The following is a 55096-nucleotide window of genomic DNA, read 5'->3' on the forward strand; positions in this document are numbered from 1 at the left end:
ACTGTGTTTGCGATTGCTTCTGCTAATTTTGTCATAATTCAAAACTCCCTTTATTTAGATATTTTTATAATTAAAATCCGAATAGTTTACTTAACACACCTACACCGTTTTCTACAATGCCTACGATGCTTGTTCCTAATTTTGCGCCGTCGTTATTAACGCCAGCTTCAACAGTATCTTTAATTGCTTTGATTAAACCTTCCACGATAAACACTCCTTAATATTTATTGTTCAAAAGTTACTTTCAAAAACTGTTGTCATTGATATCGTGTTGTTTATCTATCGTTTTGTTATCTATACTATATAACTTGTACGCAATTATTTGGAGATTTGTTCTTAATTAGACAATTAGAACTCAAAACTGTAAAATCGCTTACAAAATTGAACAGTTAGGCACACTAAACTGAATTGCATTCAATTTAATAGTCCTTGTCCCTTTAACTTATTGATCATTAAGTTGATTTTATGTTTAATAACACTACTATAGTGAAAAATATAAACATTTTTTATAACATAGCTATTGCTAATTACTGATTATTTAGCTATAATAATTCTTGTGTTAAAAAATGTCCTGGTAGCTCAGCTGGATAGAGCAATGGCCTTCTAAGCCATCGGTCGGGGGTTCGAATCCCTCCCAGGACGCTAATAACCAAAAATTAAACACTTTTTAAAATTAAGAATCCCATAACGACGGGGTTCTTTTTATTTTGTCTATTAATAACACACCATATAAAACCAATTTTTAGGGACTTTTTAGGGACCCGAGTCCCTAAATAAAAAACCACACTCAATTAAGAGTGTGGCAGAAGATAACTGTTGAATGTAAGCAATTATGGAGTTGGGGAACTCCGTATAAAATTGTAACATATTATACATATAAAAAACCACGCTCACAAAGAACGTGGCTAAAAAACACTAAATGCTTAAAGAAATTTGGAGCTGGGGGCTCCAGAAACAATCTTAACATTTATATAAACAAAAAACCACGCTCTTATGAACGTGACTAGTAGAATATAGTATCGATAAGACGTTATCGTAAGGTATATTATAACATATTATAAGTTATTTAACTCGTCTTTTACCTCTTGAATTGTGTAATCAAATTGTGTTGGTTCTTCGATTTCTTCGCCATCGAAATGCAAATTTAAATCTTCATCTTTAATTAATTCAAGAATGTAATCTTTTTTATCAAACCATTGTGGACTAATTTCATACAAGTAGAAACTTTCTCCTTCTTTTGTAATAATTTCTAAGGTCTTATCTTGTTTGTGCATATCTACTACATAAGTTAATTTATTCATTTCAATTCGATCCATTTCGTATTCATATAATTTTTCGGCTGTTTCAAGTGTAACTTTGCCGATTTCACGTTCACCATTTCTTAATCTGGATATTACAGAATTAGAAACACCCGTTTCTTTTGAAATCTCATATGATGTGATATTGCTATTCAATAGATCTCGAATTTCTTTTCTCATTATTCGTTCTCCATTTCTTTAGTGTAATTGATAGCCCAAGAAACTGCAGGTAGGTTTCTACTTGAACCTACGAAAGAACCGCCTTTTTCATAAGTTTCAATCTCAATAGTATCTCCGTTATCTGCAGGGAACACATAGAAACTTTTATTTTCCGTCTCGAATTTAAACCAATCTTTTGTATCCATAAACCATTTACTGCTTTCTTTAGCCCATTGTTTAAATTCAGAATATATATTTAACATTTTATTTTTCCTCCTCGATTACTTTATATTTATATTATAATTGCCAACTGGCAATAAGTCAACAATTATTTTGCCATTTGGCAACATTTTTTAGGCATAAAAAATAAGGCAACCGTCGCAACAGTTACCTCAAGTACACTCCTCAAATATGTACCGCAATTTGTAGTTAATTATAACGCGTTTAGCAATTATATTAGAACTAAAAAAGGACGATCTTTAAGACCGCCCTACAAAAACTGATAATAACGTATCAAGTTATACATTAATTGTCAGCAAACATACACATCTCTTTCTAACCATAATAATACACATTGTTTTATATAAAGTCAAATAAAAAAACCGTCCAGTGGCATGCATAGACGGTTAGATGGATTTTTCAGTTTTTGAAATTTCTGTCGTTTCATAATTTTGATGCATGTTCTCATATTGTAACATAATAATACCACCCAGTGACATGCATAGGTGGTTATTAGGAACATAACAATTCATGAATTTAAAACAGCATTGATAATTTTATAGCATGTAATGTACATCATAACACAAAAAAACAGGGCAGTCACTAGGACTACCCCTTGCCAGTGTCTCCCAAGCGAAATCCAAAGGACTTGTTGGTACCCATTTACATTTTAACAAAAAAATAGGACAGCCGAAAGGGCTGCCCTAAAAAGAGAAAAAATATGAATATAAAATATCTTATAACTAAACTGGATTGAAATCCATAAATAGCATAACATATTATTTCCACTTAACGAAATCACATTACTATTTTTTACACAAAAAAAGAGGTAGTCCCCACGACTACCTCTGAATAGAGAAAAAAGTAACTATCTAAAACATCTTATAACTAAACTGGATTGAAATCCATGTATATAATGTAACATATTATTTCCACTTAATGGAACCCCAATACTTCTCTTTTTTAATTCTTTCTTGCTTATCCGTTATCTTACATAATGCACAGTAGAAATAACCTGATGATGGATTAGTAGGATATTTGAATTTCGCCCACCAATAGCCATCTTTTTTTGTAATACTAACGAAGTCTACCCATTGATTAGATAACAACCAATCAGAACTCGGAACTACAGACCCCTTCAAGCTTGGACTACGTCTTACTTTGATTGTTGTATTAGTAGTAAATCTACCCTTCCAATTCCATGTGATCTGTTTTTCTTTCTTTTTCTCTTTTGATTTTTTGAGTAATTTAGATTCTGCTTTCTTGTTACTAAATTTAGGACGTATAAACCACATTTGTGTGTCGTATTCGTGTTTACGACGTGTGACCGTTTCCCAACCAGTTCCATTATTGATTGGTCCACTTGTCCAACCACCACCTAGCCAATTTTGCTCAAGTACAACGATGTAGTCAAGTGTAGCCTCAACGACCCAAGCTACATGACCCCAACCATCGCCCATTTGTTCTCCCCAAACGACTAAATCGCCTGGTTTAGCTAAAAAACTAGGTGTGTTTTTATATACTGTAGCCTCATTTTTAAACTTATCTTTATTATAAGCATTAAAAGGAATATCTTTCGCTCCATTACCTTTAAGACCATGACCAAATAATTTGTCCCAACCTACGTTTGCATAATCAACACATTGAAAAGCAGCGTATAAATCATAATCATATTGTTTACCTACTGTAGATTTTAACCATTTTACGAATTCTTCACGTGTAAATGATGTCGAGCCTTTTTCTACTTTCACTGGTGTAGCTTTAACTTTTACGTTTTGTTTGTAGTATTTAGCTACTAACTTATCAAGATTTGATGTATTTCTACCATATCCCGACGCCTCTAATGCATTGCCTGGATCTTGTTTATCAGCTTGAATATCTTGATGTCCTGGCATTCTAGTTTTGTAATCAATATGCCAATACTCTGCAAGATATGCTAATACTCTAGCGCCGTTATCTAATGCTTTTCTACTACGTTCTCTATCACTGAAATAACATATTTCAACACCTATCGCTACATCGTTAGCGTCTTTGTTGTACCAAATGTTATCTGTAGGCGCGTCATAAAGCACGTGCCAAGCTTTCTCTGTTGTTGGTATACAAATGATACATTCTTTATCGTCAACGAATATATGAGCGCTAGCTACGTTATTCCAAGGTATATTATAAGTGTTTTCATAATAGGTCACATTCGATTGAGCAGTTGTACTAATATTACCAGTATCATGTGCAACGATGAATTGTGGTTTTCCACCATCCATTGTTTCGCCATATCGGCGCGTTCCTTTTGTTAGTAATTGATATCTTACTTTAACACCTTTCCAATTCTCTGTAGCCATTGATAACACTCCTATTTTAAATTATTTTCTTTTAAGTATTCTTCTTGCGCTTTTGAATGCGAGTGAATAATATATGTGTTTTTATAGACGCCATATATCGCAATTACAAAAGGTACTATTGACGTAGCGAAGTTTTGCCATGCGTCTAATTTATCGGGCATTAAAAAAGGAACTTCGATTCCACTTGCTTTTAATGCAAGGTATAAAGCCCCTAACATACCACCAAATAAGCCAATATATTGTTTTAATTTATCTGAAGTCATTTGATTATCTCCTTTTGAGTAAAATAAAAAACCAACCTTAAAGGTTAGCTTTGTGAGTGTATTGTTTTTCTGGAATTGCATGTCCATTGTAAATGTAGCTTGCAATGAGTGAACCTGTATTATTGATTAACACATCAGTAACAGTTGAGTTATCAGTGATATTATTATGTTCTTTTAAAAGCATTGTCATTTCCGGGTCGTTAATGTGCATATTGATTTCTACATTAAATTGTTGTGGTAAAACCACTTTTGTATCTTCCATTTCTTTAATAAAGTTGTTGAGTTTGAAATTTTTCTTGTTTGATAAATTATTAATATAATCCTTAAAGAAATATTCTAATGTATCTTTGTCATAGTTTTTAACTGATTCACTATCGACAAATAAAGCTACATAAATTGGTTCGGGTACATTTTCATCATCTTCAGTTGTATATTTCAACAACCAACATTCAAGTTGCCCTTTATGTGATAACCAATCATCACGCATAATTTCTACGACTTTCTCTGCGATTGGCTCTGTTTCAACTACTACCCAATTTTCTGTTTTCTCATCATAAAATTTTAAAACGCCATTTGTCATACCTTCCATTATTTAGTCACTCCCGTATCTATCCAAATTTTATTTTTATCAGTAGGTGGTTGATTGCCTATAACGAAATCAGAACCACTGTCTTGTTTAAACATGCCATTCTTAACTCCGTATTCTAAAATCTCGTCCCATAAGTTATGTGTTTCTACATTAACTATCTGACGACCAATGACACTCTCAGTCACTTGTATTTTTGTTTTAGTATCAGACGGGAATACATAGCGATTATCGACCCATATTTCTAATGTATATGTGCCTGCAGGTATGATTTGATTAATCACTACATCGCACACATAAGCATTGTCTGATTGCTTAACTGTCGTATCGTAGATATATTTGACACCTGTCGAATCAGTTAAGTAAACTTTTGCAGGTTTATCGTTAAGCTTTAAATCATCATTGTTAGAATCAGTTAAGATGTATCTCATGTGTGATAGGTCACCTTGTTTAATACGGTTACCATCATTTGAATCATTTAAATTTAATACATTTTCCATTACTTCAACTCCTTAAAAATAAAAAGCCGACGCATAGCGCCGACTTTACTTAAATAATATAGGTGCTAGTCCAATTGCTGCAGATAATAAACCAAATATACCTGTTACAATTGCAGTAGCTATACCTACATTGAATGTTTGTTTTTTAGTTAATATTTGACTGAAACTTTTTATTTGTTCGTCGTGACCTTTAACTTCATACCTCAAGTCGTTAACTTCTGATACAAAATCTGTCATTTTATCACTAATCTTTTCTAAATGACTTTCTTGTTTCTTTTGTGATTCATAGGTTTGTTCTTGAATTACCGTTTGTTTATCCACTTTGTTATTCAAACTACTAATTGCCTCTGTGTGTTTTCTATCGTTCTCGTTGATTCTTTCATATATCTTACCTGTGTTACGTTCCCATTCGTGTCGCAATACATATTTTTCATCGTTTTCGGACAATGCCTATCACTCCAAGCACACAAATTATAAAATTTAGCACTGCAAGTGTGGAAAATTGCAATGGTGTAAGCCAATTAATAGCATGAAATATACTTGCCGATGTCATTAAGAAGTAGAACAAACCATTACCTGCACCACCCAACATAATTAAATAATTAAAAGTATTATTCATTTCTCTTTTAGGTAAGAAAAAAGGAGCGATGATCAACATTAAACTAAATACCATACCAAGAATTCCCCATACCCAAATAGGCATGATGTTATGAAGTGCTACATAGAACTTTGAATCGTCTAATATATCTTCTTGTTCTTTTGCCCAAAAGAAACCTCTTTCGAACATAAGTAGTCCAAACCCCATGTATAAAATAACTTTATGGATATAATCAAAATAAGTCTTTTTCAATTTAGCACCTCTCTGTTTACAAAAATAAAACCACAAGCATTAAACTTGTGGTTCCTCTGTATAATTAATATCTATAATTTCTTTAGCTACTTTAATTGTCATTAATTCTTGAACTATACCAAATTCATGATTTAATTCATTCAATGCATTTAATCTTGAAGCTAACTTATCTGCTTTATCCTTTTCTACAACCTTATAAGCAGATGATGTATTAACACTTGGGAAGAATTGTCCACGATAATCAATACTTAACGCAGTTTCTACACCTTTTTCATCTACCTGTACTAAAATATAATTTTCTTTTTTATTTACTACTTCATTCGCCATTTTAATGACCTCCTAAAATTTTGTATAAAAATAGTGCTAAGGATTACTCTTCCTCCGCACTTTCATTTTGTTCTTGAATGATTGCTTTTAACATTGCGTTTTCTTGCATTAGTCTTGCCGCTTCCTGTGTTAGAAAGTCTATTGTTAGTTGTGGATTAGCTTGTAATTGATTGTTATTGTTATCTTTCATTGATTTGTTCCTCCAGTTTCTCAACTTTTTCGTTTAATTGTTGTATCGCTCTTAAAGACCATGACAACATTTCGTTAGTGTTAACGCCATCTTGTAGTATAAATTCGACTGGGGTATCATAGTTATCTCCAATAACAGGGCCATGATGAATTACTTCTTTTTCATCATCTTTATACTTATAACTATAGAGTTTTAGTTCGTTGCTCAACACTGATAATGCGTCATAATTCCATTCTTGAATTTCTTTTTTATACTTCTCACTTGAGGCTTTAATAAAGTCACTTGCTCTAACCGGTTTATACCCAGTGTCTCCACCATTCCAAAATAAATTGTTCGTTACACGTAATTCGTTTGATGACACCCCAATATAAAAGTCTTTACCATTCGTATCATTAAGTCTTATTGAATTAGATTGGATATCTCTACATTGTAAATCTCTATAATTAGGATTTCCGTTATTGTAACTTAATTTATTAGTTATTCTTAACTTGTCATCGACACAAGCATATAAGTTTGAACTTTTAGCAAACCAATCACCTAATAAAGCTCTAGCATAGAAGTCTCCTGAGCCAATATTTCCATCTTTATCAGTTGCGTATACATAATTCGTTTTTGGCGATTTATCAAATCTGATACCCGAACCAAAGTCATAAGGACTATTATTCGTACCAGTGATCAAACCATAGGATAAAACACCATCGGTATCGGCTCCTGTATCATTATTTTTAACCCAAAATCTAAACTCATTGGTACCTGTTCTGTTATCTTTCATCGGTCTAACATAAACAGAACCGGAATTACTTTCAATATTAACAGTTAGGTTAGAGTTAAGAATTATTCTACTATAATCACTCTCTAATGCTACAGCTCCATAAGTCGAATGTAATCTAACACCTCTCGAACGATCATTATACTTAGTTGAATGAAACTCTAACGTTCCTGCAGTTTCATCTCCTGCACCACTCATCATTGTGGACAAACCTTTTTCTGTCATATATAAGTTATATCCTGTATCTTCATTTGAAGCCATAATATAACCATCTCTAATACCAACCGTTAAATTTGATGTGTCTGTTACGTTCGCCCAAGTTCTAGTGAAATAACCTTTAGATAAAATACGTTTATTTTGGATAGTAAGATAGGTCTTATCATCTCCACCACGAATACCTAATTTGTTTACATCTATATTTAAACCCTCATTTGAAAGGTTAAGTCTATTTACAATTTCATCTTTACCAACTTTGTTGTCTAACTTCTGTGTTGTCACATTAAAGTCTTTATTCACTGTGATATCGACTTTATCGCCTTTCAATTTAATGCCATCTTGACCGATATTCATGTTCTGAATGGCACCGTCTTTGTCGTAAGTAAAGGTCATACCTGTTGCGACGTTGTTTGTGAAATCACTAATTGTTTTGCTTAACGTTTTCTTACTAGCATTAAATTCTTCTTTAGTCGCTCTTTGTTGAATATCTTGACCATTTTGTGTAATAGAGGTCGTCATGTTGGTTAGTTTTGTGTCGGTGTCTTTATCTGAAGCTTTCCAATCCGTATTTTTATTACCCTGAACGAGTTGAACTCCGGTAATAGCAACTTTAGAGTCTACTATGTTATTAGGTTTTAAAATATAGATGTTCATTGGCGATTCATAAGCAGTAAATACAAACTCGTATCTTTGCCATGTGTTATTGCCTTCAAAATTTTGATTAATCCATTTCGTTTTACCTGCTTGCAACCTGAATGTCGGTGCGCCATTTAAAATTTTAACCCAAGCACTCAATACATACTCTTTACCGATCTCAAGAGATAAGTTGTCTTGAGCTATCCCTTTTTCTTTTGAAGCGTCGTTACTTTCATACACTGCCACACTAGTAAAACCATTTGGCATATCTGTAAGAGTTGTATCATAAGAATTTGCGGGTGTAGTAGCTCCAACATTTCGCCAATATGTTAATCCCGCTAAAAAATCACTATTAGCAATTAAATTTCTTGTACCAATAGCCATATTCTTGTACTCACTCAAGCTCACTTTATCGCTAATTAAATTATTTAACTGTTTACGTTCACTATCTGCGCTATCTAAACGTTCGACAATGCCGTTCTTATCAGTTTGATAATCCATACTCTTTACATAACTTTTTAATTGCTCGGCAGTATCTTCTCGTGAGGCTTGTATTGCCTTTTCAATCACATTCGGTGTGCCAACCATATTGTTATTACTATCAACAGTTAGACCAAACTTACTAGCTACCTTATTCAATGCGTCATTAAATTTCTCATCAGTGTATTGTGATTGAAGTAATTTCAAACGTTTATCTGCAGATATTTGAGCGTTACGCATAGCTTTATACAAGTTTTGTAACTTTTGTCGATAAGAACTAAATTGACTTTGAATATCTATTAATGTACCTATAGTGGCAGTATCACTTGTGATAGAACCTAAATCACTATTGATTTTTTGATAGATACCATCAACATTATTTAATTCAGTTTGTAATTTTGTTTTTAAATCTGTATCAATGAGATATTCGTTATTTAATACCGCATAAGTTTCATCCATTAATTTGGCATGTTGGATTGATAGATTTTCAAAAGCATTTTTTATGCTATCGTATAGTGCTTTTTCCCTAGTTACACCACCAATTTTCTCAACATCATCTACAGTTTCATTTAACCATTCACCGTTCCAATATCGTCTTAATACTGCAACATTTGGATTGCTCGTATCGTACCAAAGCATATCGTTAACCGGATTTTCCGGTGGCGTATCTTGTTTAAATATCTTACGTTCAAAGTATTCTAATTGGCCTGCTACTGCATCTTTAACAATCGTATTAACATTACTCACATTATCATTCAATTTCTTACTTATATCGGCAAGTTTTTTATTGAATATATCTCTTAAGTTATTTTCTTCATATTCAACTACGTTGCCGAATTTATAGTTACTTTCATCAGTGAGTAAGTTGTAATCAACGCCGATGACTTCTGCTTCTATATAAAGCGGTGGTCTGAAATCTCTATCTTTAATACGTACTGTGTCGTGGAGGGATACAACCATTTCTGGATAGTGTCTATGAATATCTGTAGAAGTGATTTCATAACTGATTGCCGATTTATTACGCTTGTTAAGTTCAGTTTTAGCAAGCGTGGTTAAACGCTCATCAGTCATATTGCTATCGTCTGATTCTGGTTCATACACACTCCATAAGTAACGCCCAGGCAATCCAAACTGTGCCTGAGCGTCATCATCTGTAACTATTTTTTCTAATCGTTGTCCAGTGTCGTTTTCAGGACCAATCGCATATAATGCAGTCCGTACTTCTGACATATCAACGGTACGTGTCATTCCTGTTAAATCTTTACCTTTAGTAATTTCTTTACCTTTAAATAGACTAACTGGTTTCTTTAACGTTACATATCTATGTTCTACCGTATGAGAACCAAGTTCTATATAGTATTCTGCCACCATACCGTATGTTGTGCATAACATGTTGATAACTTCATATGGTGTTGAATAAGATGTCCATGATGTTGTTCTCATACCACCATGTTCAGTGTCATCTGACATTTCCCAACCAGTATTACGTAGCGTCTCATTCAAGGCTTGAGAAGTGCTATACGAACTATATTTCCCGGGTTTAATTGGACGTGATTTATCGATATCTTCTAAATATGAAGCATTACTTTCTACATCAGTTGTACCATCAAAGTTATCTACCACATGAGAAATAATGAACTCACGATAAACACCATTATTATCTTGTGCAATAATACGATTACGTTCACGCAAATGTTCAGCTCGATCATTTAACATTGTGAAATCGAATGTTTCTGATTTTTCTTCGGCGTTGGTACTCATCACTGCATTTAATAATGCGCCGTCATCACGACTAATATAATCAATAATTTTGTCATTAAAATCTAAAATATGAATGCCTGTATGTTTCAATTCGTCACCTCCTTATAAATATCTATCTTGCCAATAAACGGTAGTATCAAAAGTCTTTTCTGGATAGATGATACATTCGTTATAACCGCTATTGATATTAAAGAAATCGCTACCAAATGTTTTTAAATCAAGTGACGGATCTTCATTAATCGTCACAGTTTTATCTTGTGTATTAATGTTAATCACATCACCTTTTTTGATTATCATGTCACGTGCTTTAGGTGGTTTAGGTAACTTCTCATGAGTATAACTACCTAAAACGTACGTAGGCATGTGATTATAACTACCATTCTTTGCAATATAAACACTTACTGCTGCGATAGGACGTTGATAAAATTTACCACTATCTTCCCATTGTTTTTCGTTTACATCGACTGGAATCACACGTTTAGGATAATCGAGCTCTTTATACTTCCAAGTTTTGATTTTAAATGTAGTACCTACACGTTCTAAACGCATATATAAAACAATATCTTCCCATTTATAAAACATAGGCAGATTTGTATATTCATATATTTTCTTTTGTTGACCTAACTGGTCAAATAGTGTAATTACAATACTTCCAATTGCTTGGCTTGCTCTAGCATTTCTATAACCGATACTTGCAATTAGGCGATTATCTGTATCATATAAATATTGGGCACAATGTGTAGAGCCTTTATTTTTTTGATTAACATGTATTTTAAATGTGGATGCAAAGTCTTGTGCTGATTTACCAAAACTGTGTTTATATTCTGCGCCATTCCAACCTGTTGTCGAAGTGATACTATCTTGTTTTAATTTAAATGCATCGTTTGATGAACTCATTTCAAAACTACCACCATTGGTACCGCCTGTGTAATTATCATTGATGGTGCTTCCTGATTGTTTTCCCCAACCTGTAAAAGCACGCATTTCATTATTCCAAAGAATTGGAGTGTAATCTTCAACTGGTTTATCCAAGTCATCGTCGCCAATCATGAAGTAATCTTCATCGTTCTTAGTAATCATATAATAGCTTGCATTTTGTAATGCTGTTGCTTGAATAATTACTGGACTATCTGCAGTACCTGTACTAACCAAACTGACTTGGTCTGATATAGCTGTATTTTTTGTACCTTCAACGGCGTATTTGTAGGGATCTAACACATGTACTTTTAATGTTAATTCTGCTTGCATACCAACATCTTTATTAAATTCAAATGGCCCTGCTATATATGCATTCCAGTACCAATTTTGACTAGCGAATCTTAACCGCACTGATTCATCGTGATTAAATATTTTAACTAATTCATTGATTACGTCATCATGTGTTTTTTCTTTACCCTGTTCAGTATGTACATCATTTCTAATAATTAAAGGTAAATCAAATTCTAACGCTCCTATCTTTCTATCTTTTAAAATTGCACCAGGTCTACCTGAAACTTCTTCTGTTTCTAATGCAAAATTAAAAGAGGGTATTTTGAACCCTCTTTCGATATAAACATCATTTAGTTTTTTATCATTAATAATTAAAGCGTCGCTCAAAATACCACCTCCTCTATGTTAATCTTGGTTTGAATTTTGAAGTTCTTACTTTATTACGTTCTCGCTTGTCCACAATACTGTTTACTTCTTTCTCATGACTGAATTTATCTATAACTGTTTTTTTATTCGCAGTTCTTTCGCTTGAATCTTCAATATTAAGTAGGGATGAAATGATCGTATCCATTTTATCTACGAGAGATGTTAATTTATTGTTTTGTTCTTTTAATGCTTGATATTCCATATCTTTACGGTATTGCTCTTGTTGTTTTTGCGCTTTATCTTGTCTTATTTCATCTGCATAGCGTGAGATAGCTTCATAAACTGCCGATTGAGTACGTGCAAATATATCACTGTTAGCAATTTGTTTGAACGCTTCAATAGATACATCATTTGGTATAACTGTCTCGCCGCCGTGCATTTGCATGATTTCGCCACCTTCTTCAAAGATGTTAGCGAAACCTTTACGAGCATTGTTTGTACCTTTAGCATAACCATGACCGTGACCAATAACACTTAACATGCTACTGCCATATCTACTTTTAGCATAATGAATACCTGCCATTAAGTTATCTAATCCATTTAAAATATTACCGTGACCAGCCATTTTAAAAGCTCTAAATGTAGCAGGTGTAACCTGTACTAAACCTTGTGCTTCATTACCACCACTGTTTACGTCATGAATACCTTGATGTGCGCCTGCATTACCGCTTGATTCAGAATCAATTTGTCTAATCCAAGCGTTAACATAAGCGCCTGATGTCGGTAAATGGTTAGCCCTTAAAGCTTTAATTACTTCTGGACGCCATGCACTTGCAGCACGACTACCTCCAGATTTGCCTCCACCGTTATGTGATTTTAACCATTTAACAGGGTCAATAGGTTTGCCATTTCGATGCATTTCATAGTGTAAATGTGGTCCTGTACTAGCACCCGTATTACCTGACACACCTAACTTAGTACCTGGATGAACTTTTTGGCCTTGTTTAATATTCCATTTACTTAAATGACCATAAATAACTTTTAAAGCTCCACCAATGACCTCGATGTAATGTCCAAAACCACCAGGCATTTCTTTACCTCTGGCTGTACCGCTAATAGTTGAATAAACAGGCTCATATTTGTATGGTAAATCGATACCAGGATGAGGCCAACTAAATGCATAACCTGGAGGCGGTCCATTCGGACTATATGGTGTGGTGATGTTATCGAGATACTTGATATAACCACCGTCACCACCGCCAGATTCTTCTAACCAGTTTTTTACCTTATCGATAGCTCCTTTTTTAAGCTTGCCAAACATACCTTTCATCATATTGAATGGTAATTCTGCACCGCTTGGAATACCAAATGTTTTCACACCAACACCGAAAATATCAAATACTTTTTCAACAAGTTTACTTGGTTTTTCGATGTAATCTAACACATCACCAATAACTTTGCTTGCAGTTTTTCCTGCTGCTTTCGCCCAACCTACTCCTGTAGAAACTGCCTTACTGGTAGCGTTTTTCACACCACCCCACATATTACCTAACTTACTTCCTAATGATTCATCTGAATCATTAGCGTCTTTATGTTTATGTTTTTTCGGTTTTTTACCTCCACCTAGAAGATTGAACATAGTACCACTAGCAAATTTTGGCAAAGTACCTGTCGCGAATGCAGGGTGATTATTTAACATACTATGTGTTTGGGCACCATTATATACTTGACTTCCTTTAGGTAAAAATGCAGTAGTATCACGGTTAGGAGTTATCGCAGTTCTACCATTAGGATAACGAATCATCTCGTGTCTGAAACCACCAGGACCATTACCTCGTCCTTTATCTCCAACTGTGGCGAATGTATCTTGATTTATTTTGCCATTTGTTACATATTTTTGTGTATGTGTTGTACCTGTGTGTAGTTTTAAAGTTGGTAATTTATCCATGCCCAACTTACCGGCTACCCAGTTAACACCGCCAATTAATTTGTTTAAACCACCTTTGACACCACCAACCATATTATTAATATGACTTTTAATTCTACCGATTAAAGTTTTAAGACCGCTTGCCATGTTTCTAAAGGTATTACGAACGCTACTCCATAAACCTTTGGCTAAACCAGTTACAGAAGATTTCATACTTTTCCATTTAGAAATAGTGTCACTTTTTACTCGTCCAAATGTTGAACTTGTACCACTTTTTAATCTACTCCAAGTTCCTTTAACACCACTCCATAAACCTCTTGCGTGGCTTACTACAGAATTTTTAATATTCTTCCAAGTTTTAGTTAACCAACCACGTAATTTGCCAAATATTGACTTAGTAATGTTCCAAGTAACTGTAAAATTCCGTTTGACTCCGTTATATAATCCTTTGGCTAAACTAACTACTTTATTTTTAATATAATTCCATACTTTTACAGAAAAGTTTTTTATATTATTAAATACGCGCTTTACAAAATTCCAAGTGCCAGTAAAAGCTCGTTTTACACCACTATAAAGTCCCTTTGCAAGCGAAATAACTTTATTTTTAATATATGTCCATGTTTTGACTGCGAAATTACGTATAGCACCAAATATTTTTTTGACTGCTCCCCAAAGACTATTAAAAGCTCGTTTTACACCGTTACTAAGTGCTTTAGCTAAATTAATTACTTTGTTTTTAATGTAGTTCCAAGCCGATATGATCCAACCGCGTAACGTTCCAATTATTTTACGAACACCACTTGATAGACCACGGATAGCAGAAATCACACCATTTTTTATAGCATTCCATACACGTATCGAAATACCTTTTATAGCATTCCATACACCAGAAATAAAGCTACGTAAAGTGGATATATTTCGCTTAGCATTTCCTACTAAAGCCCGTACAATAGCTATTACGCCATTCTTTATTCCATTCCAAATAGCTATAGAAACACTTTTTATACCGTTCCACATTGCACTAAAGAAACCACGCAAACCATTAAAGCTTGCTCTGACTAGTCCAATCCAACCGCGAATAATTGCCATTACACCGTTTTTAATACCGTTCCATATCGTAATTGATACGTATTTAATTCCATTCCATACACCAGTGATTATAGTTCTCCACATAGCGAAATTAGCACGAACTAACGCTAACCAACCGCCAATTATCGCCATGACGCCCACTTTTATGGAATTCCACGCAAATAAAGCACCAGCTTTAATACCATTCCAAATAAATGAAAGAGCGTTTTTTAAGGCTTGAATTGGGTTTTGAATAGCAAATTTAATTGCGTTCCATGTTAGTGTCGCAGATGTTTTCATTAAATTCCATACGACTAATGATGCCGTTTTAATTCCATTCCAAATACCAACAATATAAGGTTTTAAGAAACCGAAAACGGATATTGCAGTATTTTTAATAGCTGTCCATGCACCAATAACGAAATTACGGAAAGTTTCATTGTTTTTCCACAGATATACGATTGCACCAACTAAAAGTCCAATACCAGTGATAACCCAACCGATAGGACCACTCATAAATCTTATAGCTAAACCTAGCCCTCTAGTAGCAAATGCTGCAGCTTTAGTTGCAACTGACCAAGCTCTTGTGGCAATAGCGCTTATTCTTGCTTGCACTGCTTGTCGTTTCATACCTAAAGTAGCAAATGCACCTTGTTTACCTAGTAATGTTTCTGCTCCTGTCACTGCAAGTAATGCGCCACGCATACCAGTTAATGCACCTTTTACTAAAAATATAGGTTTCAAGAACAACATCATCGCACCTGTTAAAGCTACTGTGCTACCTAGAAGTTTACCAATCCACGGATGTGCATTTGTCATACTAGCTAGCCATTGTGTAACTGCAGCAGTTAAACTTAAAGTTACACTTGCAACGGGTGCCATACCTTTAATCAATCCCCAAAGTGCCATAGAAATGTTTTTTACAATACTCCATACTTTAGGACCGTTTTTTTCTAAATAATTAATAAATTGTTGGAATCCGTCAGATTTTTTTAGTTGTGCACTCCATTGTTTAAAGCCTTCTGTTACACTTTCAATTCCTAACAATACATTGTGAGAATGTCCTGCAAATGCACCAAATAAATTGAATAAACCACTGAAAACGTTAGCGAATATTCTACCTACAATCGGTAAGTTCGTTTTTGTGTATTGTACAAAACTATTAATTGCGTTAGATCCTTCAACACTATTCGCCCATCTTCTAAATGATAACCCCATATTTTCAAAGCCTTTTGATGCCCACACAAATAGCGGACTAAGCTTATTAAATACGGCTACTGTACCATCAAAAAAGTGATACGCACCATTTAATAAATTGCCAAATGCTTTTGTACCTTGATTATTTAAGATGCTAAATGCAGTACGAGCGTTTTGTGAAGAAGTGACCCACGTATGCATACGACCACTCATATTTTCAATCTGACTAGCCGTAGTAGTTAAAAATGGGTTAAGTGTTCTTAATGCGTAGTTAGCTGTTTTAATACCATTTGTTAATGTATTAAAAATAGCAGATTGGTTTTGAGCAATAAGCCCGTCCCAACTACTTTTAAGTCCATTTAAAGCGCTTTGATAACTTCTTACTTCATTTGTTACTCTTAACTCGCCATCTTCTAATTTTTTTAGTGAATATGTGGCTTGTCCTGCAAACGCATTGATAGCACCCATGCCAATACCAAAGGCACCACCTAATCCGATTGCGCCACCAGCTAACGACGTAAGCATACCACCTATACCGGCACCAGCACTCACAACAGAACCCATAATAGGAACTAAGTTAGCGAATTGTGTTGCCATGACTTCGCCCACAATTCCTTGAGTAAGCTCGCCGAAACTTCTTAACGTGGTCGCAATTCTATCAACAGACGCACGAGCACCTGTAAATCCTGCAATCATCATAGTTCCTGCTAACGCTACTTTACGCTGTTCTCTTTCTACTTCTTTCAACTCGTCTGCTAATTCATCTGCTCGACCTTGTGCAATCTGCATAGCGATAGATTCTTTTAGAATGTCGTTTCTTAATTTATCGGCTTGTCTACTTGCAGAACCATGTGCGTTTGAAACTTCGCGTAAATTCTTTTTAAGTAAATCAATGTTACCTTTCGATTTACTAATCGTATAGTTCATTGTTGTTAAATGGTCTTTATAAGAATCGACTGAACGTGTTGACTGTTTAAATGCAATTTCACTCGATTTAGCCCTATTCTTTAATTCACCAAGACTATTTTTAACTTGATCAGTAGAACGATTGAACTGTTTATAAGCGACTTCAGTTTCTTTCAATTCTCTATTATAATTAGATAGTTGATTTTCTGCTTGTTGTACTGCACGTGAAGCACTTTGTAATTTAGTTCTTTGCGCGTCAGTAACCACATTAGATTTACTCATTTCATCTCTGACGCTTTGTAAGTCTTTCTTACGTCTTTCAAGTAGTCCTTCTTGTAATTTAACTGCACGCCCTAAAGATTTTTCACGTTCTGCTAATTGTTCTGCACTCAATTCATTTTTTTTGAATTCAGCACGTTGACTTCTTAAGCTTTTATTAATATCTTTTAAGTTATGTTCTAGGGTTTGCTTGGAGGCTTTCAACGGGTCAACGTCGAGTGAAACCTCCGCCCCTAAATTAAAATCTGCCATTATCCCACCTCCTAACTTTTATAGAATTGCCATCATTTGTTCAGGGCTTAATGCCCCTGCTTCTGCTACTTTACTTGCCTTACGCTTACGTTTTTTCGTATTAAAGTATTTATTGAAGTCTTCCATCACAATAGCGTCAACCTCATGTGGTTTGTATTGTGCTTCTTCAATAAAATGACGGTATACTTCATAAATATCTTGGACTACGTCGTCTGCTGTTTTGTTTTTGTTGTAGTCGCTTTTTTCTTGGGCTTTCCCGCATCATTTCCTGAAAAGATTTTGCTGTATGTGTCCGATAATGAATTTTCAACTTCTAAACCGTCGAATACTTCATCTACAGTGAATTGATTATCGAATACACGAACTAATAAATTAGCGAATTCATCGTGAAGTTCAAAATCTTCTTCTCCCGTTTCTTCTTGTGCCTGTTTTTGTAATTCTTCTGATTTATTAAGAAACTCTTTATATTCATCTGTTTGTTCTAATTCGTCTAATTCTTGGTATAACTTTTCTACTTCTTCATCACTTTCTGTATCGGCGATTTTACTTTCGACTTTTTCAATCTTCATTAAAATACCACGATGTTTACGATAAAGCGTTTGTAGTTCTCCAATTACTCCGAAGCTACTTTGTAATTGTTGTTCAAATTCTGCTTGTGCTTTCATAGCACCTAAATTCAATTTGTCTTTTACAAATGTTTTGTTTTTACCGTCAATTTTTAAAATTACTTTAGCCATAGTTGTGTTGCTCCTCTTTTAAATTATTTTTGTATACAAAAATAGGCGACCTTTGACAGTCGCCTTAAATCATTAATTATGCTTGTGGTTGTTCTTGAGCAGTCGTCACTGCACCTTCACCGTGAATTGCATTATAGAATGCAGTTTCGTCAAAGTCAGGGTCTGCACTGTGAATACGAGCAAATACTAATTTGTCTGTATCACGTTGTACAAATGAACCTTCCATTTCGATTTGGTCTTGTTGTTCTGGTTTGTCTTCCATAGTTGATGATTTAGTGTTTGGAATATTGAAGTTACCACGAGTTAACCCATAGTAGATGTATGATCCATCGTTACAACGATATTTCCATGATACTGATAAATATGGTGGCACTAAGTCCGAAGTATATAACTCCATACCTTTATCCACTTTAACGCCTAAGAATTCAGTACGTTCAGTTTTATCTAATTCCATTAAGTTTGTTGTTAATGTTGCACCAGTAATACCACTGAATAAGTTTAATTTTTTAACTCCGTCTGCATAAACCGGTTCGTTACCTTGCTCTAATTCTAATTCGATTTCTTGTAAACCTGGAATATCTGTTAATTGTCCTTGTTTGAAACCATTTCCATCTTGTCTACGTGCTTTAAAACCTTCACATGTAATTGCTACTTTTTTATCCATAATTTATTGCTCCTTTATTGGTAATATAATTTCAAATTCAAGCATTTGATTAAATAATTTAAGTTCATCATCTTTCGATAAACTTCGGTTATAACAACGACCATTTTGACTTTTGATAACTTCGTTCACTCGTTCACTAATTGAATAAACAGTGTTGACATCAGTGCCGAAAGTTTCAACTGCAAACAAAAAGCGATAGTGTGAGCTATCGCCATCTTTATATAAAGTGTTGGTCATAAGTATTTCTGTAATTCTGATGAAAGGTGTGTATTGTGCTTTTTGGTAATTTTCAGGAATATCAAAATTAAATATTTTGTTCGGTAAGCGTTGCGCCAATTCTGTGTCATTTTTTAGTAGCGTGTATATTCTTACGATTGGGTGTTTAGTCAACGTCCATCATCTTCCTAACTGCTTCTTTATAAATAGCATAGATTGGCGCTTTACTCATTTCTTGTGAACGTCTCATAAAGTGTTGTGGTGGTTGTCCCACAGTGCCATTGACTGTAGTTCCGATATCGGGGAAGTGAATATACCAACCAGAATCAGTTCGTTTACGTCCTTTGTCGAAACCAACTTCTTTTGTTGGGTTTAAACTATCGCGTTGAAAATTAGATATCTTCAACACTTCAATAGCATGTGTTGAGTGTGTTTGTTTTGAATGAACTGGTGTATTACTAGCAATATTACTTTCATAGACTTTTGCAGCTTTTGTTACTGCCTGTTTTGCTTGTTTTTCGCTATTAATCATCAGTTTTCTTAATTTATCTGATATATCATTATCGGAATCATAACGTTGTTTACTCATTAATTAACCACCTCACATTTCAACATAAGACGTTCCATATCTTGAAAATCACTTTCGATGTATTTAATTTCATATTCCTTACCTTTAAATTCAACTATCATACCTGAATCGATATCCACACGTTGGTGATAACGAATGATAAAGTTAATTGTATCGCTCCTTGCGTCTAATCCCATTTCTTTAAATTCTTTAATAGTTGTTTTGGATACTTCACAAAAAGGCGTAGCAACTAACTTTGTAATTGTTTGGTATGTTCCTTCATCATTAATTTCTGTTGTACGATTAAATATTTTTATTCTGTGTTTGAGGCGTCCGATTTCCATCTAGCATAAGCCCCCCTTAACGTTTGAATTAGAGTTAAAGAGGACTGAGAAACGTTATGCCTTTGGAATTGGCTTGTTGTTGATCTGTTTTCATAATGATGTCCTACTTGATTAATCACCGCTAAACGATACAAGTTGTTGTTTTCATAAAATTGGTCGGCTTGTCCGTAACCACTCACTGCTCCTTGTATTTGTTGTTCTGACGCTTGTATTAATCCTTCAATTTCATCATCATCAAAATCATGGTCAACTCTAATTCTCGCTTTAACTTCTTCCACATCTAAAGTAAGCATTTAATCACCTACTTTTTCTTTTCTTGAATTCGCTCTAAAAAAGGACCATCAAAACCATTATCAGATAAAGTTTTTTCAACTTCTTCTGAACGTTTGACAGTCATTTCAACTTCTTCATTCTCTTTTAATTGCTTATCTAATTCTAAATCTTTGTATGGTTTTAACACTTTAAATTTAGCCATTTATATACCTCCTATTATGCAGTTGGCTCTGATCCTGTGCCTAAATCTCCTGCAGTTCCTGTATAAGTTAAGAAACGTCCTGCTTCATCAACACCCTTTTTAACATCGAAACGCATATAAGCCGCTAAAATTTGACCATAGATTTCATTTTCAATCCATTTAACTGACGCTTGTTTTCTGTCTGCAAAGAATACTGCATATTTTAAATCGCCGATGAAAGCATGTTTTTCACCTTTAGCACCAAATAATTCATCTTTAATGATGAAGATTGGACGACCAAATAAAACTGTACCAGTTGGACTAGTTACATCTTGTTTTAACAAATATTGACCGTTTTTATCTTTTAATGTATCTAACGCTTGATAGAACGATTGAGAAACTACTAAAGATAAGTTGTAAGCAGGGTCAATTTCAACGTTGATGATTTGTTTAATATCATCTAAGTTTGCAGTGTTAACTGCTGTGAATGATTTCATAACGTCTGCAATTGCTTTGTTAGTTGTATTCACCGCTTGACGTGCGTTGTTTTGAGCCACGATTTGAGCTAAGTTAGCCTCTGAATCATCTAAAGATTCTTGAGATACTGGAATTTGTCCACGATATGTTTTTACTTTGTAATCAACATCAGTGAATTTTGGTTTAGCTAATTCTGGGTTCTTTTCTAATTCTTCAACACTGATCATTGTTTCTTGAGCAGGGTTTAAGATTGGGTGAGAACCTGCAGCAGTTGTTACTGGTTGCACGTTAACGAATTTTTTCAAGTCTACAAATGTTTCTGGTAATTCTTCTGGTTGATATTTGATATCTTCCGGAATGATTGGTTGTGCATCAACTGACTTCACATTGTCACGTTTCGCACCTTTCGATTTAATGTATTCAACGAAGCCTTTAACTTCATCAGATACTTTTTCTCCTAAAATTTTTCTTGTCATAGAGCGTTTTCCTCCTAATTTCTTCTTGTCTTCTTCATCTGGTAATTCATCATCTTCAACAGGTTCTGTTGAATCAGGTTTTTCTTCTGTTTCAGGGTCTTCTTTCTTAGGCTCTTCAACAGGTTTCGCAGGTGCTTTTGATTTATCCGGCTCTGCTTCTGGTTTGTCGTTTTTAACTTCTGTTTCTGTCTTTTCTTTTGGTGCGTCTGAACCATTAGAAACTTTTTCCTCTGCATTTACAGAATCAACAATCTCTTTTTGTTCGTTGTAAACGTCTTTCGCTTGTTGAATTTCTTCTTTTAATTTCTTCGCAGTTTCAACGTCACCGTCATTCACTGCTTTTTGAGCTTGATCAATTAAATCATTAATCGACTTTGCTTGTTCGTCTAATGTAGCCATTTACTTCACTCCTTTTAATTTTTGGCATAAAAAATAGCCTACGTATCAATACGTAAGCGTTCTAATTCAATTTCTATGCTAGTTTTTTCTAAATCTTTGAATTTGTCTAAACCTTTTGCTCTTTGACCAACTGCAACAGAAGTATCTTGATATGCAGGTATCGTTACAATACTTACTTCTATCAAATCTTCAATTCGGTTAATTGTTTGAACATATTCACCGTTTATTTTCGACCATGTTCGTGCAGAAGTATCATCATTTGGTAATGTGAAATAAAAACTACATTGGTTTACATTACCTGCTTTGATGTTTTCATATATATCACGTGCATAAGACGTATTCGGTAAATAGCATTTGAAGTACAATCCTTTGTTATCTACAGATAATTCAAGCGTACTTGCTTGTGTCCGTCCAATTACTTGATTGAAATCATGATTGATTAAGCATTTAACGTCCGATATATCTACTTGACTTAGTGCATTCGGGCTAATAATTTCCTTAAACCCTCCTAAGTCGTCGCTTAACGTGTCAAAGATGATTGCATACCCTTCGACAACCATTTCTTGTTGTCCGGTTTCAATCTGACTATTCGCCATTCGGTTCACCTCCCTTATTGAGAGATTCAATATTTTTCTGAACCTTACTATCTTGATATGCAGACAAGTCTTTTAAGAAGATAGTGTTTAAGTCGGCCATTGGTTGACTACCATTATCCACAGGATCGTAACCAAATTGTGCACGCGCTTCATTTAAAGTAATAATTTTCTTAGTGAATAATTGTGTAACACGTTCTAATTTAACTTGCGGGTCACTATCAACTAATCTTGAAACATCGTAATCAAGCGTAATCTCATAAGGAGACTGAACAAATAATTTTTCTTCTATTTCTGCATTCATCATTGAAAAGATTGGATAGAGTGTATTTCTATAATACTCAATACCTGAATCTTTAAGTGATGTATTAACCGTTTCAATGCCTAATTTAGATATCGGTAATCCGAAAGCCTTAGCAACTTGTTGGGTACTGAACTTATAACTGTTTAAAAAATTCAATACTTCAGTTGGCACTTTCAAACGTTCAAATGTCATCGTGTCATCAAGCATGACTAAACCATTGTTATTCTTAAGTTGACTTTTCTCAAAGTTTTGTCTGATTAATGATAATTCTTCATCTGAATATCGTCCTTCTTGATACTTAAGTACTGCAGTTGAAGTACCACCATTTTTAAAGAATTCATCTAAGAACTTTTTACTACCCATTGATATACCAATTTCATTAGCTAATGCAAACAGAGGACTATAACCATTAAAACCATCTAATGTAAACATTCTAAAATGTAATACATCTTCAGTATCTAATTGCACATGACCATCAACTTCATCTATATAGTTATATTTAATCTTGTCATCAACTTGTTCAATTGATACTGCGCTATTTTGCATGTGGTAAAGTTCAATCGGTGTATTGTTCTTATCTCTAACAATCTCTATGTAGCTATTACCATTGAGTAACATATTAGCCACAATGATGTATTTAAAATGCCATGCGTCAAGATATGGATTAGGTCTCTTGTTTAATAACTTAAGAATCTTTTTATCATCTTCTAAATAGCTATCTGTATCATTGAATTTAATACTTGTACTGGCAATATCTTTAGCAATAATATCTATAGCTGTAAATACATCACTATTTTTTAACGATGTAATACCTGCCCAAGACATATCACCCAAACCATTAACTTCTGTAAGCATTCTTAAAGTATTTTTATCTACACTAATGTTATTACTTCGTTTAAAACCGTTAAAATTAAATACGCCCATTAATTATTTCCACCTCCTCTCTGAAAAGGCTGGTCAATGGTCAATGCAAAGCCGGTTAATAATAAACCACCGACGATATAACCTAATGGTTTCCATGCAATGCTAAAACCATAACTGATTAAAGCTATACCAATTAAAGTTAATAATAATACGACGATGTTTTTAACTACTTCCATTTGATGCACCTCCCTATATAAACATTGGTAATGCTCGTTTCTTATCCCACTCGTGTTCACTAGCAATGACATAAGCAAATATTGTACTCATTAATGGATCAATCTTTTCGCGATTAAGTTTTTTCTCAATCATGACTGAATCATTAATGTTTTTAGATACTGCATTTTTAATTGCTATATCTAAAAGTGGGTTTTTATGATGTTTAATCTGTCCGTCAATCACCTTCAATCTAAAATCGATGACTGGGTTAGATAATGTCATTGCACCTTGTCTGATTTCAATCAATTCATAACGCCAATTACGTTTTTCGATTTCTGCAATGAAACCGTGAATGGCATGAGGGTCATAACAAATCGCTTGTACATCTAAGTTGTTTTCTATAATGTATTTTTCTATGTAGTCGAGTACTTGATTACTATTGATAATCCCACTTTGTAAATTGGTTAAAGTACAATAGCCATGTTGAGACATTTGCCTATAATCAATAAGATCACGTTCAATTTTTGCTTGTAATCCGCCTTTTGTGCCCACAAATGAATGACTAGTAACGTAATATTCTTTGTTAACTTCATCTAAGTGTATAAACGATACGGCAGTTAAGTCGTCAGCACGTGATAAATCAAGTCCTACATATGCTTTTGTACCTTTAATATCGAATTCAGTTTCGTTTTTCTTCCAATCATTGAAATCTAAGTAAGATTCTTTGCTTGCTTGCATCCAATAATTAAAGTTTTTAACTAAAACTCTGAACATGGTACCTTTTTGAGTTGCTTCATCAACTCGTTTTTGCAAGAAATCTTCGATTTGTTCCTTTAAATCATCGCTTTCATTGATTAACGGATTGCTTTTTGCCCACATTGACTTATCTTGCCATTCTTCCTCATTATCTTGTTCGAAAATAATAGCGAAATATTGTTCATCATGATAATTACCCGTCAAAATTTCTTTAGCATATGGCCACTCATCTGTGTACATCGGTGCATTTAAGTTAAACCCTGCTGTGGAAATGATGAAAATTAAACTTTGTAGTAAGTTACCTTGTCCAGATTGTATCAACTCGAGCATTTCATTCGTTTTTGCAGCATGATACTCATCAATAACAGCCAAAAACGGTTCAAAACCATCTACGGCACCAGTATCACGAGAGAGAGGCATAACATACGAACCATCTTTATTGTGTTGAAGCAATTCACGTACTTTTTTTACATCTTTCTTAAGTTCTGGCACTTGAGAAACAAAGTACATCAATTGTTTAGCAACCATATTGAACACAATACTAGCTTGTCTCTTATCATTCGCAGCACAAAAGATTTGTCGCCCTTCGCTTGGTTCTCTGTCGAATAAGAATGAATACAGTACCAAACCACTGACTAAAAGTGACTTACCGCCCTTACGAGCCATTGAGATAAAAGCTTTATTAAATCTTAAGTAGTCGTTATCATCAAACCAACCACGCACCATTGAAATAATAAACTTCTGAAACATCGCTAATTTATGAAACTTACCTTTTGTGTCTGGTAAAGCTTCAATAAACTTGATTACTTTCTTAGCACGCTTCGGTTTATATACATAATTAAAGTCATCATCTTCAATACTTCGCTTAATATCTCTTAAATGACGAATACAAGCCAGTTGCGTATCTTTGCAAGTGGTAAAAGTACCAGATAGCACCATGACACAGTATTTGTAAGCATCATCTTTATATTCATTAGGAATATCTAACAGTTTTTCATATTCTTTATTAATTTTTACGTTAGTCATCTTCATCAACACCAAATTTATCGTAAACCGATTGTTTTTGTTCATCAGGTGTAGGGACAACTAACTTCATTCGACTGTCAATCGTCATTCCTAATTGCCCACAGATTGATTTAAGTTCTTTTAAGCCATCCATGTAAGTAAAGTATTGAGGTATTCGCTTTGTACCTTCTTCATTCACTGTGCCATGTTGCATAATATGGCGATACGCTTCATCTGTAAGTGATACTAATTGGCAGTAACGTTTGATACGATCATAATCAAGTTCTGCTATAGGTAATTGTTCGAGTAAAGGAATGATACGTTTCCATTCTTTTTTACCTTCTTTAGTTAAATCAGACGGAACACTCTTAACATCAATCTTATTAAATTGAGATAAGCCATTTTCTTTAAGTTCTTGATATTCTAAATCTTCTTTATTGTGATTTCCTGTTTTTGCAGCGTTCAATTTACGTGGTCTAGCCATGTTCTCACCTCCAAATAGCGATTTTAAATTTTTAGTTTCTAGAATTTGGGTACAAAAAAGTTATCGAGCGATTACACGCCGTCTGATAACGTGAGCCGTTGTTTCAGCCCCTCCCTTTAATTTTGTGACCTATTTGTTATCTTTTCCTTACTTGCCCTCTATGACTCTCTATATGGCACTGAGAACATACCGTCTGTAAGTTATCTAGGTCTAATCGTTTATCCCAATCATCTTTTAATTCGATAATATGATGGACATAGAAACGTTGACCTTTCTTCACTGGATTCACAATACCTTTAGCCAAACACGATTGACACAAGTATTTATCACGTAATAGGACTTGTTTACGTTTGTTTCTCCACTCTTTTGAGTGATAAAATTCCATAAACTTGCTATCCTTACCATACCTCGTATGTGCGTTGTAGTGCTTAGCACTCTGTTGCCTATCACGTTCCCTTTGTGCCTTATACTCGCATTGTGTCATCGTTTTATTTCCTTTTCGAATCTTTGGTTCAACGAAAGACAATTGAATCAACTCATTTCATATATAAAGAAAGAACAAACAACTTTGTTAGTTGAATGTTCTTTGTCTTTGATTATGTTTAACAGAATCATTGTTATATTCTATTTGATAATATCAATATACTTCTTTTCTTTCCGCAATTAAACAAACAGCTAATTGCGATTTTACTTGAAATGAATATATCCAATTCTTCTTGCTGTTTCTTCCATTAACTTTCTTCTCAATCTTAATACTGAATAAACACTTATTACTTTGTCATCATCTCTTTGTTTAGTTAATTCATGAGCAATGTCTTCCCATTCATAAGTTAAAGAATCTTTATCCCAATATCTAAACTTAACTATCTCTTGTTGTTCATATGTAGCACATCTGTATATATCTTCGATAGCAGATATTGTCTTACTCAGATTAGCATATAGGTCATCTTCATGTAGCTTGACTACCTCACGTTCTATAGGGCTACTAACTATATTTGTTTTACCCCTACCAATATTAGTGTCTTGTGGTTGATATAGTAGCTCATATCTCCTATAAGCCAATTGCCCTTTCATTTCATTATAATTCTCCCAATACTCCTCTATCTTCTTGAGGTCTAGTTTACTTAACTTCATTGCCTACCTCCATTACTTCTTACAATCAGTCATATCTGTATCATCGTTAACTAATTCATTTACAGATATCTTCAATCTCTTTGCAGTTAACAATGCTGTATTCACACTTGGACACTTCCTACTATTCTCCATATCGGACAAGTACGATTGGCTTATTCCCATTTTATTTCCCATCTCTTGTTGAGTAAGTTTCATATCTTTTCTTATTCTTTTGAGGTTCTCTCCAAATGTCATAGTACTACCTCCATTACTTACGTTTCTCATCTATATATCTAACAATGTAATCGTTCATGTAAGCATTAGCATATTTATATTCTTCTAATTCTTTCCGTTGTTCGTGTTGTACACCTAGAGAGATGAGACAAACAACACCTAATAGTATTGATATGATTATCCACATTAGTCAGATACCTCCGCGTTTAAATGGATATGATCATCTTGCGTAAAATCCTGTGGCGCTTCTATATCATCGTTAGATGTATATTTAATTAATAATTGTTCTGTCACGTACTTACCTAACTCATACATGGCTAACGTGAATATTAGTTTTGAAATGCGTTTAATCATTTCGTTTTGATAATCACCTTGTTTAAAGTTTTCTTTGATATATTTTTTACTCATCAATTCTCCGGACTTAACTTCTTTGTATGAACATTTTTCTCCCTTTTTTAAAATAATGGGATGTTTCATCTTTTTAATTTCAACAATATCACCTGGCAAATACCCTATCGTGCCATTTATACCAACTGGTTTTATACAAGTGTATTTAGTCATGTCTTTCCTCCTCATATTTCTTCATTGCCTGCTCTTTACTCTCTGCCTCAACCACCGCAAATGTTTGATTCTCTCGCGCTTCCGTAACGTGATTGTGTTGCATGCCTAACGAATCAGTGAATGTTGTGATTAGATACTGTGCCACTTCCCACTCACTCCTTACCTATATAAATTTCACTATTATTTTAAATTTGTTAATTATCATTAAGAATAGCAATGCTATTAAAACTGCTAATATATCTTTCTCGACAGAAAATCCTACAAGCAATATTAAAATAATAAAAAGTCCGATTTTGTATACAGTAGCGTGTTCATCATTACCAAAAAGATACTTATCAACAAAGTAATCTAATGCGACTAACCCTATTCCGATTATCAGTAAAACAATTATGTCATTCACTTCCCCAGCACCTCTTTTACTCTATTTAGAATATCTTTATTTTTAACCGCCTCGAATTCGACACGTTTAGAATTACTGTAAGTCTGATTCTTTGATAAATGTTCCATTGATTGTTTTTCCTTTTCTCCCTTTGATTTCGTCATACGCAAACTGTAAACACTCCTGTAAACTCATATCATGTTGTTGAGCTAATATGATTAACGTTACTACCGTATCGCCTATACCATCTTTTAAAGCCTCCATATTGCCACGTGATAAAGCTGCTCCAACTTCTCCGGCCTCTTCATAAAATTTCAAAGCTTGTCTGTCTGGATTGCCATTGTGCAACCCTTTATCGATACTCCATTGTTCTACTGCTTTTACTAATTGATCTAAAGCTCCAAAGTTATCTGATTTTAATTGTCCTAATTGATTAGTCATTTTGTTCCTCCTCGATAAATTCAACTTGATATAATTCCACCTTTATTAATTTGTTATCGTATTCAATAACTGCAAAAGGCTCTTCTCTAAATTCGCACAAAATGTCATACTTACGATTGGAAAACACCCCGTGGAATTTATCTCTAGTGATTTCATAAATACGTTTAGTCTCAATCGTCATCACTCTTCACTCTCCAATTGTTCACTCATTGATTGAATAATGTGCAATACCATAGTTGCTAAATCATTTTTTATATTATCGTGTTCATAGACTGCCTCTAATGTGTCACAAACCGAACATGAACCATAAAAGTCTGTTGTTTCAACATTAGGTATTCCATCAACTTTAGAAGTGAATTTACAAAATATTTGTCCTCCCCAAGAATCTCCGTCAATTTCAACTGTAGGAGTAGTTTTGTGTGTATCTTTTAAAACCAGTTGTGCTGCTAATTCATGCAAATCCTCATAACCATAATATTCACTATCGTCTATAAACTGTTCAATGTATTTTGTAGTAATACCTTTAGCATTTTTTATCATCACTCTTCACGCTCCAAATTATTAATAACTATTTTAGTTACTGTGTTATTCATGTTTTTTATTACATCACTATCTTCAGATAATACAGTTAATGCTATCTCATCAAACGCCTGTGCTTTCTTCTCCAACGCTACATTACGCTCACGCAACTTCTTAAAGTCATCAAGCATTGCGTCGTAAGTGTCTTGTGATAGTGTTACTGTCACCTCATACACTCCCTATTACTTTGTTTGTGTTCTTCTAATACTTTCATCACGACTTTATTGCTACCTACTTTAACCACAAAGCCCTGGACACCTTTTTCACGTAATTCTCGGTTAATCTGTGTAGGTGTCTTGCCTTTAGTGTTGTATTTGTAGCGTTGGTTGATTGTGTCGGATAGGTCGTATGTGCTAGTTGTCATTGTTTATGTCCCACTTATCAAATACGCGTTGCAAGTACCATCTCGCTTTGTCGATATCTTCCTTGCCATTCTTATGATTAGCTCTAGCAATATATTTGATGGCTGAACCAATTGCGAATGCCAATTCTGGTGGGTACTGTGCTGTTACTTGTTCTATGAAATCTATAACCTCGATGTCGCCGTATGTGTAATGCGGTGGTTGTTTAACCATATCCACTTTCTGATTACTAATAATTGTCATTGTCATCTACACCTTTACTATTTCGTATTTGTCATCAATCACTACTAACTCACTACCTACTCGTACTTTTAGGTATGGTTTGCCTTTAAAGTTGTAATGGAGTTCTTCCACAACTGCAGGGAATGAGTTGGTTGCGTTTGGATATTTGAACCAAATATCATCGCCTGGATTTAATTCATGCAATTCCATTCGTCTATCCCCTTTGCACTCTACCGTATGAGTCGGTTTTTAATTTAGCTATTGCGTTATTGTCCATTAAGCCTTGCAAATACTTACTACGTGTATGTTTCTGCTTAACGTTGAACAAGTGTGGTTTCTTTCTACGTAATTCTTGTTCTTCTCTTGTAGCGATACGTTGTTCACGTTCTTTTTCTTCAATTTCTAACTTCATAACACCTTTATCAGCATTTATAGGTCTAGCTATGAAATATGTTGGTTTATAACCATTCTCAATAATACGTCGTCTAATGTCATAATCACTTAAACCATTATTGATGGCTGTTTCATAAATCTCTATAGGCACATCAACCTTTGTCGAATTGATTGATAACGGGACGTATACGTTTCCGTATTTATCCCTATATCTTTCAACAGTTCTAACCATTTACTCCACCTCTGCATCATCTATCGTTATATCTAGCTCTAATATGTCACTGGGATAATCTCTTAAATCATTGATTCGTTCTTGCACTTTATCTTCTAACGTTTCATGTTTACCTACTGGTATGAACGTGTTTACATGTCCTGTAATTTTAAAATTAATTCTTACTTGATATTCCATCTCATCAACCTTTCTCTTTCTTGCGTTGACGTCTCACTTTCACTAATTCGTCGTATCTGTTAGCCATTACTCATCACTCCTACACCAAATTTTTCAATACTTCGAAAGTGTCTATATCTTTTAATTCATCAGATACAAAAACGTTCATATCGTGAAATTCTGTTTTTATTGTTTTTTCTTCTTCATCAAAATAAATCTCCATAGTTCCATCTTTGAGTTTAAAAATCGCTTTATCTTCTTTGAAGTTAAGTCCTTCTTTTTCTAATCTTTCATAAGCTTCATTTATTCTAGTTTTTTCATCCATTCTTCATCTTCTCCTTCTTACGCTTTTTGCGTACCTTGATTAGTTCTTCATACGTTATCCACTCTTGGCCTGTGTATTTAGGAGCTTTACATATCCATGTGAGTTTTACATCTCTGTATAAGTATCTAAATATCTTAGCTTTAAGTTTTGCCGTTTCAGTAGGCCTACCTTTAACATCTATCACTTCGATCAACTCATCATTGAGATATAATGCAAAATCTGCAATATATTCTGCCTTACGTTGCTTACCAAACTTAGGTACAAGCTCGTATCTTGGCTGTATTTCGATACGATCATAGTTAACGCCATTCATCTTACTTTCTAAATGTTGGTAATATTCACACTCTACTTTGCTATCGAATGTGATACCTTTGTATTCAACTTTCTTCGCGTTGTATTTACTCATGTGCCACCTCTACAAATATTCAAATAGGTTCGTCTGATGACCTTTAGTTAAATTTTCGTTAGCGATAAACGTTTCTAATTCTTCGTTTGTTAAATACCAACGCTTACCTTCGTAATACGTTTTGATAATACCGCTCACTCTGTACAAACCAGTTTTATTATTAGGAATAACTGAGATCATTTTGTTACCTTTGCTATCGAACAGATAAAACTTATCTCTTAAAGCCATGTCATACCTCCTAATATTCGACAATAGCAGGGCGTATACGACGTTCTGCAAGTTTTCTATAGTAAGTATCTTCTAACTTCTTTTCGTCGCCCTGTGCATCGTCTATGAGTTTCTGAGCGTACACATCGGAACACTCAAGATTTCGTTTAATTTCTTGTAATGTAATCAAAATTTAAGCCCCCTCGTCCTATAGTCTTGACCGTCCATTTTGATTAGCGTTGTATTGCTCATGATTCTGCTAAATATACGTTGCATATCTTTATTTCTAGTCATTTCTTTTTCATCTAAGTTAGTTGTAAATATATTGTGTTTACCTACACGACTTTCAACTAATTCGAACATCTTACTTGTCGCAAATTCATTCATGTTAATACCAAAATCATCAAACACCATTAGATCAACATCGCTAATGATTTGCGCTAATTCTTGTTCAGTCATGCCATTTCTGTTGTTGTAGGTATTCTTGATTGTAGAAATAAGCTGAGGCACGTTCATATAAAGTACCGTATAACCTTTTGCTTTAACTTCTTTAACAATACTCATAGATAGATGTGACTTACCTGTACCAAATGAACCTTGTATGAGCAAAGACTGTTTATTGTCTAACGTGAAGTTTTGGGCATACCTTTGACACAAACCTTTAGCATAATTTAGCTTTTCTGATGTTGGTTCATAATTATCAAATGTTACTTGAGCTAAATTGTCGTTAATGATGGATTGTTTAAATATCTTCTCTGCTTTTACCTTACGTTGTTTCTTGCGATAGTTTTCAGTTGATTGTTTAGCTAGTGCAATCATGTCGCAGTCACAACCATCTTTGACCACTTGCCCATTATCAAATTCGTAGTAGTCATATTTACGACCACAATCTTTACAATGCAATCCGAATTCTTGTTTAACTATCTTATTTCTAAAACCTGCTTGCTTAGCTAGGTTCTGGAAAGCCTCCATCTCATCACTCCTTTAAAACGGTAAGTTTTCAATATCCAATGGCTGTGCATTTTCAAATGCGTTAGCGTATGGATTGTTAGGTTGTGTATTAGTTTCTTGATTGAGATATCCCTCAAATTTAGTGCCAAATAATGTTTCGGGTCTTAGATATTTTTCTTGGCTTGTTCCTAACCATTCTGATGTTTTTATATCTATCACTTTTTTAAAGTCATCTAATCTAAAATCTTCATTCCATCTTGCTTCAATACATCTTTTGCTTTTACCGGTATTATGTTTAAATTGTTTGCCTGCTTTTTCATTTAAATAACCAATAATTTCTTTATAGGGAATCGGAGAAACAGTCGGGTTACCCGACAATATATCTCTTGTAGAAGTCTCTGAAGTAGTCTCTTGTGTAGTCTCTGGTATTGGTTTGCTCATTTTGAGCTGTTCGACTTGCTCATTTTGAGCAACTCCATTTGCTCTTTTTGACCACATCGTTTGCTCATTTTGAGCAACTCGTTTGCTCACACCCTCAAGCTCTAAATAATTGATTGTGTACCACTTCGTTTTGTCGAAACCCGCTTTATTGTAATTGCTTGTGATTATTAGGTTTTGTTTTTCTAAACTTGTGATCGTTCTTCGTATTGTTACATTGCTCCAAAAAGGGAATTGTTCTTCCCATTCTTTATAGCTGTTGTATATCCAATTAAATCCGTCATGTATGTGTTTGCTACTTCCTAACCAGTAGTGAATCTGTTGAAGTACAATAGCCTCATTTAATCCAATTTCAGTAGCTAACTTCGGTAAAACTAATATCGGGTAATCGTCTATTAATAACTTACTCATTGCTATCACTTCCATACAGAAGGTATTCTTCGCTATATTTTAGATGTTTGGCTATTTTGGGGATTGTTTCTTTTTTAGGCAAATGCACACCAGACTCCCATTTTTGAACTGTTGATTTAGTTGTGTTAGTTTTAATAGCTAACTCTTTTTGTGTCATTCCTAATCGAGTTCTTCGTTCATTTATACGTTCTCCTACATCGAATCTATCTATCATTTTTTACTCCTCTCAACATTGCATTAAGACGCTCATCAACTTTGATCCAACTGTTTTGTAAGTGGTATTTTTCATCAAACGATTTAACACCAATCGCATGTTGTTCTGAATGATGGCGTCTACATAAAGCTAGTACATGCTTGTCGTAGTGATTCATCTTATTCCTGTTCATACCTCTACCAACTGCCTCGTAATGAGCTAAGTCACTACCTGGAGTGCTACATATCACACAATTACGATTAACAGTTGCCCAATACAACATCGCCTGGTCTCCACTCATTAATTTACTCGTTTCCATTCTCATAGGTATTTGATGATGAAACATGAATGCGATAATCAATTCAATTAATTCTCTAGCTACTTTCATAGAACAATCTCGTAAACTTATTTCTTCATAACCGTTCATTATTTCAAGTTCTGCTTGAAACCTTTTTCTTAGTGATTCCACTGGTTCTCCCCAATGCATTTCAATATCTCTGCACATAGCAAAAATCTTTTTACGTTGTTCAATAGACAATCTTTTGTTATCCGGCACTTCCACTTCTGCATTAAGTGAGTAACCGTTATCTAATAAATCTATATGACTTTGCTCTAGTTCAATACCAGTGGCAACGACGGAATATGTACCGTCGTTATCTTTCTGGTATCTTGTAATGTGTTGCATTTAATCACGTCCTAGAATGGTAAGTCATCATCACTGATATCAATTGGACCATTTGCATTGCCAAATGGATTGTCTTGTTTACTCATTGGTGTTTGTTGCCCGTTTGCTTGCTTTTCTTTTTGTTTCATTTCATTTGTTTTAGGTTCTGGTTTATTAACGATTTCATCACCTTTGTTCCAAACTTTAACGAATGATAGTCTTACGAAATATTTGCCTTGATCCTCGTTAAATTTGTATTTAAGTACGATTGTTCCCATTTTGTTAATTAACTCATCTGTATTAAATGTTAAATCTGGTAAGTTTAATTTGATTCCTAATCTACTTAACAACTCTATATATTGTTTTTCTTGAAAGTCTTGTTGGAATGGTGGAACAAATTGATTGTGCTTATATTGTTTGCCTTCGTTATTTTCAAATACGATAGTGAAGTAACGACCCTGCGCATCATTCGATACAATATCTTTTACTTTCACTGTAAATTCTCCAGCTCCTAAAAAGTCGCCGCCTTTTAAAAATGTCTCTTGATTAGTTTCTTTAATGTGTTGTGCTTGTCCTGTGATTTTCATAATTAATTACCGGCCTTTTAATTTTTTATTAGTTTCCGTTTCTTATTGCGTCTATTAGCATTGACAATGACGCATTTTCAAATTTCTTATTGTTTAATGTCACTGATGGTGAATGTCTTACTTTTGTTTCATAGTCTGCGGATGGTTCTACGCTAAATATCCATCTCGTTTGATTTTCGCCATCTACTACATCAGTTTCTGTATATGTTCTTGCTAATACATCCGATTGACTAATTACTGCGTCTCTGATTGAATCTTGTGCTTTGATAGTTACCGACGGATTGAATAAAGTTCCATCTTCCCTCTTGTCAGAGCTATTTCCCTCGTGCCCTGTGATAGCAAAATGAAATTTATATTCTTGTTGCAACTTACTTATAAATCTGTACATACTGATAATTCTTGTCGCAACTTCTCCCCAATCATTAAATTGAGGTTTTCGAGTTTTACCTTTCATAACTTGATCTAATGTAATGTCGCGTAATTTTTGCAAAGTTTCTATAATTACTATGTCGACTGGTTGCCCTTTCTCTCTTGCAGCAGTTAATATCTTAGGTAAATCTTGGATTATCTTAGCTAAGTGATTAAAACTAGTGATTGAAACACCTAAACCATTTTCAACAACCGTTGTTCCATCTTCGTTAATATCTAATACAAAAGCATTATTTTCTCTTGTAAGTGATGTCGTTTTACCAGTACCAGGACGACCATAGACAACAAATTTGTAATACTTCTCTTTGTTCTGTTGCGCTAAATTTTCAATGCCTAGTTGAGTGAAAATATCTTTTTCAGTGTTTGGTTCAGTCATACTCGACCTCCTCATATTCAGTTGATTCTTTTACAGTTTTCTTGATTGCAGTGTGTTTTGTCATGTCAATCACTGCATTATCCATACCGTCAAAATCTTTAGCGTCTCGTCTGTTAGTTGAATATTTAATATCTGGAAAATTTACGCTAGGTCGATTAGTGATATATATGTCATCATCAACATCTTTAAGTTTGATGAGATAAGTCACTGTCTCTTTCATCTATCAAACACACTCCTTTGATTACTTTTTTAGCTAGTTCAAAATTGGTTAGCATTTCACCTTCTGAATGAATGGTGTTATCTATTTGAAGAACGCTCACACCGTTTGCATGGTAATGTGAGAACCAAATAACATCGTATTTATAGTCAACTTGAAAACGATTGTTTGGTATCAAATCCATCAAATCATGTGCCATTCGTTTAAATTTATGTTGTTTCATTTGTACCTCCGTGATATATTATGAGTAGTTGTATTTCGTGATTGGATGTTTTGACTGTCTGCTAATGGCCGTTAGCATTCAGTCTTTTTTATTTGAAAAAATTCATATTCGAAAAATACAAATGCTGCGATACTGATTAACATTGCGATACCTAATGCAGTTGTGAAGTAGATACCTGCAAATGTAAGTGCTAGTGAAAATGTGAACCATGTGAGTAGTGCGATTAAGAATGATTTGTTCATTGGTAGACCTCCTTTCTAAATAAATTTTCGTGATATAATCCTTTTATCGCTACTGCGATAGTGGGTGGTGAAACAGAATGAATAAGTACGTTGTTTCTTATGACCTAAATAAAGAAGGCCAAAGATATGATTTAATAATCCATTTTTTAAAACGTCTTCCAATCGCTATTAAAGTTTTAGAATCATGTTGGTTAGTCAAAACTGATAAATCTATTGATGAATTATCTGATAATATAAACACGATTTTAGATAGCAATGACGAATATCTAGTTGTGAAATTTGACGATTTCCCATACGGATTCTTGCACAAGGAAACGATTCAAAAAATAAACGAAGAATTTTAGAATACACCTAGTTTCTCTAAATCTTTATTTTTAGCTCTTTTAGTTCCACTCTTAGCATTCCTAACTTCCTCTACCAAAAGTGCTGTTAGGAGTGCTATTTTAATGAGTTGTAGTTTGTTCATGTTTATCTCCCCTTTCCATGTATTTCTTCGAAATGTTCTTCTATGAACTTATTCATCTTTCTAGCGTTGAATCTCCAACGATTTAAACTCTCATCTGGATAATGTGCGATACCTTGTTTTTTAAGTAATTTCTCAAATTTAGGATTGAATAATAATCTATCTTTAATAGTGTCGTCAGATGACATTTTTAATTTGCGTTTCAATTCTTTTAAGTCCCAAACTGGATCTAGTGAGTAATTTATTAACTCATCGTATTCATCTTTAGCGACAAGCACGTGTGTGTCGGGTATGGGTACAGATACAGTTAAAGTTTGCGTCATATTAGATACTCCTTTCGTGTATAATGTTGTTATCCCTTTATGAAGGGAGGTGCGTATTATGAATCGAAACTTAATTACTAGTTATTTAGATATTGAAAATATTGATTCTCTAACTCTAAAATTAGTAAATGATGAAAAAATATTAATCAGAAAATTGGCTACCGACCATACTGGAAATGATTATATTCACGTTTTAGAACCTAAGGACAGAGTTATTGATTTAAATAAAGTCATTTATTTCAATATCAATACAACTAATAACGTTGGAACTGATTTCTTTCCGAATTAATCAGTGACGTTTCTATACGCATCCACCAGATTCGCAGTTGCCTCAATCAACTGTGGGTCTGGATTTTTTTGAATTTGTTTTAACAAATAATCAATTGTTAAATACATTTCATTTGGATTAATTCTTAATAAATTTTCTTGCATTTGTTATGCCTCCTTTAAGTTGTTTGTTCGATTGTGGGTAGGATGTCGTTATCTTTGAGTAATTCATAGATGAAAAGACGTCCTTTTTGTGTCCACTTGGTATTCATTCTTACTGATGTACTCCCATCTTTATGCTCAATTTCTGTAGTTGATGAATGTGTGTAACCTTTGTCTTGAATATTTGAGTAAAGTAACCATTGTCCTGATTGTTTGTATTGAACTTTTAAATCATGAAGTAGTTTGTTTAATGCTTGAGCTGACATACCGTAATCTTTTGCAATTTGTCCAACAGTGACTAAACTTTTATTATTCAAGATAGTATCTAAATAAGATGCTTTAGGTTCATATTCGGCTATTTTCTGTTTGTTCATGTTATTTTCTAGTTCTAACTTCTCTTTTTCTTCTACTGTTTGAAGTAGTTGTGATAACGCCTCTTTATATGTTCCAGGTAATCTGCTTTGAATCGCGTTCTCCATCTCATTAAATTTATTAATGTAGGTCATTTTGAATTCGTTGTGACCTTGAATATTGAACATGTATAAAGTGAAACCGTCTTTTGTTAGTAAGTATTCTTTTCTACTTTCTCCTTTAGAATCTTTATATTCGCTTGGAATGATTAACGAGCTCACATTTGAGCCGGTTAAAATTTTCTCTAATCCTCTGAGTACATTTTTGTGAGTTCTATTTAACTCATTCGCTACTACTCGACTAGAAACAACTGCTCCTAATTCTGTATTGTTTTCAATTTGAATTTCTTGTAATGCTTGCATTTGGTTTCCTCCTTTAAGTTGTTTGGTGTTCTTTTTCTTCGACTAAAACGTATTTAAAATACGATTCGTCTTTTAAAAAAATAATCTCATCGATTGAGACTTCTAAAGTATTAGCGATTTTAAACGCATCTTTAGGTTTAATCATTTCTGGATTGTTTTCCCAAAAATTATATGTTGATGGTGAAATACCTAATTTATTAGCAAAAGATGATTGAGTATAACCTTTTCTTTTGCGCCATTCATCTAATTTTAGGTTCTGTTTGATGTGATTCATTTTTTGACCTCCTTGTTAAGCTCTGATTAGAGTATATCGAATTATAAATACGATTGCAAGTTTTTTTCGTAATTATTTTTTTGAAATTAGTAATTTTATTTTTTAAAATCGTATTTTAAGTGTTGCAATTACGATTTTTCATAGTATAATAAAAAGTGTCAAAAACATCATATATAAGGAAGGTAATTAAAATGGCTTTCAAAAATTCCATCAAAGAAATTAGATTAGATAATAGACTGTCGAAAGTTGAAATGGCTAAAAAATTAGATGTTTCGGAAGGCACAATAAGAATGTGGGAAAACGGTAAAAACGAACCTAGAATGGGAATGATTGAAAAAATATCTAGCTTATTCCATGTTTCAAAAGGATATCTTTTAGGTGAAGTAGAAGAATCAACACTACCAGATTTTGATGGCGAAGTTGATATTCCTTATTATGGCAAAGTTTCTGCAGGTAATTTTGAAGAAATGACAATTGACAATGAATCAGTTAAAGCACCAAATTTTGCATTCAATGGTCGTAAACCTAGCGAATGTATTGCTTTGCAAGTAAATGGAGATAGCATGAACAAAATCTTGGCAAACGGATCATACATAATCGTACATGATTATAGAAAGAATCAAGACTATAAGTTGAATAGTAATGACATTCTAGTACTTCGTTTAGGTGGAGAATACACGGTAAAGCGTGTTAGACGTACTGAAACAAAGTTACATTTAGACCCGGTAAGCTATTCTGATGAGTTCAAAACTAATTCTTATGATTTAGATTCTATAGATGAAATTGAAGTAATTGGAAAAGTTATTTATAACTACCAAATTTTTGATTAATAAGCGACCTAGTGACGCTTTAATATAAATATTTAAACAAAGGAGAAATGTAGAATGAAAATAATTAATTATCAAGTTAAACTGAGGAAAATTTATTATACCGTGAGAACTAACAGAGGTAATGTTTTTAGGAAGTCACGTCCTAAAAAAGAAAGTATTATAAAAACACGCAGAAAATTACAAAAATACGCCAGAGAAATTGATGAAAAAAGACAGTAAGTCCAAAGGAGGCGTAGATGATGACATTCGTTATTGAATTGTTACTAATTTTACTAATGTTAAATATTATTTTGTTAATCATCAATATTTATAAACTTATAAAAGCGAACGAACAAATTTCCAAAAGAGCTTATACCATGTGGACGGTATTAACCATAGTTTTTATCTCTATTATCGTGATAATACTATATAATTTTATTTTTTTATAATTATATAATTCACATTTAGCTACTGCATATGATCAAGATGAAATAAACTTAATCTAAGGGGATGAATACATTGATCTATGTGATTATCGGTTTATTTTTAATTAGTATTTTTTTATTTATTTTCAGTTTCTTTTTATCACAAACTGAAGGGATAACTTATAAACACACATGTAGAACAATTTCATTGGCTTTTTTAGCTGTAAGTATAATCTCATTTCTAGGATATCTAATTTTATGATATGGTGGTGTTTATTGTGAAATTTAAATTTATTATAGCAGTTATTATGATGGCAACTTTATCATTATCTGCTTGCGACCGTCATGCAGACAATGTACTTAAAGATAATAATAAAATAGAGGATAAAACAACTAAACACTAATCCTTAAATCTTATTTTGATTGCTAGAAAGGACTTTTAAAATTATGTTTTATTTTCTTTTCGGCATTATTTTCATAATTACCATCACTTTCCTACATTCACTTTATGTAATTGTGAAAATTCAAGAAAAGAAGTTAACTATTAAAATTATATTAATCTATATAATTTTATATTTTATTATTTTAATAGTTTTGGTAACAATTCTAATAAATATAATGCAAATAAATGAATTTAGTTGATTCTAACTCTCTATTAAAAAGAGTACATTTTAACATACTCTTTTTTTATATTTTTAGGGTAGTCCGCCTACCCTTATTATTTTTTACCTTTTTTGAGGAGGGATAACATGCAAACACGATGTTATGACGGTAAAAAATGGCAATACGAATTTAAGTATGAAGGTAAACGGTATAGACAAAAAGGTTTTCGAACAAAAAGAGAAGCTAATTCTGCTGGATTAGATAAGTTAAATGAGTTAAAGCAAGGCATTGATTATGAACCTAATTTAACGCTGTATGACTATTTTAAAACGTGGTGTGAAACGTTTAAGAAATCGACTGTAACACCTAAAACATATAAGTCTTACGCTGCTGCTATAGAACATATCAATAACCACCCCATTGGCAAGAAAAAGCTGAAAGATTTATCCAGGTATCACTATCAAGATTTTATTAATGAATTTTCAAAAAATCATTCTAAAGAGTCTATAAGAAAATTAAATGGCTATATAAGAACATCATTAGACGATGCAGTATACGAAGGGCTTATTGCAAAGAACCCTACCTTTAAGGTTAATTATAGGGCTAATAACCCTAATAAAAGTGAAGATAGTAAGTATATCAATCTAAAAGATTATGAAGTGTTAAAACAGCATTTGATGACTAAAGACAACGCATCTTCACTCGTACTATTCATCATGATTTGTACTGGTTGTCGTATAAGTGGCGCGTTAAATCTAAAGCGTGAATATATCAATCAAATTAAAAGCGAAATATATATTGATGAACATAAAACTGATTCATCTCCACGTTATGTGTCTATTAGTCCGAAAGATATGAATTATATCATTAAATCTATTGATCAATTACCTAGAACAATTGACGGTACTATCTTTGGTGAACTAACAAACAATGCAGTTAACAAACGTTTAAAAAAATATTGTAACAATCTAGGTATCAAAGAAATCACTTCACATGCTTTACGTCATACTCACTGTTCATATTTACTAGCCAAAGGCATTTCTATATATTACATTTCGAAAAGACTAGGACACAAAAATATATCAGTTACTACTGAATTTTATTCACATTTACTTGAAGAAACATACAAAGAAGAAGATGCAAAAGCAACACAAATAATAAGTGCAATGTGATTTTTAGGGACCCATTAGGGACCCGAAAGCCCATGAAACCCGTCGTTATAAGGTTTATAGTATCCCTCCCAGGACGCTAATAAGAGTTGTAATCTACTGAGATTACAACTCTTTTTTATTACATTTTTATATGCAAACTAGAAAACAGTTAGGCAATATTGAATGCCTAACTGTTTTCTAGTTTGAATTCGATTGTATCTATCGCTTTATTTTCACGATTTCTAAAATTCAAAGTACATTGTAATGTCGTATCATCAATGATAAGTTCTGCATAAGTTTCTTCAACAGTACTTCTTGATTGTGAAATACTGCCTGGGTTAATCACGTGCACGTTGGCAAGATTTTCATATTTAGCAACATGTGTATGTCCGTAAAATGCTAATTGCGCACCAATAGTCTTAGCTTTTTCAGCCAATTTCATTCTTGTCTGATTGACCTGATACAAATGTCCATGTGTATAAAATGCACGAACATCATGATGTGTAATAGATTGCTCCTCTGGAAATTCTGGATAAAAATCACAATTTCCTTTAACTCGATGATATAAGCTCAATTCTGTGTCATCATATTGAAATTCAGAATCTCCAAGATGAAGGAATACATCTGCGTCTTGATGTTGATCATACACTTGGTACAGAATACCTGTTTCATTATGATTATCACTAACTATAATCCATTTACTCATTTTTCTCCCCCGCTAAAAATTGTTGTAATTGTTCTATAGCATGACCTCGATGGCTAATTTTAGCCTTTTCGGCATCTGACAATTGTGCCATTGTTTTATTTAAAGAAGGTACATAGAAAATCGGATCATAACCAAATCCATGATCCCCGATTGGTTCTGTTGTTATTTCGCCTTTTACTGTCCCTTTAAATTGGGTCGTCTCACCATTTGGTGCACTCATACTAATCACACATACAAATTGTGCGTTTCTATCAGAAATATTTTCCATATTTTTCAATAATTTATTAATATTGTCTTGGTCATTTTTATCTAATCCTGCATATCTTGCAGAATAGACACCTGGTTCACCATTTAATGCTTGGACTTCTAAACCACTATCATCAGCAATGACTTGTTTATTTAAAGCTTTAGCTGCTGCAACAGATTTTAATTTAGCATTTTCTTCAAAAGTTGTTCCTGTCTCTTCTACATCAAAATCTTTAATTAATTCACTAATACCTATGACATTATGGTTAGGAAATATAGCTTTAAAATCATTAATCTTACCTTTATTATTAGATGCTATTACGATATCTTCCATTAATAATTCCTCCATTTAACCTACTGAAATACGTTCCACTTTAGTATCCATACCTAGCCACTCTTTAATAATATTTTCAATATGCATTGTATCTCCAGTTGCAAAGAAACGATGTGGCGGATGTTGTGTATAACTAGCATGTTCATTACTAAATGTTAATAAAGCACTGACTTCTCTTGCTGTTTCCAATCCCGAAGAAATAACTGTCTTTTTACCACCAAAATAATCATTAATAGGTTTGTATAATAATGGATAATGTGTACATCCTAATATAACTGTATCTGCTTCGCTATTACGCCATTGTTTTAAGGTTTGATGTATCACAATACTGGTAATTGTCGGATCATTATATCTCATTTGTTCAACTAAAGGTACAAACCCAGGACAAGCAATACCATATACTTCTACATTAGGATTAATACGTTTAATATGTTTTCTATAAGCTTCTGATTTTATCGTTCCTTCTGTTCCTAAAATTAAAACATTTTGATTCTTAGTCGTCATTATAGCCGTACGAGCACCAGGTTCAATGACACCGATTACTGGGATTGGTAATATTTTTTGTAAATGTTCTAATGCTACCGCTGTAGCTGTATTACAAGCTATCACAAGCATTTTAATATCGAATTCTACAAGTTTCTGTGCTATTTCAGTTGTGAACTGTTTAACCTCTTCACCTGATCTAGGCCCATATGGACATCTTCCAATATCACCTAAATAATAAATGGTTTCATTAGGAAGTTGTCTCATAATCTCCTTAGCTACTGTTAAACCACCCACACCTGAATCTATTACTCCAATTGGTCTATTCATTGTCTTACATCCTTATTTAATAGTTAACTTTTATTTTATCATAAGCATACTCAAGTGTTGATTAATTCGAACAAAATCACTAATGATGTTTTCATCTAGCAACACATAAAAAAGGGGCACCCCCTAAAAGGGGTACCCTATAAATTCTATATTAGTCAACTTTGTGGTCAGAACCAAAGAATGATTTAAACATATGGAATGATGTTTCTCTGTTCATTGCTGCAATTGATGTAGTCAATGGAATACCTTTTGGACAAGCATTCACACAGTTTTGTGAATTACCACATTGTTGTAATCCACCTGCACCCATTAAAGCATCTAGGCGTTCATCTTTAGTCATAGCACCAGTTGGATGTAAGTCGAATAAACGTACTTGTGAAATAGCTTGCGCACCAACGAAATCATTTTTTTGAGTTACGTTAGGACAAACTTCTAGACAAACACCACAAGTCATACATTTAGATAATTCGTATGCTGTTTGACGTTTTTTCTCAGGCATACGAGGACCTGGACCTAAATCATACGTACCATCGATTGGAATCCAAGCTTTCATACGTTTCAAGTTGTCGAACATTCTTGAACGATCAACTTGTAAGTCACGAATGACTGGGAATGTACTCATTGGTTCTAAACGTATTGGTTGTTCTAATTGATCAACGATAGCAGAACAAGATTGTCTTGCACGACCGTTAATTACCATCGAACAAGCACCACATACTTCTTCTAAACAGTTCATATCCCATGTTACAGGTGTAGTTTTTTCACCTTTAATGTTAACTGGGTTACGTCTAATTTCCATTAAACAAGCAATGACATTTAAATTTTCTTTGTAAGGAATTTCAAATGTTTCTTCATATGGTTTTGATTCACTATTATCTTGACGTTTAATAATCAATTTAACTGTTTTTTGTTTAGGTTGATTATTTTGATCTTGTGCTGGTTGATTACCTTGAGTTTCTGGAGTGTCTTTTACTGATTGTTCAGCCATTATTTTTTACCTCCTTTAGACTTACTAGTGTAATCACGTTTACGCGGTGGAATTAAGCTAATATCAACTGGTTCATAAGTGAATTTTGGTGCTTCAGTTCTACCTTGGTAGTGAGCCATAGTTGTTTTTAACCATTCTTCGTCATTACGTTCTGGGAATTCTGGTTTGTAGTGTGCACCACGTGATTCGTTACGGTTATATGCACCGATAGTGATTACACGTGCTAATACAAGCATATTCCATAATTGACGTGTGAAGAATACGGCTTGGTTACTCCAAGTTTGTGTATCTTCCATGTCAATATCTTCATAACGTTTCATCAATTCTTGAATTTTCTTATCAGTTTCTAATAATTTATTATTTTCACGTACAACAGTTACGTTTGCTGTCATAATTTCACCTAATTCACGGTGAAGTTTATATGCATTTTCGCTACCACGCATGTTTAATAATTTATCGAAACGTTCTTGTTCTTCTTTAACACGAGCTTCATAGATACTATCATCTAGGTCAGTGTATGAAGTTTCAATTTCATCAAGATATTTAATTGCATTTGGACCTGCAACTGTACCACCATAAATTGCTGATAATAATGAGTTAGCACCAAGTCTATTACCACCATGTTGTGAGAAGTCACATTCTCCTGCTGCAAATAAACCTTTAATATTTGTCATTTGATCATAATCTACATATAAACCGCCCATTGAGTAGTGTACGGCTGGGAAGATTTTCATTGGTACTTTACGTGGATCGTCACCTGTGAATTTTTCATAAATCTCGATAATACCACCAAGTTTAACGTCTAACTCATGTGGATCTTTATGTGATAAATCAAGGTATACCATGTTTTCACCATTGATACCTAATTTTTGGTTAATACATACATCGAAGATTTCACGTGTCGCGATGTCACGAGGTACTAAGTTACCATAGTCAGGATATTTCTCTTCTAAGAAATACCAAGGCTTACCATCTTTATATGTCCAAATTCGTCCACCTTCACCACGTGCTGATTCACTCATTAGACGTAGTTTATCGTCACCAGGAATAGCAGTAGGATGGATTTGAATGAATTCCCCATTTGCATAAATAGCGCCTTGTTGATAAACGATTGATGCTGCTGATCCTGTGTTAATCATTGAGTTAGTTGTTTTACCAAAGATAATACCTGGACCACCAGTAGCCATAATTACGGCATCTGATCCGAATGATTGAATTTCAGAAGTCGTCATATTTTGAGCAACAATACCTCTAGCCGTATTATCGTCATCTTTGACTATACCTAAGAATTCCCAACCTTCGTATTTTGTTACTAGTCCATCTACTTCATAAGCACGAACTTGTTCATCTAATGCATAAAGTAATTGTTGACCTGTTGTTGCTCCGGCAAATGCTGTTCTGTGATATAACGTACCGCCGAAACGTCTGAAGTCAAGTAAACCTTCATTTGTTCTACTAAACATTACACCCATACGGTCTAATAAATGAATAATATTAGGCGCAGCTTCAGCCATCGCTTTGACAGGTGGTTGGTTTGCTAAGAAGTCCCCACCATAAACAGTGTCATCAAAGTGAATCCAAGGTGAGTCACCTTCACCTTTAGTATTTACCGCACCGTTAATACCACCTTGAGCACAAACTGAATGCGAACGTTTTACAGGTACTAATGAGAATAGATCTACATGTGCACCTTTTTCTGCTGCTTTAATTGTTGACATCAGACCGGCAAGTCCTCCACCGACAACAATAATTTTTTTCTCTGCCATAGAAATGTCACTCCCCTGAAATATTAAAACTAAGACTAGTTAATGTGTATTCTTTACATAAATGCAATGATAGCTGATACGCCGATATAAGAAATGATTAAAAATACAATTAACGATACCCATGTGAAGACACGTTGTGATTTTTTAGATTGTAAAATACCCCATGTTACTAAGAATGACCATAATCCGTTAGAAAAGTGGAATACAACTGCAATAACACAAACGATGTAAATTATTGCCCATACTGGATTATGTAGATATTCATGCATCATATTATAATCAACCGCTTTACCGAAGAATGCCTTTTGTAGACGTGTTTGCCATAAGTGCACTGCGATAAAGATGAAAGATAAAATACCACTTGCTCTTTGGAAGAAGAACATCCAGTTTCTGAATAAAGAGTAATGTCCAACATTCTCTTTTGCTGTGAATGCAATGTGTAATCCAAATAAACCATGATATAACAGCGGAATATAGATTAATACAAATTCAACTACCAATAAGAATGGTAATGATTCCATGAAACCTGATGCTTTATTAAAAGCTTCCGCCCCTTGTGTTGCTTGATGATTGACCAATAAGTGAACAATTAAGAATGCACCGATTGGGATAATACCTAATAACGAGTGAATTCGTCTTAGATAGAATTCATTTTTTGATTGAGCCAAAAGGAGTCCCCCCTGTAAACATTTAATTAATTGACTAAAATTATAAAGTTGTATGTAAACTGCCGTAAAAAACCATATAAAATACTAGCTTCTTTTACTTCTTTATTTGGTACTCGTCTCCATTGATTAACTTAAGATACTTTGGAAGCATCCTAATCAAAGTTAAAAAATTAAACAAGTATGGCATAAAAAAGAAAAGGGCTAGTCATGTTATAGATTTCATATAATGATGTCGTAGAATGTCTGTACTATAGCAATTCATGTAACCCTACATGATTGATAACAATTCTCAATTAGAAAACGCTTCCAAACAACTTTAAAAAAATAGCCTTTTGTTAACTATATTGTAACATTATTTAAAGCATTTTTGGACATGAGAATTATTCTCATGTCCAAAAATTGAAATTTTATTTGTTTTGAAGTGCGTGCTGTAAGTTTTTTGCAACATTTTCCGGAAGTCCGGATTTTTTTAATTCTTCTAATGATGCCTCTTTCATTTTCTTAATTGAGCCAAATGTTCTTAATAATTTCGTTTTACGTTTTGCTCCAATACCCTCAATATCATCAAGCACAGATTTAAGTCCTGTTTTCTGTCTTGTCTGTCTATGGAACGTAATAGCAAATCGATGCACTTCATCTTGAATTCGATGAAGTAAATAGAAGGCTTGACTATTTTTCTTTAATGGTACGATTTCTGCACTTGCACCATATAGTAACTCGGACGTTTGGTGTTTATCGTTTTTTTGTAATCCAGCCACTGGTATGTCTAAGCCTAATTCATTTTCAAGAACATCCATAACACCATTCATATGCCCTTTACCACCATCGACAATGATGAGATCAGGCAAAGGTGTACCTTCGTTTAGTACACGTGTATATCGACGTCGAACAACTTCTCGCATTGATTTATAGTCGTCAGGACCTTCGACTGTTTTAATTTTATATTTACGATATCCTTTTTTATCTGGTTTACCATCAACAAAAGTTACCATGGCAGAGACAGGATCCACACCTTGAATATTTGAATTATCGAATGCTTCGATTCTAATTGGTGTCTGAATACCCATTCTTTCACCAAGTTCTTCTATTGCTTTGACCGTTCTAGATTCATCCCTAGCAATCAATTCAAACTTATTATTGAGCGAAACTTCTGCATTATGATTTGCCAAATCAATCATTTCTTTTTTCGCACCACGAGATGGTTGTACAATTTTAGTATCTACAACCGATTGTATGATGTCTTTATCTAAATGTTTCGGAACATGTACTTCTTTCGGTAAAATATGTTGGTTTAAACTATAAAATTGACCGATAAAAGTATAAAATTCTTCTTCTTCAGTTTGTTGAATTGGAATCATCGTAGTATCTCTTTTAATCATATTCCCTTGTCTAATGAAAAAGACTTGAATGCACATCCAACCTTTCGACACGCTATAACCAAAGACATCACGAATCGTATTATCTGTTGACATAATTTTTTGTTTTTTAGTGAGATTATGAATATGTTGGATTAAATCACGGTACTCTTTTGCACGTTCGAAATCGAGAGACTCACTCGCTTTTTCCATGCGTTCTTGTAAATGGTTTAATATTGTTTTGTCCTCACCATGTAAGAAGTCACTAATTTCTTTTGTCATTTGTGCATATTTATCTAAATCGACATCATACACACACGGACCCATGCATTGACCAATATGATAATAAAGACATAATTTATCTGGCATTTTATCGCATTTTCTAAATGGATAAATACGATCTAATAATTTTTTTGTTTCTTGTGCGGAATAAGCATTAGGATATGGACCAAAATATTTGCCAGTCCCTTTTTTAACGGTTCTCGTTACAATTAATCTTGGATGCTTTTCTTTAGTAATTTTGATGAAAGGATAGCTTTTATCATCTTTTAATAAAATGTTATAACGTGGCTGATATTGTTTAATTAAGTTTAATTCTAAAAGTAAGGATTCTGTTTCACTCGATGTCACTATAAACTCGAAATTACGAATTTCACTTACTAAGCGAGTTGTTTTTGCATCATGTGCACCCGTAAAATAAGAACGTAATCGATTACGTAGTTTCTTAGCTTTACCGACATAAATCACTTGATCATTACGGTCTTTCATCAAATAGCACCCTGGCTCCAATGGCACTACATTTAGTTTTGTTTTAATTTTTTCTTGATACGTTTCCATCTATGTCCTCCTCTCTTCGAAAAATTGAATAGCCAACCTTACTCATGTACGTCCTTTATGAGCACGTTAATATAAATAGACAAAACAAAGCTGGAGCATTTATGAAAATGCCCCAGTCTCAGTTTCTATATTCTTATAGATGTTTATCTAATACTTCTGCTAAGTTTTCTTTAGGTTGGAAACCTACTACTTTATCAACTGGTTGTCCGTCTTTAAATACGATTAAAGTTGGAATACTCATTACTTCGTATTTTGCTGCAGTTGATGGGTTTTCATCTACATCTAATTTTAAGATATCTGCTTTACCTTCATAGTCCCCAGCTAATTCTTCTAAAACTGGAGCGATCATTTTACATGGTCCACACCAAGTAGCCCAGAAATCTACCAATTTAACACCAGATTCAATTTTACTATCAAAATCAGAATCAGTTACTTTTACGATTGCCATAATTGCCAATCCTCCTTAATTTTTAAATGATGAGCAAATTATAACAGAATTTATAAGGTAATGCATTGCAATCTGCTTATGCTCGTTTAAAAAAACAATTTTTAAAAGCCTTTTATAGAAGTATCCTCAATTAGGAATACGTTTTTTTAGCATATTACTATGGCTATACTTCTATTTTAGTGATGCGACGGTAACACCAAATCCACCTTCACTAGGCATGCCACCTCTAAATGTTTTCACACTTTTATGTCTTTTTAGATGTTGTTGCACACCTTTTTGTAATGCGCCTGTACCCTTACCATGAATAATATAAACTTGTTCAAAATTACTTAAGACGGCTTGATCTAAATATTGATCTAATTCAATTAAAGCATCTTCATAACGATATCCTCTTAAATCAAGTTCCGTTTTAACTGTTTGTCGGTTAGCTCTTGTGACCATTTTAGTCGATGTTTCTTTTTTCTTTTTCATTTTTTCTAAATCTTCAATTGGTAATTTCATTTTCAATATTCCCATTTGAACAACCGCTTCTTCATCTCCAACTAACTCGAGCACTTCACCTTTTTGGCCATAAGATAATACTTTAACTTCATCACCAGCTTGGATTTTATCGTATTTTTGTTTTTGGACATTTTGTTTTATTGATTTTGCTTCATATTGATCATCAAGTTGTTTTTTCTTATCTATAAGTTCGTGTTCTTTAACATCCGCACCTTTTTTATCTCTCAGTTCTCTTAACTCTTTAAGAATAGCATCTGCCTCTTTTGTTGCAGATTTTACACGTTGATTTGCTTTTTCTTTTGCTTCATCCATCAATGATTTCTCATAATTTTGATATTGTTGATATTGTTTTTCTAATTCATCATGTGTCGTCTGCGCTTCTTTAACCAGTCTATCTAGTTCAATGCGTTGTTCATCTACACGTTTTGAATTTTTCTCTAATGATTCGATCATATTATTAATTTCTTGTTCATCTGTACCTATCATTGTTTTGGCTTTATTAATTATATTAAGACTCAAGCCCAATTTTTTAGAAATATCAAATGCATTAGAACGTCCTGGGACACCCATTAATAACTTATATGTTGGGCTTAACGTTTCCACATCGAATTCGACGCTCGCATTCATCACGCCTTCACGGTTATAACTATATGCTTTTAGTTCAGGATAATGGGTAGTTGCCATCACTAGAGCACCTAGATTTCTTACATGATCTAATATACTCATAGCAAGAGCAGCCCCTTCACTCGGATCTGTTCCAGCACCTAATTCATCAAATAATATTAAGCTATTTTTATCTGCTTCTTTTAAGATTTCTACAATATTTTTCATATGAGATGAAAATGTAGATAGAGATTGTTCTATTGATTGTTCGTCACCAATATCACAATATACATTCTCAAAGACACTGAGTTGACTGCCATCTAATGTTGGAATAAGCATGCCTGATTGTGCCATAACTATAATAAGGCCTAAAGTTTTTAACGTGACAGTTTTACCACCTGTGTTAGGTCCAGTGATAATCACTGTTTCAATATCATCTACAAACTCAATTGTATTTGCTACAACCGTAATATGATCTAATAAGGGATGATATGCATTAGGTAAATAAACTGTTCTTTCATTATGAAATGTAGGTTTCGTACCTTTGATAGCACGGGCATATCTTGCTTTTGCAATTAAAAAATCAAGATGTCCCATAATCGATTCAGCTAATAATAATGCATCTGATTCAACAGCTACTTGTGACGTTAACTCAGTTAATATACGTTCACGTTCAACTGCCTCATCATTATGCAAGCGACTAATTTGGTTGTTCATTTCTACCACAGATGATGGTTCAATATACAACGTTTGTCCTGATGCAGATTGATCATGAACAATACCGTTAAAATCTTGTCTATATTCTGCTTTTACTGGAATTACATTTCTATCATTTCGAACAGTTACAATTGCATCTGATAATTTCTTTCGGTTGGCCTGACTTTTAACCACACGATCTAAATTCTGTCTAATTCGTTGATTTGTACTTGATATTTTACTTCGAATACTTTGTAACTCGTAACTCGCATGGTCATATAAATCATGGGCGTCACACTTATCATTAATATCCTTAAATAAATCCGTTAAAATGGGTAATTGTGCCATTTGGCTATCTAAGATAGGATATTTAACTTCTTCATCTTCTTCTAATAATTGATTATAAAATGTCTTAAACTGATTTTGAACTTGAATTAAGCGTTTAATCGCATTTAATTCGGTCACATTTAATACACCACCAATAGTTGAACGGTGAATGTACTGTGCTACTTTGGTTAGACCGCTTAAACTTGGCAATCGATGCTTATTATATATTTGTGATATTTCATCTGTTTCATTAATTTGAAATTCTACAGTTTCAAAATCTGTTGCTGGATACATTTCTGCGACTTTTTCACGTCCTAAATCACTGATAGCTTCGTTAGCTACGAATGATTTTATTTTATCAAATTCTAAGACGTCTAATGTTTTTTGTCTCATGCAATCCCTCTATTTCTTCAATTTTTTATTATCATTGATAAATGATTTAAATGCTTCTCTAGACATCGTATTAATCACACGATCTTTAGTTACAAATCCTTTTTGAGCAGTAGCAACACCATATTTCATAAACTCTAAATGATCAACATGATGCGCATCTGTGTTAATAGTTAACTTTACATTTGGATATTGGCGTACGGTTTGTGCATTTAAGTCTAAACGTTTAGGATTGGCGTTGATTTCTAAGATAGTATTTGTTTCTTCAGCCAATTGAGCTAATTTTTCTATATTAGGCTCATAACCAGGACGTCGCCCAATGATACGACCTGTTGGATGAGCGATATGACGCACATATGGATTATGACAAGCATTTTCTAAACGTTGCATAATTTCCGCTTCTGATTGATTAAAACTTTGGTGAATGGCTGCAATAACATAATCTAGTTGTGCCAATATCTCATCATCATAATCTAAAGAACCATCCGGTAATATATCCATTTCAATGCCAGAGTATATATCAATCTCATCATATTCTTTATTTAATTGCTTAATTTCTTCATTTTGGCGAAGTAAGCGTTCAACTTGTAAACCATTGGCTACTCTTAGACTTTTTGAATGGTCTGTAATCACCATAAATTCATAGCCTTTAGCAATATTAGCCTCAATCATATCTCTAATAGAAAATGCACCATCACTATAAGTTGTATGCATGTGAAGGTCACCTTTAATATCATCGAGTTGAATAATCTGACTTAAATCTTTATCAAATTCACTGCCATCTTCACGCATTGAAGGTTCAATCCATGATACACCGAAATGTTCATAAATCTCCGCCTCGCTATTGAATTGAAGCAATTCTCCATTGGCTTTTTCAATGCCATATTCACTCACTTTTTCATCTTGTGCTTTTGCTAATTGTCTAATACGAATATTATGATCTTTTGAACCTGTGAAATGTTGTAATGTGTGATAAAAAGCTACAGGTTCGATTAATCTAAAATCAACACCGATTGTTTCATCGTCATACTCTAATTCTAACGATACTTTGGTTGACCCAATTGCTACATCTTTAACTTTATTTGGAATATCCAATAATTGTTGCTGAACTTTTTCTGGGTGATTTGTACTAATAATAAAATCCAAATCTTTACTTTGTTCTTTATATCTTCTAAAGCTACCTGCTGAAGCATATTGATCTATGTCATCTAGCCGACTAATATATTCAATGATTTGATGATTGAGCCCTCTCATTTGATCAATCGGATAACTTTCTTTCTTAGCACCTAACGCTTTGACTGCTTCTAAAATATTTTGTTCAGTTTTTTTCGCAAAGCCACTTAATTCACTAACTTTTCCTGTTTCACACGCCTCTTGTAACGATGTTTTATCAGTAATATTTAATTCTTTATATAATTTAGCAATTTTCTTACTACCTAAACCTTGTATTTTCAATAAAGGTACTAATCCTTCTGGCACCTCTTTTTGTAAGTCTTCTAAAGCTGTAGACTGACCATTTTGTCTATATTCATTAATCACATCACCTACACCTTTACCGATACCTTTAAGTTCTGTTACATCTTCTATTTCATCTAATGGTCTTTCGTCAACTTCTATACTCTGTGCCGCTTTTCGGTATGCTGACACTTTAAAAGTATTTTCCCCTTTTAATTCCATATAGGTAGCAATCTTTTCTAGTAATTGAATCACATCTTTTTTAGTCATATACATCTCTCCATAAAAAGAAGACCAGGACATAGCTCATTTTTTCAAATTGTCTGTCCTGACCTCAATATCATTTTCTTTATAAATTTAAAATCATTTGTGAAACATAAGGTGTATGCAATAAAATTTGTTTGGCAAGTAATGAATGTCCTAATTGACCTTGTAACATTGCATTGGGATATAACGCGATTATATAGGTAAATATTTGTATGATTATCACACCAATGAATAGGCTTAAAACAATACCTAAAACGCGGCTTATGATATTTAAAGGTTGATATGCCACTATATTATCAAATGTGACGATGATTAGATATAAAATCAACTTACAGCTTATTGCAATCACAATAAAAGCAATCATTGATTCAAAACGATACTGTAGGTGATTAAAATGAATGGCATATTGTGTATCAAATGCGACAGTCTTTGGAAATGGTAAAAATACAATTAATCGCTGCGCAATCTCTCGATAAAATTGTTGTGCAATCCATAACGATGCAAACGTACTTATAGCATGTATGCTCGAAAGCCATAATCCCCGTCGAAATCCAACAATTGAAACATAGCATAATATCATTAGTACAACGATATCTAATAGCATTTAATCTTCTCGTTGTTTAATCTGATCTAATTCGTGTTGTAATCGACGATTTTCTTCTTCTAAGCTCACTTTGTCATGCATCACGTTCACTGCTGTTAAAATCGCTTTTCTAGTAGTGTCTAAACCTGCAGATTTTCGTCCTAATTC

79 protein-coding genes and 1 tRNA gene (2 of these 80 cut by a window edge) are annotated in these 55096 nt (G+C 33.6%); 7 read left to right on the plus strand and 73 right to left on the minus strand.

The window, feature by feature from the left end; all coding sequences use genetic code 11:
• Together P7F85_RS08105 and P7F85_RS08110 are read right to left on the minus strand one after the other, a co-directional pair.
• A protein-coding gene (locus P7F85_RS08105; RefSeq protein WP_002450638.1) for a beta-class phenol-soluble modulin crosses the window boundary here: on the minus strand, positions 1 to 35 show its start. Its footprint begins 100 nt before the window's first position; only the first 35 of its 135 coding nucleotides appear in the window; it begins with the start codon at positions 33 to 35; its stop codon lies beyond the left edge, outside the window.
• A 35-nt stretch (positions 36 to 70) separates the two neighbouring features.
• Complete coding sequence (locus P7F85_RS08110; protein WP_002450639.1) at positions 71 to 205, minus strand: beta-class phenol-soluble modulin; 135 nt, start codon at positions 203 to 205, stop codon at positions 71 to 73.
• 363 nt (positions 206 to 568) lie between these two features.
• Here P7F85_RS08110 and P7F85_RS08115 point away from each other — a divergent pair.
• A tRNA-Arg gene (locus P7F85_RS08115) sits at positions 569 to 642 on the plus strand.
• 413 nt (positions 643 to 1055) lie between these two features.
• Here the strand turns inward: P7F85_RS08115 and P7F85_RS08120 are convergent.
• The 54 genes from P7F85_RS08120 to P7F85_RS08385 form a co-directional block, all read right to left on the minus strand.
• On the minus strand, positions 1056 to 1478 hold the full coding sequence (locus tag P7F85_RS08120; protein WP_081048871.1) for a helix-turn-helix domain-containing protein: 423 nt from the start codon (positions 1476 to 1478) through the stop codon (positions 1056 to 1058).
• On the minus strand, positions 1478 to 1720 hold the full coding sequence (locus tag P7F85_RS08125; RefSeq protein WP_046464359.1) for a hypothetical protein: 243 nt from the start codon (positions 1718 to 1720) through the stop codon (positions 1478 to 1480). Before P7F85_RS08125 ends, P7F85_RS08120 begins: the two co-directional genes overlap by 1 nt.
• An 882-nt stretch (positions 1721 to 2602) precedes the next feature.
• Positions 2603 to 4015, minus strand: coding sequence for an N-acetylmuramoyl-L-alanine amidase (locus tag P7F85_RS08130; RefSeq protein WP_447158540.1), 1413 nt, complete (start codon positions 4013 to 4015; stop codon positions 2603 to 2605).
• An 11-nt stretch (positions 4016 to 4026) separates the two neighbouring features.
• Positions 4027 to 4278, minus strand: coding sequence for a phage holin (locus P7F85_RS08135; protein ID WP_046464357.1), 252 nt, complete (start codon positions 4276 to 4278; stop codon positions 4027 to 4029).
• A gap of 37 nt (positions 4279 to 4315) precedes the next feature.
• The gene (locus P7F85_RS08140) at positions 4316 to 4867 is read right to left on the minus strand and encodes a hypothetical protein (protein ID WP_046464356.1); all 552 of its coding nucleotides are present in this window, start codon (positions 4865 to 4867) and stop codon (positions 4316 to 4318) included.
• On the minus strand, positions 4867 to 5364 hold the full coding sequence (locus P7F85_RS08145) for a hypothetical protein (protein ID WP_046464355.1): 498 nt from the start codon (positions 5362 to 5364) through the stop codon (positions 4867 to 4869). The genes P7F85_RS08140 and P7F85_RS08145 overlap by 1 nt, the downstream gene beginning before the upstream one ends.
• 45 nt (positions 5365 to 5409) lie before the next feature.
• Positions 5410 to 5811, minus strand: coding sequence for a hypothetical protein (locus P7F85_RS08150; protein WP_046464354.1), 402 nt, complete (start codon positions 5809 to 5811; stop codon positions 5410 to 5412).
• On the minus strand, positions 5795 to 6214 hold the full coding sequence (locus P7F85_RS08155; RefSeq protein WP_046464353.1) for a hypothetical protein: 420 nt from the start codon (positions 6212 to 6214) through the stop codon (positions 5795 to 5797). Before P7F85_RS08155 ends, P7F85_RS08150 begins: the two co-directional genes overlap by 17 nt.
• 39 nt (positions 6215 to 6253) lie before the next feature.
• Entirely contained in the window at positions 6254 to 6541 is a 288-nt protein-coding gene (locus tag P7F85_RS08160; protein WP_023374951.1) for a hypothetical protein, read from the minus strand.
• 43 nt (positions 6542 to 6584) lie between these two features.
• A complete protein-coding gene (locus tag P7F85_RS08165) occupies positions 6585 to 6731 on the minus strand; it encodes a hypothetical protein (RefSeq protein ID WP_046464352.1) in 147 nt (48 codons plus the stop codon).
• Positions 6721 to 10683 carry a phage tail spike protein gene (locus tag P7F85_RS08170; RefSeq protein ID WP_117725861.1) on the minus strand — a complete coding sequence of 1321 codons (3963 nt, stop codon included), beginning with the start codon at positions 10681 to 10683 and terminating at the stop codon, positions 6721 to 6723. The genes P7F85_RS08165 and P7F85_RS08170 overlap by 11 nt, the downstream gene beginning before the upstream one ends.
• A 12-nt stretch (positions 10684 to 10695) precedes the next feature.
• A complete protein-coding gene (locus P7F85_RS08175) occupies positions 10696 to 12189 on the minus strand; it encodes a phage distal tail protein (protein WP_117725860.1) in 1494 nt (497 codons plus the stop codon).
• 13 nt (positions 12190 to 12202) lie between these two features.
• The gene (locus tag P7F85_RS08180) at positions 12203 to 17797 is read right to left on the minus strand and encodes a peptidoglycan DD-metalloendopeptidase family protein (protein WP_220432141.1); all 5595 of its coding nucleotides are present in this window, start codon (positions 17795 to 17797) and stop codon (positions 12203 to 12205) included.
• 203 nt (positions 17798 to 18000) lie between these two features.
• On the minus strand, positions 18001 to 18534 hold the full coding sequence (gene gpG, locus P7F85_RS08185; RefSeq protein ID WP_117725859.1) for a phage tail assembly chaperone G: 534 nt from the start codon (positions 18532 to 18534) through the stop codon (positions 18001 to 18003).
• Between the two features lie 76 nt (positions 18535 to 18610).
• Complete coding sequence (locus P7F85_RS08190; RefSeq protein WP_117725858.1) at positions 18611 to 19198, minus strand: major tail protein; 588 nt, start codon at positions 19196 to 19198, stop codon at positions 18611 to 18613.
• A 3-nt stretch (positions 19199 to 19201) separates the two neighbouring features.
• Positions 19202 to 19588: a hypothetical protein gene (locus P7F85_RS08195; RefSeq protein WP_104681639.1), complete on the minus strand. Its 387-nt coding sequence runs from the start codon at positions 19586 to 19588 to the stop codon at positions 19202 to 19204.
• Positions 19581 to 20003 (minus strand): HK97-gp10 family putative phage morphogenesis protein, encoded by a 423-nt coding sequence (locus tag P7F85_RS08200; protein WP_046464347.1) that lies wholly within the window; start codon positions 20001 to 20003, stop codon positions 19581 to 19583. Before P7F85_RS08200 ends, P7F85_RS08195 begins: the two co-directional genes overlap by 8 nt.
• A complete protein-coding gene (locus tag P7F85_RS08205) occupies positions 20003 to 20326 on the minus strand; it encodes a phage head closure protein (RefSeq protein WP_046464346.1) in 324 nt (107 codons plus the stop codon). The genes P7F85_RS08200 and P7F85_RS08205 overlap by 1 nt, the downstream gene beginning before the upstream one ends.
• Positions 20296 to 20619, minus strand: coding sequence for a head-tail connector protein (locus P7F85_RS08210; protein WP_117725857.1), 324 nt, complete (start codon positions 20617 to 20619; stop codon positions 20296 to 20298). The genes P7F85_RS08205 and P7F85_RS08210 overlap by 31 nt, the downstream gene beginning before the upstream one ends.
• An 8-nt stretch (positions 20620 to 20627) precedes the next feature.
• Positions 20628 to 20801, minus strand: a complete 174-nt coding sequence (locus P7F85_RS08215; protein WP_162987632.1) for a hypothetical protein — start codon at positions 20799 to 20801, stop codon at positions 20628 to 20630.
• 14 nt (positions 20802 to 20815) lie between these two features.
• On the minus strand, positions 20816 to 22132 hold the full coding sequence (locus P7F85_RS08220; protein WP_117725856.1) for a phage major capsid protein: 1317 nt from the start codon (positions 22130 to 22132) through the stop codon (positions 20816 to 20818).
• A gap of 38 nt (positions 22133 to 22170) precedes the next feature.
• The gene (locus tag P7F85_RS08225; RefSeq protein ID WP_050969546.1) at positions 22171 to 22728 is read right to left on the minus strand and encodes an HK97 family phage prohead protease; all 558 of its coding nucleotides are present in this window, start codon (positions 22726 to 22728) and stop codon (positions 22171 to 22173) included.
• On the minus strand, positions 22718 to 23953 hold the full coding sequence (locus tag P7F85_RS08230) for a phage portal protein (protein WP_181971036.1): 1236 nt from the start codon (positions 23951 to 23953) through the stop codon (positions 22718 to 22720). The genes P7F85_RS08225 and P7F85_RS08230 overlap by 11 nt, the downstream gene beginning before the upstream one ends.
• Positions 23953 to 24129: a hypothetical protein gene (locus P7F85_RS08235; RefSeq protein WP_162987633.1), complete on the minus strand. Its 177-nt coding sequence runs from the start codon at positions 24127 to 24129 to the stop codon at positions 23953 to 23955. The genes P7F85_RS08230 and P7F85_RS08235 overlap by 1 nt, the downstream gene beginning before the upstream one ends.
• 13 nt (positions 24130 to 24142) lie before the next feature.
• Complete coding sequence (locus P7F85_RS08240; RefSeq protein ID WP_046464342.1) at positions 24143 to 25891, minus strand: terminase large subunit; 1749 nt, start codon at positions 25889 to 25891, stop codon at positions 24143 to 24145.
• Complete coding sequence (locus P7F85_RS08245) at positions 25884 to 26354, minus strand: phage terminase small subunit P27 family (protein WP_046464341.1); 471 nt, start codon at positions 26352 to 26354, stop codon at positions 25884 to 25886. Before P7F85_RS08245 ends, P7F85_RS08240 begins: the two co-directional genes overlap by 8 nt.
• A 136-nt stretch (positions 26355 to 26490) precedes the next feature.
• Complete coding sequence (locus P7F85_RS08250) at positions 26491 to 26739, minus strand: HNH endonuclease (protein ID WP_306768022.1); 249 nt, start codon at positions 26737 to 26739, stop codon at positions 26491 to 26493.
• 302 nt (positions 26740 to 27041) lie between these two features.
• Complete coding sequence (locus P7F85_RS08255) at positions 27042 to 27488, minus strand: transcriptional regulator (RefSeq protein WP_046464339.1); 447 nt, start codon at positions 27486 to 27488, stop codon at positions 27042 to 27044.
• A gap of 12 nt (positions 27489 to 27500) precedes the next feature.
• Complete coding sequence (locus P7F85_RS08260; RefSeq protein WP_046464338.1) at positions 27501 to 27722, minus strand: helix-turn-helix domain-containing protein; 222 nt, start codon at positions 27720 to 27722, stop codon at positions 27501 to 27503.
• A 13-nt stretch (positions 27723 to 27735) separates the two neighbouring features.
• The gene (locus P7F85_RS08265) at positions 27736 to 27888 is read right to left on the minus strand and encodes a DUF1514 family protein (RefSeq protein WP_002452327.1); all 153 of its coding nucleotides are present in this window, start codon (positions 27886 to 27888) and stop codon (positions 27736 to 27738) included.
• Positions 27888 to 28055 carry a transcriptional activator RinB gene (gene rinB, locus P7F85_RS08270; RefSeq protein ID WP_046464409.1) on the minus strand — a complete coding sequence of 56 codons (168 nt, stop codon included), beginning with the start codon at positions 28053 to 28055 and terminating at the stop codon, positions 27888 to 27890. Before rinB ends, P7F85_RS08265 begins: the two co-directional genes overlap by 1 nt.
• A 199-nt stretch (positions 28056 to 28254) precedes the next feature.
• Complete coding sequence (locus tag P7F85_RS08275; protein ID WP_080947559.1) at positions 28255 to 28407, minus strand: DUF1381 domain-containing protein; 153 nt, start codon at positions 28405 to 28407, stop codon at positions 28255 to 28257.
• A gap of 327 nt (positions 28408 to 28734) precedes the next feature.
• Positions 28735 to 29082 carry a MazG-like family protein gene (locus P7F85_RS08280; RefSeq protein ID WP_046464336.1) on the minus strand — a complete coding sequence of 116 codons (348 nt, stop codon included), beginning with the start codon at positions 29080 to 29082 and terminating at the stop codon, positions 28735 to 28737.
• Positions 29075 to 29263, minus strand: coding sequence for a hypothetical protein (locus tag P7F85_RS08285; protein WP_046464335.1), 189 nt, complete (start codon positions 29261 to 29263; stop codon positions 29075 to 29077). The genes P7F85_RS08280 and P7F85_RS08285 overlap by 8 nt, the downstream gene beginning before the upstream one ends.
• Positions 29263 to 29622 (minus strand): hypothetical protein, encoded by a 360-nt coding sequence (locus tag P7F85_RS08290; RefSeq protein WP_104681645.1) that lies wholly within the window; start codon positions 29620 to 29622, stop codon positions 29263 to 29265. Before P7F85_RS08290 ends, P7F85_RS08285 begins: the two co-directional genes overlap by 1 nt.
• Positions 29622 to 29828, minus strand: a complete 207-nt coding sequence (locus tag P7F85_RS08295) for a hypothetical protein (RefSeq protein ID WP_052731443.1) — start codon at positions 29826 to 29828, stop codon at positions 29622 to 29624. The genes P7F85_RS08290 and P7F85_RS08295 overlap by 1 nt, the downstream gene beginning before the upstream one ends.
• Positions 29825 to 30025 carry a hypothetical protein gene (locus tag P7F85_RS08300; RefSeq protein ID WP_046464332.1) on the minus strand — a complete coding sequence of 67 codons (201 nt, stop codon included), beginning with the start codon at positions 30023 to 30025 and terminating at the stop codon, positions 29825 to 29827. Before P7F85_RS08300 ends, P7F85_RS08295 begins: the two co-directional genes overlap by 4 nt.
• Complete coding sequence (locus P7F85_RS08305; RefSeq protein ID WP_046464331.1) at positions 30015 to 30266, minus strand: DUF3310 domain-containing protein; 252 nt, start codon at positions 30264 to 30266, stop codon at positions 30015 to 30017. The genes P7F85_RS08300 and P7F85_RS08305 overlap by 11 nt, the downstream gene beginning before the upstream one ends.
• Before the next feature lie 6 nt (positions 30267 to 30272).
• Positions 30273 to 30455 (minus strand): hypothetical protein, encoded by a 183-nt coding sequence (locus P7F85_RS08310; RefSeq protein WP_046464330.1) that lies wholly within the window; start codon positions 30453 to 30455, stop codon positions 30273 to 30275.
• Between the two features lie 4 nt (positions 30456 to 30459).
• A complete protein-coding gene (locus P7F85_RS08315; RefSeq protein WP_117725855.1) occupies positions 30460 to 30870 on the minus strand; it encodes an SA1788 family PVL leukocidin-associated protein in 411 nt (136 codons plus the stop codon).
• Positions 30871 to 31047: a hypothetical protein gene (locus P7F85_RS08320; RefSeq protein WP_155399936.1), complete on the minus strand. Its 177-nt coding sequence runs from the start codon at positions 31045 to 31047 to the stop codon at positions 30871 to 30873.
• A 79-nt stretch (positions 31048 to 31126) separates the two neighbouring features.
• On the minus strand, positions 31127 to 31351 hold the full coding sequence (locus tag P7F85_RS08325; RefSeq protein ID WP_002505181.1) for a hypothetical protein: 225 nt from the start codon (positions 31349 to 31351) through the stop codon (positions 31127 to 31129).
• A complete protein-coding gene (locus tag P7F85_RS08330) occupies positions 31344 to 31757 on the minus strand; it encodes a DUF1064 domain-containing protein (RefSeq protein ID WP_117725854.1) in 414 nt (137 codons plus the stop codon). The genes P7F85_RS08325 and P7F85_RS08330 overlap by 8 nt, the downstream gene beginning before the upstream one ends.
• Before the next feature lie 9 nt (positions 31758 to 31766).
• Positions 31767 to 31985 carry a hypothetical protein gene (locus P7F85_RS08335; protein WP_046464328.1) on the minus strand — a complete coding sequence of 73 codons (219 nt, stop codon included), beginning with the start codon at positions 31983 to 31985 and terminating at the stop codon, positions 31767 to 31769.
• Positions 31986 to 31995: 10 nt separating this feature from the next.
• Complete coding sequence (locus P7F85_RS08340) at positions 31996 to 32154, minus strand: hypothetical protein (protein WP_046464327.1); 159 nt, start codon at positions 32152 to 32154, stop codon at positions 31996 to 31998.
• Positions 32151 to 32936 (minus strand): ATP-binding protein, encoded by a 786-nt coding sequence (locus P7F85_RS08345; protein ID WP_046464326.1) that lies wholly within the window; start codon positions 32934 to 32936, stop codon positions 32151 to 32153. Before P7F85_RS08345 ends, P7F85_RS08340 begins: the two co-directional genes overlap by 4 nt.
• A gap of 12 nt (positions 32937 to 32948) precedes the next feature.
• Complete coding sequence (locus P7F85_RS08350; protein WP_107566321.1) at positions 32949 to 33764, minus strand: conserved phage C-terminal domain-containing protein; 816 nt, start codon at positions 33762 to 33764, stop codon at positions 32949 to 32951.
• Positions 33757 to 33978 carry a helix-turn-helix domain-containing protein gene (locus P7F85_RS08355; protein WP_046464324.1) on the minus strand — a complete coding sequence of 74 codons (222 nt, stop codon included), beginning with the start codon at positions 33976 to 33978 and terminating at the stop codon, positions 33757 to 33759. The genes P7F85_RS08350 and P7F85_RS08355 overlap by 8 nt, the downstream gene beginning before the upstream one ends.
• Positions 33968 to 34642, minus strand: coding sequence for a putative HNHc nuclease (locus P7F85_RS08360; RefSeq protein ID WP_117725853.1), 675 nt, complete (start codon positions 34640 to 34642; stop codon positions 33968 to 33970). Before P7F85_RS08360 ends, P7F85_RS08355 begins: the two co-directional genes overlap by 11 nt.
• 11 nt (positions 34643 to 34653) lie before the next feature.
• A complete protein-coding gene (locus P7F85_RS08365; RefSeq protein WP_117725852.1) occupies positions 34654 to 35208 on the minus strand; it encodes a single-stranded DNA-binding protein in 555 nt (184 codons plus the stop codon).
• A gap of 28 nt (positions 35209 to 35236) precedes the next feature.
• On the minus strand, positions 35237 to 36013 hold the full coding sequence (locus tag P7F85_RS08370) for an AAA family ATPase (RefSeq protein WP_117725851.1): 777 nt from the start codon (positions 36011 to 36013) through the stop codon (positions 35237 to 35239).
• Positions 36006 to 36233 (minus strand): DUF2483 family protein, encoded by a 228-nt coding sequence (locus P7F85_RS08375; RefSeq protein WP_117725850.1) that lies wholly within the window; start codon positions 36231 to 36233, stop codon positions 36006 to 36008. Before P7F85_RS08375 ends, P7F85_RS08370 begins: the two co-directional genes overlap by 8 nt.
• Positions 36199 to 36453, minus strand: coding sequence for a hypothetical protein (locus P7F85_RS08380; protein WP_117725849.1), 255 nt, complete (start codon positions 36451 to 36453; stop codon positions 36199 to 36201). The genes P7F85_RS08375 and P7F85_RS08380 overlap by 35 nt, the downstream gene beginning before the upstream one ends.
• Before the next feature lie 71 nt (positions 36454 to 36524).
• Complete coding sequence (locus tag P7F85_RS08385) at positions 36525 to 36695, minus strand: DUF1270 family protein (protein ID WP_107566320.1); 171 nt, start codon at positions 36693 to 36695, stop codon at positions 36525 to 36527.
• Positions 36696 to 36772: 77 nt separating this feature from the next.
• On the opposite strand from P7F85_RS08385, the gene P7F85_RS08390 reads away from it, so the two are divergent.
• Positions 36773 to 37039 carry a hypothetical protein gene (locus P7F85_RS08390; RefSeq protein ID WP_052731441.1) on the plus strand — a complete coding sequence of 89 codons (267 nt, stop codon included), beginning with the start codon at positions 36773 to 36775 and terminating at the stop codon, positions 37037 to 37039.
• Here the strand turns inward: P7F85_RS08390 and P7F85_RS08395 are convergent.
• Entirely contained in the window at positions 37036 to 37161 is a 126-nt protein-coding gene (locus P7F85_RS08395) for a hypothetical protein (protein ID WP_258076488.1), read from the minus strand. The two genes, P7F85_RS08390 and P7F85_RS08395, sit on opposite strands and share 4 nt — an antisense overlap.
• A 2-nt stretch (positions 37162 to 37163) precedes the next feature.
• The gene (locus P7F85_RS08400; RefSeq protein WP_015365164.1) at positions 37164 to 37481 is read right to left on the minus strand and encodes a DUF771 domain-containing protein; all 318 of its coding nucleotides are present in this window, start codon (positions 37479 to 37481) and stop codon (positions 37164 to 37166) included.
• A gap of 58 nt (positions 37482 to 37539) precedes the next feature.
• Between P7F85_RS08400 and P7F85_RS08405 the strand changes: the two genes are divergently transcribed.
• Positions 37540 to 37770 (plus strand): hypothetical protein, encoded by a 231-nt coding sequence (locus tag P7F85_RS08405; RefSeq protein ID WP_046464320.1) that lies wholly within the window; start codon positions 37540 to 37542, stop codon positions 37768 to 37770.
• On the opposite strand, the gene P7F85_RS08410 is transcribed toward P7F85_RS08405, so the two are convergent.
• The 3 genes from P7F85_RS08410 to P7F85_RS08420 are packed head-to-tail and all read right to left on the minus strand — an operon-like array spanning position 37767 to position 38957.
• Positions 37767 to 37913, minus strand: coding sequence for a hypothetical protein (locus P7F85_RS08410; RefSeq protein WP_162987634.1), 147 nt, complete (start codon positions 37911 to 37913; stop codon positions 37767 to 37769). The two genes, P7F85_RS08405 and P7F85_RS08410, sit on opposite strands and share 4 nt — an antisense overlap.
• A 14-nt stretch (positions 37914 to 37927) precedes the next feature.
• Positions 37928 to 38683 (minus strand): phage antirepressor KilAC domain-containing protein, encoded by a 756-nt coding sequence (locus P7F85_RS08415; protein ID WP_107566319.1) that lies wholly within the window; start codon positions 38681 to 38683, stop codon positions 37928 to 37930.
• A 13-nt stretch (positions 38684 to 38696) separates the two neighbouring features.
• Positions 38697 to 38957, minus strand: coding sequence for a helix-turn-helix domain-containing protein (locus P7F85_RS08420; RefSeq protein ID WP_046464318.1), 261 nt, complete (start codon positions 38955 to 38957; stop codon positions 38697 to 38699).
• Positions 38958 to 39148: 191 nt separating this feature from the next.
• On the opposite strand from P7F85_RS08420, the gene P7F85_RS08425 reads away from it, so the two are divergent.
• From P7F85_RS08425 to P7F85_RS08440, 4 genes are all read left to right on the plus strand, one after another.
• Complete coding sequence (locus tag P7F85_RS08425; RefSeq protein WP_046464317.1) at positions 39149 to 39787, plus strand: XRE family transcriptional regulator; 639 nt, start codon at positions 39149 to 39151, stop codon at positions 39785 to 39787.
• Positions 39788 to 39841: 54 nt separating this feature from the next.
• Complete coding sequence (locus P7F85_RS08430; protein ID WP_162987635.1) at positions 39842 to 40006, plus strand: hypothetical protein; 165 nt, start codon at positions 39842 to 39844, stop codon at positions 40004 to 40006.
• 463 nt (positions 40007 to 40469) lie between these two features.
• Positions 40470 to 40595 carry a hypothetical protein gene (locus P7F85_RS08435; protein ID WP_257875483.1) on the plus strand — a complete coding sequence of 42 codons (126 nt, stop codon included), beginning with the start codon at positions 40470 to 40472 and terminating at the stop codon, positions 40593 to 40595.
• Between the two features lie 345 nt (positions 40596 to 40940).
• Positions 40941 to 41966, plus strand: a complete 1026-nt coding sequence (locus tag P7F85_RS08440) for a tyrosine-type recombinase/integrase (protein WP_015365171.1) — start codon at positions 40941 to 40943, stop codon at positions 41964 to 41966.
• A 166-nt stretch (positions 41967 to 42132) separates the two neighbouring features.
• Here the strand turns inward: P7F85_RS08440 and P7F85_RS08445 are convergent, their stop codons facing one another.
• From P7F85_RS08445 to zapA, 12 genes are all read right to left on the minus strand, one after another.
• The gene (locus P7F85_RS08445) at positions 42133 to 42651 is read right to left on the minus strand and encodes a YfcE family phosphodiesterase (protein ID WP_002466007.1); all 519 of its coding nucleotides are present in this window, start codon (positions 42649 to 42651) and stop codon (positions 42133 to 42135) included.
• A complete protein-coding gene (locus tag P7F85_RS08450) occupies positions 42644 to 43231 on the minus strand; it encodes an XTP/dITP diphosphatase (protein WP_002466003.1) in 588 nt (195 codons plus the stop codon). Before P7F85_RS08450 ends, P7F85_RS08445 begins: the two co-directional genes overlap by 8 nt.
• A gap of 15 nt (positions 43232 to 43246) precedes the next feature.
• A complete protein-coding gene (gene racE / locus P7F85_RS08455; RefSeq protein WP_002466008.1) occupies positions 43247 to 44044 on the minus strand; it encodes a glutamate racemase in 798 nt (265 codons plus the stop codon).
• A gap of 151 nt (positions 44045 to 44195) precedes the next feature.
• Positions 44196 to 45032: a succinate dehydrogenase iron-sulfur subunit gene (gene sdhB / locus P7F85_RS08460; protein WP_015365172.1), complete on the minus strand. Its 837-nt coding sequence runs from the start codon at positions 45030 to 45032 to the stop codon at positions 44196 to 44198.
• Positions 45032 to 46798, minus strand: a complete 1767-nt coding sequence (gene sdhA, locus P7F85_RS08465; RefSeq protein ID WP_002466012.1) for a succinate dehydrogenase flavoprotein subunit — start codon at positions 46796 to 46798, stop codon at positions 45032 to 45034. The genes sdhB and sdhA overlap by 1 nt, the downstream gene beginning before the upstream one ends.
• Positions 46799 to 46851: 53 nt before the next feature.
• Positions 46852 to 47466, minus strand: coding sequence for a succinate dehydrogenase cytochrome b558 subunit (locus P7F85_RS08470; RefSeq protein ID WP_002466009.1), 615 nt, complete (start codon positions 47464 to 47466; stop codon positions 46852 to 46854).
• 407 nt (positions 47467 to 47873) lie between these two features.
• Positions 47874 to 49658 (minus strand): excinuclease ABC subunit UvrC, encoded by a 1785-nt coding sequence (uvrC, locus tag P7F85_RS08475; RefSeq protein ID WP_002466005.1) that lies wholly within the window; start codon positions 49656 to 49658, stop codon positions 47874 to 47876.
• Between the two features lie 133 nt (positions 49659 to 49791).
• Positions 49792 to 50106, minus strand: coding sequence for a thioredoxin (gene trxA, locus P7F85_RS08480; RefSeq protein WP_002450647.1), 315 nt, complete (start codon positions 50104 to 50106; stop codon positions 49792 to 49794).
• A gap of 171 nt (positions 50107 to 50277) precedes the next feature.
• Entirely contained in the window at positions 50278 to 52626 is a 2349-nt protein-coding gene (locus P7F85_RS08485; RefSeq protein ID WP_447158541.1) for an endonuclease MutS2, read from the minus strand.
• 9 nt (positions 52627 to 52635) lie between these two features.
• The gene (gene polX, locus P7F85_RS08490) at positions 52636 to 54348 is read right to left on the minus strand and encodes a DNA polymerase/3'-5' exonuclease PolX (RefSeq protein ID WP_002466002.1); all 1713 of its coding nucleotides are present in this window, start codon (positions 54346 to 54348) and stop codon (positions 52636 to 52638) included.
• Positions 54349 to 54427: 79 nt separating this feature from the next.
• Positions 54428 to 54949, minus strand: a complete 522-nt coding sequence (locus tag P7F85_RS08495; RefSeq protein ID WP_002466000.1) for a CvpA family protein — start codon at positions 54947 to 54949, stop codon at positions 54428 to 54430.
• Positions 54950 to 55096, minus strand: partial view of a cell division protein ZapA gene (gene zapA, locus P7F85_RS08500; protein ID WP_002450651.1) — the 3' portion only. It continues 120 nt past the right edge of the window; 147 of the gene's 267 nt are visible here — the last part of the coding sequence; its start codon lies off the right edge, out of view; its stop codon occupies positions 54950 to 54952.

This window comes from Staphylococcus sp. aM (genome assembly GCF_052975125.1).

Excerpts from the sequence above, each read along its gene's own strand:
- P7F85_RS08345 (WP_046464326.1), bottom strand. The coding sequence starts at position 32,936 with ATGGAGGCTTTCCAGAACCTAGCTAAGCAAGCAGGTTTTAGAAATAAG.
- P7F85_RS08380 (WP_117725849.1), bottom strand. The coding sequence starts at position 36,453 with ATGAAACAACATAAATTTAAACGAATGGCACATGATTTGATGGATTTG.
- P7F85_RS08390 (WP_052731441.1), top strand. The coding sequence starts at position 36,773 with ATGAATAAGTACGTTGTTTCTTATGACCTAAATAAAGAAGGCCAAAGA.
- racE (WP_002466008.1), bottom strand. The coding sequence starts at position 44,044 with ATGAATAGACCAATTGGAGTAATAGATTCAGGTGTGGGTGGTTTAACA.
- P7F85_RS08400 (WP_015365164.1), bottom strand. The coding sequence starts at position 37,481 with ATGACGCAAACTTTAACTGTATCTGTACCCATACCCGACACACACGTG.
- P7F85_RS08425 (WP_046464317.1), top strand. The coding sequence starts at position 39,149 with ATGGCTTTCAAAAATTCCATCAAAGAAATTAGATTAGATAATAGACTG.
- P7F85_RS08350 (WP_107566321.1), bottom strand. The coding sequence starts at position 33,764 with ATGAGTAAGTTATTAATAGACGATTACCCGATATTAGTTTTACCGAAG.
- P7F85_RS08370 (WP_117725851.1), bottom strand. The coding sequence starts at position 36,013 with ATGACTGAACCAAACACTGAAAAAGATATTTTCACTCAACTAGGCATT.
- P7F85_RS08205 (WP_046464346.1), bottom strand. The coding sequence starts at position 20,326 with ATGGAAATCGGACGCCTCAAACACAGAATAAAAATATTTAATCGTACA.
- P7F85_RS08305 (WP_046464331.1), bottom strand. The coding sequence starts at position 30,266 with ATGACAATTATTAGTAATCAGAAAGTGGATATGGTTAAACAACCACCG.
- P7F85_RS08225 (WP_050969546.1), bottom strand. The coding sequence starts at position 22,728 with ATGGCGAATAGTCAGATTGAAACCGGACAACAAGAAATGGTTGTCGAA.
- sdhA (WP_002466012.1), bottom strand. The coding sequence starts at position 46,798 with ATGGCAGAGAAAAAAATTATTGTTGTCGGTGGAGGACTTGCCGGTCTG.
- P7F85_RS08280 (WP_046464336.1), bottom strand. The coding sequence starts at position 29,082 with ATGACTAATCAATTAGGACAATTAAAATCAGATAACTTTGGAGCTTTA.
- P7F85_RS08140 (WP_046464356.1), bottom strand. The coding sequence starts at position 4,867 with ATGGAAGGTATGACAAATGGCGTTTTAAAATTTTATGATGAGAAAACA.
- P7F85_RS08200 (WP_046464347.1), bottom strand. The coding sequence starts at position 20,003 with ATGAGTAAACAACGTTATGATTCCGATAATGATATATCAGATAAATTA.
- P7F85_RS08420 (WP_046464318.1), bottom strand. The coding sequence starts at position 38,957 with ATGAATCACATCAAACAGAACCTAAAATTAGATGAATGGCGCAAAAGA.
- P7F85_RS08315 (WP_117725855.1), bottom strand. The coding sequence starts at position 30,870 with ATGGTTAGAACTGTTGAAAGATATAGGGATAAATACGGAAACGTATAC.
- uvrC (WP_002466005.1), bottom strand. The coding sequence starts at position 49,658 with ATGGAAACGTATCAAGAAAAAATTAAAACAAAACTAAATGTAGTGCCA.
- P7F85_RS08410 (WP_162987634.1), bottom strand. The coding sequence starts at position 37,913 with ATGCAAGAAAATTTATTAAGAATTAATCCAAATGAAATGTATTTAACA.
- P7F85_RS08395 (WP_258076488.1), bottom strand. The coding sequence starts at position 37,161 with ATGAACAAACTACAACTCATTAAAATAGCACTCCTAACAGCACTTTTG.
- P7F85_RS08485 (WP_447158541.1), bottom strand. The coding sequence starts at position 52,626 with ATGAGACAAAAAACATTAGACGTCTTAGAATTTGATAAAATAAAATCA.
- P7F85_RS08375 (WP_117725850.1), bottom strand. The coding sequence starts at position 36,233 with ATGAAAGAGACAGTGACTTATCTCATCAAACTTAAAGATGTTGATGAT.
- P7F85_RS08130 (WP_447158540.1), bottom strand. The coding sequence starts at position 4,015 with ATGGCTACAGAGAATTGGAAAGGTGTTAAAGTAAGATATCAATTACTA.
- P7F85_RS08495 (WP_002466000.1), bottom strand. The coding sequence starts at position 54,949 with ATGCTATTAGATATCGTTGTACTAATGATATTATGCTATGTTTCAATT.
- P7F85_RS08285 (WP_046464335.1), bottom strand. The coding sequence starts at position 29,263 with ATGACGATTGAGACTAAACGTATTTATGAAATCACTAGAGATAAATTC.
- P7F85_RS08230 (WP_181971036.1), bottom strand. The coding sequence starts at position 23,953 with ATGGGCGTATTTAATTTTAACGGTTTTAAACGAAGTAATAACATTAGT.
- P7F85_RS08245 (WP_046464341.1), bottom strand. The coding sequence starts at position 26,354 with ATGGCTAGACCACGTAAATTGAACGCTGCAAAAACAGGAAATCACAAT.
- P7F85_RS08135 (WP_046464357.1), bottom strand. The coding sequence starts at position 4,278 with ATGACTTCAGATAAATTAAAACAATATATTGGCTTATTTGGTGGTATG.
- P7F85_RS08210 (WP_117725857.1), bottom strand. The coding sequence starts at position 20,619 with ATGCTTACTTTAGATGTGGAAGAAGTTAAAGCGAGAATTAGAGTTGAC.
- P7F85_RS08430 (WP_162987635.1), top strand. The coding sequence starts at position 39,842 with ATGAAAATAATTAATTATCAAGTTAAACTGAGGAAAATTTATTATACC.
- P7F85_RS08450 (WP_002466003.1), bottom strand. The coding sequence starts at position 43,231 with ATGGAAGATATCGTAATAGCATCTAATAATAAAGGTAAGATTAATGAT.
- P7F85_RS08125 (WP_046464359.1), bottom strand. The coding sequence starts at position 1,720 with ATGTTAAATATATATTCTGAATTTAAACAATGGGCTAAAGAAAGCAGT.
- P7F85_RS08190 (WP_117725858.1), bottom strand. The coding sequence starts at position 19,198 with ATGGATAAAAAAGTAGCAATTACATGTGAAGGTTTTAAAGCACGTAGA.
- P7F85_RS08310 (WP_046464330.1), bottom strand. The coding sequence starts at position 30,455 with ATGGAATTGCATGAATTAAATCCAGGCGATGATATTTGGTTCAAATAT.
- P7F85_RS08180 (WP_220432141.1), bottom strand. The coding sequence starts at position 17,797 with ATGGCAGATTTTAATTTAGGGGCGGAGGTTTCACTCGACGTTGACCCG.
- P7F85_RS08215 (WP_162987632.1), bottom strand. The coding sequence starts at position 20,801 with ATGGCTAAATTTAAAGTGTTAAAACCATACAAAGATTTAGAATTAGAT.
- P7F85_RS08160 (WP_023374951.1), bottom strand. The coding sequence starts at position 6,541 with ATGGCGAATGAAGTAGTAAATAAAAAAGAAAATTATATTTTAGTACAG.
- P7F85_RS08255 (WP_046464339.1), bottom strand. The coding sequence starts at position 27,488 with ATGAAGTTAAGTAAACTAGACCTCAAGAAGATAGAGGAGTATTGGGAG.
- P7F85_RS08120 (WP_081048871.1), bottom strand. The coding sequence starts at position 1,478 with ATGAGAAAAGAAATTCGAGATCTATTGAATAGCAATATCACATCATAT.
- P7F85_RS08145 (WP_046464355.1), bottom strand. The coding sequence starts at position 5,364 with ATGGAAAATGTATTAAATTTAAATGATTCAAATGATGGTAACCGTATT.
- gpG (WP_117725859.1), bottom strand. The coding sequence starts at position 18,534 with ATGGCTAAAGTAATTTTAAAAATTGACGGTAAAAACAAAACATTTGTA.
- polX (WP_002466002.1), bottom strand. The coding sequence starts at position 54,348 with ATGACTAAAAAAGATGTGATTCAATTACTAGAAAAGATTGCTACCTAT.
- P7F85_RS08265 (WP_002452327.1), bottom strand. The coding sequence starts at position 27,888 with ATGTGGATAATCATATCAATACTATTAGGTGTTGTTTGTCTCATCTCT.
- P7F85_RS08385 (WP_107566320.1), bottom strand. The coding sequence starts at position 36,695 with ATGAACAAATCATTCTTAATCGCACTACTCACATGGTTCACATTTTCA.
- sdhB (WP_015365172.1), bottom strand. The coding sequence starts at position 45,032 with ATGGCTGAACAATCAGTAAAAGACACTCCAGAAACTCAAGGTAATCAA.
- P7F85_RS08355 (WP_046464324.1), bottom strand. The coding sequence starts at position 33,978 with ATGATAGATAGATTCGATGTAGGAGAACGTATAAATGAACGAAGAACT.
- P7F85_RS08330 (WP_117725854.1), bottom strand. The coding sequence starts at position 31,757 with ATGAGTAAATACAACGCGAAGAAAGTTGAATACAAAGGTATCACATTC.
- P7F85_RS08260 (WP_046464338.1), bottom strand. The coding sequence starts at position 27,722 with ATGACATTTGGAGAGAACCTCAAAAGAATAAGAAAAGATATGAAACTT.
- P7F85_RS08445 (WP_002466007.1), bottom strand. The coding sequence starts at position 42,651 with ATGAGTAAATGGATTATAGTTAGTGATAATCATAATGAAACAGGTATT.
- P7F85_RS08335 (WP_046464328.1), bottom strand. The coding sequence starts at position 31,985 with ATGGCTTTAAGAGATAAGTTTTATCTGTTCGATAGCAAAGGTAACAAA.
- P7F85_RS08165 (WP_046464352.1), bottom strand. The coding sequence starts at position 6,731 with ATGAAAGATAACAATAACAATCAATTACAAGCTAATCCACAACTAACA.
- P7F85_RS08235 (WP_162987633.1), bottom strand. The coding sequence starts at position 24,129 with ATGGAAGTAGTTAAAAACATCGTCGTATTATTATTAACTTTAATTGGT.
- P7F85_RS08360 (WP_117725853.1), bottom strand. The coding sequence starts at position 34,642 with ATGCAACACATTACAAGATACCAGAAAGATAACGACGGTACATATTCC.
- P7F85_RS08415 (WP_107566319.1), bottom strand. The coding sequence starts at position 38,683 with ATGCAAGCATTACAAGAAATTCAAATTGAAAACAATACAGAATTAGGA.
- P7F85_RS08300 (WP_046464332.1), bottom strand. The coding sequence starts at position 30,025 with ATGACAACTAGCACATACGACCTATCCGACACAATCAACCAACGCTAC.
- trxA (WP_002450647.1), bottom strand. The coding sequence starts at position 50,106 with ATGGCAATCGTAAAAGTAACTGATTCTGATTTTGATAGTAAAATTGAA.
- P7F85_RS08320 (WP_155399936.1), bottom strand. The coding sequence starts at position 31,047 with ATGGAATATCAAGTAAGAATTAATTTTAAAATTACAGGACATGTAAAC.
- P7F85_RS08240 (WP_046464342.1), bottom strand. The coding sequence starts at position 25,891 with ATGACTAACGTAAAAATTAATAAAGAATATGAAAAACTGTTAGATATT.
- P7F85_RS08440 (WP_015365171.1), top strand. The coding sequence starts at position 40,941 with ATGCAAACACGATGTTATGACGGTAAAAAATGGCAATACGAATTTAAG.
- P7F85_RS08325 (WP_002505181.1), bottom strand. The coding sequence starts at position 31,351 with ATGGATGAAAAAACTAGAATAAATGAAGCTTATGAAAGATTAGAAAAA.
- P7F85_RS08250 (WP_306768022.1), bottom strand. The coding sequence starts at position 26,739 with ATGGAATTTTATCACTCAAAAGAGTGGAGAAACAAACGTAAACAAGTC.
- P7F85_RS08365 (WP_117725852.1), bottom strand. The coding sequence starts at position 35,208 with ATGAAAATCACAGGACAAGCACAACACATTAAAGAAACTAATCAAGAG.
- P7F85_RS08290 (WP_104681645.1), bottom strand. The coding sequence starts at position 29,622 with ATGATAAAAAATGCTAAAGGTATTACTACAAAATACATTGAACAGTTT.
- P7F85_RS08220 (WP_117725856.1), bottom strand. The coding sequence starts at position 22,132 with ATGGCTACATTAGACGAACAAGCAAAGTCGATTAATGATTTAATTGAT.
- rinB (WP_046464409.1), bottom strand. The coding sequence starts at position 28,055 with ATGATTAAACGCATTTCAAAACTAATATTCACGTTAGCCATGTATGAG.
- P7F85_RS08405 (WP_046464320.1), top strand. The coding sequence starts at position 37,540 with ATGAATCGAAACTTAATTACTAGTTATTTAGATATTGAAAATATTGAT.